Origin of the sequence: Burkholderia sp. RF2-non_BP3 (assembly GCF_001522185.1) — a bacterium.
In the GTDB taxonomy this organism is placed as follows: Bacteria; Pseudomonadota; Gammaproteobacteria; order Burkholderiales; family Burkholderiaceae; genus Burkholderia; species Burkholderia diffusa.
In genome coordinates, this window is record NZ_LOSU01000067.1 from 1 (window position 1) to 57,671 (window position 57,671).

At 61.1% G+C, this 57,671-nt stretch carries 42 protein-coding genes and 2 pseudogenes (1 of these 44 running past the window's edge); 21 read left to right on the top strand and 23 right to left on the bottom strand.

Features of this window, described 5'->3' with window-relative positions:
• Positions 1-348: 348 nt before the first annotated feature.
• A complete protein-coding gene (locus WS45_RS29765; protein WP_059703059.1) occupies positions 349-1,077 on the top strand; it encodes a DNA/RNA helicase domain-containing protein in 729 nt (242 codons plus the stop codon).
• A complete protein-coding gene (locus WS45_RS29770; RefSeq protein ID WP_059703061.1) occupies positions 1,074-1,460 on the top strand; it encodes a hypothetical protein in 387 nt (128 codons plus the stop codon). The genes WS45_RS29765 and WS45_RS29770 overlap by 4 nt, the downstream gene beginning before the upstream one ends.
• Here the strand turns inward: WS45_RS29770 and WS45_RS35510 are convergent.
• The 4 genes from WS45_RS35510 to WS45_RS34415 all read right to left on the bottom strand — a co-directional run bounded on the left by WS45_RS35510 (position 1,366) and on the right by WS45_RS34415 (position 4,727).
• Entirely contained in the window at positions 1,366-2,388 is a 1,023-nt protein-coding gene (locus WS45_RS35510; RefSeq protein WP_156437345.1) for a hypothetical protein, read from the bottom strand. The genes WS45_RS29770 and WS45_RS35510 overlap by 95 nt on opposite strands.
• Positions 2,336-2,857, bottom strand: a complete 522-nt coding sequence (locus WS45_RS35515; protein ID WP_179950414.1) for a TnsA endonuclease N-terminal domain-containing protein — start codon at positions 2,855-2,857, stop codon at positions 2,336-2,338. The genes WS45_RS35510 and WS45_RS35515 overlap by 53 nt, the downstream gene beginning before the upstream one ends.
• A 509-nt stretch (positions 2,858-3,366) precedes the next feature.
• Positions 3,367-3,795 (bottom strand): helix-turn-helix domain-containing protein, encoded by a 429-nt coding sequence (locus WS45_RS36640; protein WP_063896569.1) that lies wholly within the window; start codon positions 3,793-3,795, stop codon positions 3,367-3,369.
• 560 nt (positions 3,796-4,355) lie between these two features.
• Positions 4,356-4,727: an MbcA/ParS/Xre antitoxin family protein gene (locus WS45_RS34415; RefSeq protein ID WP_082716489.1), complete on the bottom strand. Its 372-nt coding sequence runs from the start codon at positions 4,725-4,727 to the stop codon at positions 4,356-4,358.
• A gap of 635 nt (positions 4,728-5,362) precedes the next feature.
• Between WS45_RS34415 and WS45_RS29785 the strand changes: the two genes are divergently transcribed.
• From WS45_RS29785 to WS45_RS29795, 3 genes are read left to right on the top strand one after another with little or no spacing between them, the layout of a single operon-like run.
• The gene (locus tag WS45_RS29785; protein WP_082722085.1) at positions 5,363-6,286 is read left to right on the top strand and encodes a DUF4007 family protein; all 924 of its coding nucleotides are present in this window, start codon (positions 5,363-5,365) and stop codon (positions 6,284-6,286) included.
• A complete protein-coding gene (locus WS45_RS29790; protein WP_059473539.1) occupies positions 6,279-9,614 on the top strand; it encodes a hypothetical protein in 3,336 nt (1,111 codons plus the stop codon). The genes WS45_RS29785 and WS45_RS29790 overlap by 8 nt, the downstream gene beginning before the upstream one ends.
• Positions 9,607-10,449, top strand: a complete 843-nt coding sequence (locus WS45_RS29795; RefSeq protein ID WP_059473540.1) for a phosphoadenosine phosphosulfate reductase family protein — start codon at positions 9,607-9,609, stop codon at positions 10,447-10,449. The genes WS45_RS29790 and WS45_RS29795 overlap by 8 nt, the downstream gene beginning before the upstream one ends.
• Before the next feature lie 14 nt (positions 10,450-10,463).
• On the opposite strand, the gene WS45_RS29800 is transcribed toward WS45_RS29795, so the two are convergent.
• From WS45_RS29800 to WS45_RS29825, 6 genes are all read right to left on the bottom strand, one after another.
• Entirely contained in the window at positions 10,464-12,371 is a 1,908-nt protein-coding gene (locus tag WS45_RS29800; RefSeq protein ID WP_059703064.1) for a hypothetical protein, read from the bottom strand.
• Positions 12,371-14,740, bottom strand: a complete 2,370-nt coding sequence (locus tag WS45_RS29805) for a sensor histidine kinase (protein WP_059473542.1) — start codon at positions 14,738-14,740, stop codon at positions 12,371-12,373. Before WS45_RS29805 ends, WS45_RS29800 begins: the two co-directional genes overlap by 1 nt.
• A 58-nt stretch (positions 14,741-14,798) precedes the next feature.
• On the bottom strand, positions 14,799-20,192 hold the full coding sequence (locus WS45_RS29810) for an FtsK/SpoIIIE domain-containing protein (protein ID WP_059703066.1): 5,394 nt from the start codon (positions 20,190-20,192) through the stop codon (positions 14,799-14,801).
• Entirely contained in the window at positions 20,186-21,739 is a 1,554-nt protein-coding gene (locus WS45_RS29815; RefSeq protein ID WP_059703068.1) for a hypothetical protein, read from the bottom strand. Before WS45_RS29815 ends, WS45_RS29810 begins: the two co-directional genes overlap by 7 nt.
• Positions 21,736-23,538, bottom strand: coding sequence for a hypothetical protein (locus tag WS45_RS29820; protein ID WP_059703070.1), 1,803 nt, complete (start codon positions 23,536-23,538; stop codon positions 21,736-21,738). Before WS45_RS29820 ends, WS45_RS29815 begins: the two co-directional genes overlap by 4 nt.
• A 652-nt stretch (positions 23,539-24,190) precedes the next feature.
• The gene (locus tag WS45_RS29825) at positions 24,191-26,794 is read right to left on the bottom strand and encodes a DNA phosphorothioation-associated putative methyltransferase (protein ID WP_059703072.1); all 2,604 of its coding nucleotides are present in this window, start codon (positions 26,792-26,794) and stop codon (positions 24,191-24,193) included.
• A gap of 353 nt (positions 26,795-27,147) precedes the next feature.
• On the opposite strand from WS45_RS29825, the pseudogene WS45_RS36685 reads away from it, so the two are divergent.
• Positions 27,148-27,300: pseudogene (locus WS45_RS36685) on the top strand (DUF932 domain-containing protein); the annotation flags it as partial.
• 314 nt (positions 27,301-27,614) lie between these two features.
• Here the strand turns inward: WS45_RS36685 and gyrB are convergent.
• From gyrB to dnaA, 3 genes are all read right to left on the bottom strand, one after another.
• Positions 27,615-30,089, bottom strand: coding sequence for a DNA topoisomerase (ATP-hydrolyzing) subunit B (gyrB, locus tag WS45_RS29830; protein WP_059703074.1), 2,475 nt, complete (start codon positions 30,087-30,089; stop codon positions 27,615-27,617).
• 193 nt (positions 30,090-30,282) lie between these two features.
• Positions 30,283-31,389: a DNA polymerase III subunit beta gene (dnaN, locus tag WS45_RS29835; RefSeq protein ID WP_006756934.1), complete on the bottom strand. Its 1,107-nt coding sequence runs from the start codon at positions 31,387-31,389 to the stop codon at positions 30,283-30,285.
• Positions 31,390-31,557: 168 nt separating this feature from the next.
• Positions 31,558-33,132, bottom strand: coding sequence for a chromosomal replication initiator protein DnaA (gene dnaA, locus WS45_RS29840; protein ID WP_059703076.1), 1,575 nt, complete (start codon positions 33,130-33,132; stop codon positions 31,558-31,560).
• A gap of 422 nt (positions 33,133-33,554) precedes the next feature.
• On the opposite strand from dnaA, the gene rpmH reads away from it, so the two are divergent.
• The 4 genes from rpmH (at position 33,555) to yidC (ending at position 36,172) form a co-directional block, all read left to right on the top strand.
• Complete coding sequence (gene rpmH / locus WS45_RS29845) at positions 33,555-33,689, top strand: 50S ribosomal protein L34 (RefSeq protein WP_004198824.1); 135 nt, start codon at positions 33,555-33,557, stop codon at positions 33,687-33,689.
• A gap of 15 nt (positions 33,690-33,704) precedes the next feature.
• Positions 33,705-34,166 carry a ribonuclease P protein component gene (gene rnpA / locus WS45_RS29850; RefSeq protein WP_031401531.1) on the top strand — a complete coding sequence of 154 codons (462 nt, stop codon included), beginning with the start codon at positions 33,705-33,707 and terminating at the stop codon, positions 34,164-34,166.
• Between the two features lie 75 nt (positions 34,167-34,241).
• A complete protein-coding gene (gene yidD, locus WS45_RS29855) occupies positions 34,242-34,508 on the top strand; it encodes a membrane protein insertion efficiency factor YidD (RefSeq protein WP_006750110.1) in 267 nt (88 codons plus the stop codon).
• A gap of 8 nt (positions 34,509-34,516) precedes the next feature.
• Positions 34,517-36,172 carry a membrane protein insertase YidC gene (gene yidC / locus WS45_RS29860; RefSeq protein ID WP_059703078.1) on the top strand — a complete coding sequence of 552 codons (1,656 nt, stop codon included), beginning with the start codon at positions 34,517-34,519 and terminating at the stop codon, positions 36,170-36,172.
• Positions 36,173-36,303: 131 nt separating this feature from the next.
• Here the strand turns inward: yidC and WS45_RS29865 are convergent, their stop codons facing one another.
• Complete coding sequence (locus tag WS45_RS29865; protein WP_059534856.1) at positions 36,304-36,741, bottom strand: helix-turn-helix domain-containing protein; 438 nt, start codon at positions 36,739-36,741, stop codon at positions 36,304-36,306.
• A 337-nt stretch (positions 36,742-37,078) separates the two neighbouring features.
• On the opposite strand from WS45_RS29865, the gene mnmE reads away from it, so the two are divergent.
• The gene (gene mnmE, locus WS45_RS29870) at positions 37,079-38,473 is read left to right on the top strand and encodes a tRNA uridine-5-carboxymethylaminomethyl(34) synthesis GTPase MnmE (RefSeq protein ID WP_059534858.1); all 1,395 of its coding nucleotides are present in this window, start codon (positions 37,079-37,081) and stop codon (positions 38,471-38,473) included.
• Positions 38,474-38,573: 100 nt separating this feature from the next.
• Here mnmE and WS45_RS36340 read toward each other — a convergent pair whose 3' ends face one another.
• The 4 genes from WS45_RS36340 to WS45_RS35840 all read right to left on the bottom strand — a co-directional run bounded on the left by WS45_RS36340 (position 38,574) and on the right by WS45_RS35840 (position 40,842).
• The gene (locus WS45_RS36340; RefSeq protein WP_256980637.1) at positions 38,574-38,699 is read right to left on the bottom strand and encodes a hypothetical protein; all 126 of its coding nucleotides are present in this window, start codon (positions 38,697-38,699) and stop codon (positions 38,574-38,576) included.
• A gap of 149 nt (positions 38,700-38,848) precedes the next feature.
• On the bottom strand, positions 38,849-40,207 hold the full coding sequence (locus WS45_RS29875) for a sensor domain-containing diguanylate cyclase (protein WP_059703214.1): 1,359 nt from the start codon (positions 40,205-40,207) through the stop codon (positions 38,849-38,851).
• Positions 40,208-40,317: 110 nt separating this feature from the next.
• A complete protein-coding gene (locus tag WS45_RS29880; protein ID WP_059703080.1) occupies positions 40,318-40,566 on the bottom strand; it encodes a DUF2795 domain-containing protein in 249 nt (82 codons plus the stop codon).
• Between the two features lie 105 nt (positions 40,567-40,671).
• Positions 40,672-40,842 carry a hypothetical protein gene (locus WS45_RS35840; RefSeq protein ID WP_006489933.1) on the bottom strand — a complete coding sequence of 57 codons (171 nt, stop codon included), beginning with the start codon at positions 40,840-40,842 and terminating at the stop codon, positions 40,672-40,674.
• Positions 40,843-40,992: 150 nt separating this feature from the next.
• On the opposite strand from WS45_RS35840, the gene speG reads away from it, so the two are divergent.
• The 3 genes from speG (at position 40,993) to WS45_RS29895 (ending at position 43,115) form a co-directional block, all read left to right on the top strand.
• On the top strand, positions 40,993-41,535 hold the full coding sequence (gene speG, locus WS45_RS29885) for a spermidine N1-acetyltransferase (protein WP_059534864.1): 543 nt from the start codon (positions 40,993-40,995) through the stop codon (positions 41,533-41,535).
• 501 nt (positions 41,536-42,036) lie between these two features.
• Positions 42,037-42,384 carry a surface attachment protein Sap1 gene (sap1, locus tag WS45_RS29890; RefSeq protein ID WP_044848669.1) on the top strand — a complete coding sequence of 116 codons (348 nt, stop codon included), beginning with the start codon at positions 42,037-42,039 and terminating at the stop codon, positions 42,382-42,384.
• Between the two features lie 176 nt (positions 42,385-42,560).
• Positions 42,561-43,115 carry a YaeQ family protein gene (locus WS45_RS29895; protein ID WP_006498691.1) on the top strand — a complete coding sequence of 185 codons (555 nt, stop codon included), beginning with the start codon at positions 42,561-42,563 and terminating at the stop codon, positions 43,113-43,115.
• Between the two features lie 10 nt (positions 43,116-43,125).
• On the opposite strand, the gene WS45_RS29900 is transcribed toward WS45_RS29895, so the two are convergent.
• Entirely contained in the window at positions 43,126-43,539 is a 414-nt protein-coding gene (locus WS45_RS29900; protein ID WP_059534865.1) for a VOC family protein, read from the bottom strand.
• Between the two features lie 440 nt (positions 43,540-43,979).
• Between WS45_RS29900 and ada the strand changes: the two genes are divergently transcribed.
• The 3 genes from ada to gshA all read left to right on the top strand — a co-directional run bounded on the left by ada (position 43,980) and on the right by gshA (position 48,143).
• Positions 43,980-45,071: a bifunctional DNA-binding transcriptional regulator/O6-methylguanine-DNA methyltransferase Ada gene (ada, locus tag WS45_RS29905; protein WP_059703082.1), complete on the top strand. Its 1,092-nt coding sequence runs from the start codon at positions 43,980-43,982 to the stop codon at positions 45,069-45,071.
• 17 nt (positions 45,072-45,088) lie between these two features.
• Positions 45,089-46,042: a DNA-3-methyladenine glycosylase family protein gene (locus WS45_RS29910; RefSeq protein ID WP_257140693.1), complete on the top strand. Its 954-nt coding sequence runs from the start codon at positions 45,089-45,091 to the stop codon at positions 46,040-46,042.
• 487 nt (positions 46,043-46,529) lie between these two features.
• Complete coding sequence (gene gshA / locus WS45_RS29915) at positions 46,530-48,143, top strand: glutamate--cysteine ligase (protein ID WP_059691904.1); 1,614 nt, start codon at positions 46,530-46,532, stop codon at positions 48,141-48,143.
• A 91-nt stretch (positions 48,144-48,234) separates the two neighbouring features.
• Here the strand turns inward: gshA and WS45_RS29920 are convergent, their stop codons facing one another.
• On the bottom strand, positions 48,235-48,549 hold the full coding sequence (locus tag WS45_RS29920; RefSeq protein ID WP_059703087.1) for a DUF4148 domain-containing protein: 315 nt from the start codon (positions 48,547-48,549) through the stop codon (positions 48,235-48,237).
• Positions 48,550-49,113: 564 nt separating this feature from the next.
• Between WS45_RS29920 and WS45_RS29925 the strand changes: the two genes are divergently transcribed.
• Positions 49,114-50,754, top strand: a complete 1,641-nt coding sequence (locus tag WS45_RS29925; protein ID WP_059703089.1) for an L-lactate permease — start codon at positions 49,114-49,116, stop codon at positions 50,752-50,754.
• 133 nt (positions 50,755-50,887) lie between these two features.
• Here WS45_RS29925 and WS45_RS29930 read toward each other — a convergent pair whose 3' ends face one another.
• Positions 50,888-51,796 carry a LysR family transcriptional regulator gene (locus WS45_RS29930; protein ID WP_059703091.1) on the bottom strand — a complete coding sequence of 303 codons (909 nt, stop codon included), beginning with the start codon at positions 51,794-51,796 and terminating at the stop codon, positions 50,888-50,890.
• A gap of 229 nt (positions 51,797-52,025) precedes the next feature.
• Here WS45_RS29930 and WS45_RS29935 point away from each other — a divergent pair, with 229 nt between their 5' ends.
• Together WS45_RS29935 and WS45_RS29940 are read left to right on the top strand one after the other, a co-directional pair.
• Positions 52,026-54,197, top strand: a complete 2,172-nt coding sequence (locus WS45_RS29935) for a phosphocholine-specific phospholipase C (RefSeq protein ID WP_059703093.1) — start codon at positions 52,026-52,028, stop codon at positions 54,195-54,197.
• Positions 54,198-54,381: 184 nt separating this feature from the next.
• Complete coding sequence (locus WS45_RS29940; RefSeq protein WP_059534880.1) at positions 54,382-55,110, top strand: phosphonate utilization associated transcriptional regulator; 729 nt, start codon at positions 54,382-54,384, stop codon at positions 55,108-55,110.
• Positions 55,111-55,203: 93 nt separating this feature from the next.
• On the opposite strand, the gene WS45_RS29945 is transcribed toward WS45_RS29940, so the two are convergent.
• Together WS45_RS29945 and WS45_RS29950 are read right to left on the bottom strand one after the other, a co-directional pair.
• A complete protein-coding gene (locus tag WS45_RS29945) occupies positions 55,204-56,592 on the bottom strand; it encodes an FAD-dependent oxidoreductase (RefSeq protein WP_059703095.1) in 1,389 nt (462 codons plus the stop codon).
• Between the two features lie 115 nt (positions 56,593-56,707).
• Positions 56,708-56,923 (bottom strand): annotated as a pseudogene (locus WS45_RS29950) (2-aminoethylphosphonate--pyruvate transaminase); the annotation flags it as partial.
• Positions 56,924-57,059: 136 nt separating this feature from the next.
• On the opposite strand from WS45_RS29950, the gene phnA reads away from it, so the two are divergent.
• Positions 57,060-57,671: the 5' end (the start) of a phosphonoacetate hydrolase gene (gene phnA / locus WS45_RS29955; protein ID WP_059703216.1), read on the top strand. It continues 627 nt past the right edge of the window; only the first 612 of its 1,239 coding nucleotides appear in the window; its start codon is at positions 57,060-57,062; its stop codon lies beyond the right edge, outside the window.

Sequence of the window (57,671 nt, forward strand, 5' to 3'; positions counted from 1 at the left end):
GACCGTGAAACGACTCTACGCCGATGATAGTGCGGATTCCCGTGTGAAAGTAGGTAATCGTCAGGCTCCCTAAGCCAAGAACCCCCGCCCGACCAGGCGGGGGTTTTTGCATTTGCGCGACGGAAATGTGCGGTCCGCCTGGCATGGGTGCAGTTCGTGCTGAAATGGTTTTTTAAGTTTGAGCCTTGGCGAATTTTCAGAAAATAGGGAATTGATCGTCCGGCTGCATGTGTCGACAGTAGGCCTTTTAAATCGGCGGCTTCATATGACCTTGCCGTTCGCCCTCATTGGCGAGTCGTCGCCTCTCCCGAAGTCGTCTCCGGGGGAGCCAGCGTATCCGGACACCGCTTGTTCGCCGATGGCGTTCCCCCTGGCATCGAGTTCCGGCCGGAGCCCTTGGCGCACCTGAGTGTTGGCGTGCGGAGCTTTCGGGCTCAACGGTTGGCGGAGTGGGTCGACGCGGTGCTCACCCTCGATATCGAACGTGCACGGTCGCTCGTGCCGGATCGACGGGAGTTCCCACTGCATTTCACTCGCGATCTCGAAGTCGCCAAGGCGTGGTTGCGTGCAAGAAGTGAGCCGGACGACGGCCAGCGCGCCGGCTTGATCGCCACGTCGGAGGATCAACGTCTGCGCGCCTATGGCCTGGAACGCTCCAGCGCCTTCCGACTGGATTACTCGTTCGAGAAATGGTTCTTGATGCCGCCCGCGGACGTCCGTTCGAGCCACGCCCTCGAGGTGGCGGCGTCGGAGTTCGAATGCCAAGGGCTCGAACTCGACTGGGTGGGCCTATGCTGGGGCAGCGATCTGACCCCATCCAACCCGGGTGGCTGGGAGTACCGTAAGTTTCGTGGCAGTGCTTGGCATCAGGTGCGCGGAGACGGCGAGCGCGCCTATGTACGAAATCGCTACCGCGTGTTGCTCACCCGAGCACGACTCGGCATGGTTATCTGGATTCCCCGGGGCAGAGCAGACGACACGACGCTCGACCCCGCCCGATTCGACCGCATCGAGCGACTGTTGCAGGCGGCCGGCGTGCCCGAGCTTCAACAAGAATTCGAAGGAGCTCACGCATGAGCCAATACGATCACCACCACGACTGGCTCTCTCTGATCGAGATATCCGGCCCCTTCCTCGCAGTTCCGGTTCTGAAAGAAGCGTTTCCGCAGGGCTTGGAAGAGCTCGATGGGATCAAACGCAAACACCTGCGTCAGGCCTACGAGGAATGGCGCGAGGCGCTGGAGACGGACGACCCACAGTTCACCGAGCTGCACGCCGCATGGATCGACGAGGTGCTGTCGCGCGGACTGGAGCTCGATGAGGATGGCAAAGGCGACGTCCTGAAGCGCGCCGACTGGTGTGCGTTCAATCTGAACGCCAGTCTGCCCGAGCATGGGGTGGCGTTGTCTGCTGGAGCGCACTGTCATAACCAATCGAGTATCCCAATGGCATTCGACTAAACTTGTCCAGCAGCATCGTGACGGTGGGCCGACCGCAGGGTAGTCCAGTCCTATCGTCGACAAGGAAGACATCGACCGGCGTGTGGTCGATCTCAACGCGCTCGAGAATGTGAGTAACGGGTATCCCAGTCTTCGTAATCTTGAAGCGCCTGTCGGCGCTTGCTTTCCCCTCCTTGAGAATGGCGACGTCGTATTCATCGACCCTGTCGAACAATCGATACAGCGTGGACTTGCTTGGGCACCGCAGATGGTCGCATAGAGGTCGGGAGAAGTTTTCGAGATCGAGTTTTTTTACTAACCGTGTCTCCACGTCACCGATCGACCACGCGGGTACCTTGTCGGCGGCTTCGACGAGGCTTTCCATGAACAGGTCGACGACACGTGCGTCGGTGCGCGGATGTTGCGGTCCACGTAAGTCTGTGCGTGGAACGAGCGACCTTGTATCTTTTGAGCGGCGGTAAGAACGGTACCAGCGATAAACAGACGATGGGCTTGGCGGTGCAGGATCACCGTCGCAGTTGGCGCTTTTGTATAACTTAGCGAACTCTTTTATCAACGGGGCAAGTGTCTTCGGAGTCAGAGCTGGCCGGCCATACTCCAGGAATTGATCAACATAGTGTTTCCGACGTAGTGCGTCTTCCTGCAACTTGGGGCTGAGCTGGGAAAAAGGCCGCCCGTATGAAAGGAGTGCGTCCTGCTCGCTGGTCGCAGCATGATCATTTTTGATTTCGTCTTCGACGACGATTCGATTTGCTACGTAAGCGTCGAGTAACTCTTGCTTTGATGTTTTGAGCAGCTCACCAGTGACCATCGCATCTAGGAAGACCTTGCCATCGTTGAGAATTCGAGCGATACAGACCGGGGCGCCATCAAGTTTAAAAGCGGCGTTCAGCTTCAATGAAAAACCACGCATCTTGATTCTCCACATGAGTGAAAATCTCGGTAGTACTATTGATTTCAGTATCAAGTGAACATGTTAGGTATCCAAGCATCAGAAGGCCGGATACAGCGCCGCGACCGATGACACTTACCGCATCGTCGAAAGATCGAACGTCGTTGACATGGATGAGACGGAGAGCGCGACGAATCTCGTCGTAGCTCATAGGAGTTAGCGGAGCGCTACGCCAGAGTCGACGAAGGTTGCCGAGACGAGGTTTTTGCCGGATTGACTTATCCGTAAGGATCACGAATGCCCGGCCGGTGCGATCGAGATGCGCTTCGATGAGATCAAATTTTCTACGTATTTGTGGCGCGTTCAGCCGGTTTGCCGGCTTGATCTCGACAAGGATGCGTTGGCCGGAAGTGGTTTCGATCTCATAGTCTGGCGTATATCTTCGGGTCAGTTCGCCGTCAGGGTAATAGACGTGTTCGGGCTGTTCCCTGTAAGACCTGATCAACGGAGACATCTCGAACAGTAAAACGGCATCGCCTTCAAGTGTCTCCTCGTGCGCAACCTGGCGGCCGTTCTTGAACGAGGGAAAAAGTCCTCGGACGAACGGGCCTGATCTTGTCGCTACGTCTCGAACCGGCCCAGCTGTGGGAGCAACCGGTTGCTTCGGTCTGACTGAGCGAAAGCGGTGTACCTCTCGAAGCTTGTTACGCGATATTTCAAGATGGAATAACTTGCCACGCCTCTTGCTGGCGTCTGGCCTTCGAGATGTCATTGTCTTTCTCATGGTTCAGGACAAAAGAAAGGCTGTCCGCTCGGACAGCGGATTCGAAGAGAGCACCAATTTGAGGGCGTAGCTACATCCTGCCGTGGGCGTTATCCGCAGCAAACTGGTGCGACGAACCGGAAGGACGGCTTGACGACGAGGGGAGAGGAGAAGACACTCACAAGCGTGACCACGGAGCAGCGTTCAGCTCTCCACCAAGCGGGGCAGACCTTCGGGTTTGTTCCGCTTTTTTACATTTCTGCGCCCTCCTTGTCCTTTCTGACGACGCGGCCCAGCACTGGCCGATCGCCGAGCTTGGCGGTGCCCCGGCGCCACGTATCAATCAACTCCCTCATGACACGGATCTGAGCATCGCTCAGTAGATCCAGTTCTCTCCAAAGCTCACCGCATAGCCGATACGCGTCCGACGAGGCGGTTTGGGGAATCGTGTAGTGACGTCGAGATGCCTCCAGCTCGCTCAATAGGCCAGCGAGCTCATCGGTGGAGAGCCGAAGGTATCTCGCGAGGCGGTCGACGAAGTCACGGGAAGGCGGCCCTTTTATCCCAAGTTCCAAGGCAGATACGTAGCTCTGCTCGAAGCCCATAGCTTCGGCTAGGTCCTTTTGGCGCACTCCGTAGCGGAGTCGAAGCGCACGAAGTCGTTCGGAAAAGGGACTCAATGCTTTCCTCGGGTGAGATCGTTGGAATCACCCAAGGATGATAGTGGAGTAGTAAAAAAAGTGAAGGGAGTGCAATTTTTGAGTGAAATTATCGTATATATGTGTCTATACGATAATTTTAGACGAAGTGGCGTCGCCTAAATCGCAGGCCGTGCTTGGGGAGCAGCTTCGTTTTAGAGGATGACCGGCGAGATTCGGTGGTGCATTGAGACAGGGTGATTTAGAGTGCGTATACTAAATTTTATGCTTGATGAGAGAGGGGCGATCCCTTGACCCAATACCCGCTGGAATGGGAAGTTTGAGATGCTCAGGAACTTCTTCGAAGCCTCCCGCATGTACTAGGAATTCAACGCCCGCGGCCAGTCGAAGTATGTCGCCCGTTCATCGCGGGATTCCAGCGTTGGCTGTGTCGGGCCGCCCCTTCACCATTCAACGCGAGTTGTCGGGGCTGCACGCCGCGAAGCACAATTGGGTATTCCGCTACCGCTTAGATCGGAGTCCCCCCAAGCAATCACCTCCAACGCGCCGTAGACGTCAGCGGGATCGTCGTGGTTTTGCAGCTAGGTAATGGGGCTTTTGCCGCCGAGGCGGACCGACGGCCGCTCAAGCCAGCGCTTCGCTTTAGCCGAGCCGCCGAACACTTCGCGAGCATATGCGCGCACCGCGCGCAGCGTATCACCCTCACGTCGAGCCTTGGCTGGTGTGGCACCAATTACCCGATGTTGGTGGGTGACCTCTCGTTGCACGGCGTTTGCGATCACCGATTTGACTTCGCTAGAATCCGCGAAGGCGATGGCAGATTTGGCGCCGGTAGCTACGTGCGCGGGCTTTGTGGTGACCTGTCCTGCCTCTTTGCCGCGCTTGCGCGCAGACGCAACAGGACGTTGCGAGGCTGTCGGGGGAAAGATGTTGGTTTCGTCGTCATCTTGCAACCTCGATCACACTCCACGTGATACGGAGGAGGCCCGTCCATGGCTACTGCAGGAATGATTGGTCGACCGGCACGATAGTCGCTCTAGAAAATGAATTTTCAAACTCGGGCCAGTCTCGTGCGCATCGATACGTTCGTATAGCAGGCCACGAATTCACCGACCTTGAGCAACATGAGTGATCGGCCCTGTGCGAGCGGAGGACGATAAAACCAAAGCCTGCAACCCATACGCATCAGTGCAATCTATCACCGAAAGGGGGAAGGTGCCCGCAAATGTGCCTCACCATTGACGCGCTGCTACGTCGGCTAAAAACGCCTTCGAAGCTCGCGACCATGATCATCCGCGACTCGCGAACTGTTGCGTAGAACACACGCTTGCTTCCGGTCGATGCAAAGCGCCAGCCGGCCAGCGCCATAGGTCGCAACGCTCAGTCAGGATCAACCGAAGATCACGGCGGTCACCTATAAAGCTCCAGCGGTATCGTCGTCTCCCCGCCGTGACGCGCTGCCGAGCGCCATAGGCACTATGCGAATCGCGCACACCAAGGCATACTGTAAATTTATACAGTATCGTTATCCTCCGTTGGACTGGTGGAATCCTCCAGTCCGAGACCCGTCGGATGCTAGAATCGTCGCATGAAAACCACGTCCAAAATCAGCAAGGGAACGCCCGCGCACTTTTCCGGGCATGAGACGTTTCCGCTTCGCCAAATGTGGCTTAAGAAGGCCTTCGATCAGACTACAGACGGCAGCATAATCCACAAATCCACCTTCGCCGACGGGACAGCAATCGCCGCTTTCGGAGTCGGCAAGAATATGGTTGCGTCCATCCGACATTGGGCCCTTGCTTGCGGCGTTATGTATGACGCCGGGGCTGATGAGTTCCGCGTGGGAGGCCTCGCGAGGGAGATACTACAGGATGGAGGTCTCGATCCCTACGCCGAAAGCCCTTCAACGGCGTGGCTAGCTCATTGGCAACTAGCGGGTAGATGCTTTCGCTCCACTACTTGGCATTGGCTGTTCAACCATGTAACTGCACCCACCTTCACACGCCAAGAACTTGAGGAGCCATTGACCCGCTATGCACGCGAACTCGACGCGAAGCACCGACTGTCTGCCTCGACAATCTCGCGCGACTTGGAAACCTGCTTGCGAAGCTACGCTCCCCGCGCGGCCGGCGGATCACCAGAAGACTTCGCCGAACCGCTTTTAGGGGAGTTGAGCCTTTTGCAAGAGGTGCACAAGGGGCAGTATGCGTTCCGACGCGGCCCCAAAGCATCTCTGCATGACGGGGTCTTCGCGTATGCATTGGTCGACTTTTGGGACCGTGCGGCTGATGGCCAGAGCTCTCTCGCCTTCGAGACGGTGGCATATGGTGAGGGGGCACCGGGTCGAGTCTTCAAGCTCGACGAGGAGTCGATCGCGCAACGGCTATTAGCGCTGTCCGACTTCACCGGCGGCAAGCTCGCTTGGACCGATTCGGCAGGCCTTCGCCAAGTCCACCGAAAGCCACTCTCAAAAGAAGACTACAGAAACCTGATCAGGCGCGCCTATGAATGAAAGATCGGAACAAACATTGTCGGACATCGTTCAGATATCGCGCCAATATCAACGCTCGATCCGAGTTGACGCAGATATTGGACGCGCCGATGCACTCTCCGGCTACATCTGCCATGCGACGGCCTCTTCGGTTGTCGAGGGCATGTGCAAGCAGCTGTCGAGCACCAATCAGCGCTGCTTTACGTGGACTGGGCCCTTTGGCGGAGGCAAATCTTCACTTGCCGTGGCATTGGCTAGCGCGCTTCATGCCGATAAGCGTCTGCGGAGCCATGCACGTCAAGCTCTCAAGGTCGAATCGAAGCCTTCGTTCGATAAAGCATTTCCCGTTCGCAAGGGCTGGCTGCTTGTGCCCGTTGTTGGTCGGCGCGGAAGTGTCATATCAGAACTCGGCAACTCCCTGAAAAAGGCCTTGGGCAAAAATGTGGATGGCCGCCATAAGCCGAGTGCGTCGACCATCATCGCAGATCTTCTACTGGCGGCCGCAAATCGACCACACGATGGGGTTCTCGTCCTCATCGATGAAATGGGTAAGTTCCTAGAGGCGTCGGCCCTAGGTTCTGGCGACGACGTGTACTTTTTTCAGGAGCTTGCTGAAGCCGCAGCTCGATCAGAAGGCCGACTGGTAGTCGTCGGTATTCTTCATCAATCGTTTGCACAGTACTCCGCTCGCCTTGGAATCGATACGCGAGACGACTGGATGAAGGTCCAAGGTCGTTATTTGGACATGCCTTTCGTGGCCGCAAGCGACGAAGTAGTCGAGCTCATCGGTCGTGCAATCGAAGTAAAACGCCGCCCGGAATGGATGCACCATGCCTCAAACGCTATAGCCGATGCAATTCGGTCGCGCCGCCCATCCGTGGGCAAGGGATTCGCCGACGCATTGGTCTCGTGCTGGCCTTTGCATCCAGCGATGGCTGCCTTGCTCGGCCCTATTTCGAAGCGACAATTCGGACAAAACGAGCGCAGCACGTTCGGTTTTCTCTCATCGGTCGAGCCCTACGGCTTTCGTTCGTATCTGAATTCGACGCCGTTGAGCGAGGCCACCTGGTATCGCCCGGGCGATTACTGGGACTACCTCCGGTCCAATTTAGAGCCGGCTATCTTGGCCTCTCCTGACGGACATAGGTGGTCGCAAGCGGTCGAAGCTGTTGAGCGCACCGAATCCAAGGTAGGTACGCCGCTTCACGTCGAGCTGATAAAGAACATCGCCGTTATCGATCTTTTCCGTAACGGGTCAGGACTCGCTGCGGATGCGACCGTCCTGGCCACCCTCTTCTATGCGACGCCGCGCGAAGAACTCGACGCTGCGCTTCAGCAGCTCACCTCACTGCGAGTAGCGCTGTTTAAGAGTTACATCGGAGCTTGGTCGGTCTTTGAAGGCAGCGACTTTGACATCGATGCCGCCATTGCCCAGGCTCTCGGCAGTTCGCCCGGCATCGACTATCGCCGGCTTTGTCAGTTGATGGGGGTGCATCCGGTGGTAGCCAAGCGCCACTACCACGAGACAGGATCTATGCGCTGGATGGAGCTTACGCTTTGCAGCGTCGAGCAGGCTGAAGCTACCGCTGCCAGCTATCATCCAAGCGAGGGTCAATTCGGAACATTCATCCTGGCCCTGCCGAATCGCGGGATGAGCCTACGCGAAGCTCGAAAACGCGCTCAAGCGTGCTCGAAACTGCGGCCATGGCCGGTGATGGTAGGGGTTCCAAATAACCATACCCGTATCGTTGAACTTTCCGGCGAGCTGATGGCGCTTGAGCAGGTCAAAGAACGACATGAGCTGTCGGGTGACGCTGTCGCGCGACGTGAAGTCTACGCTCGCTTGGCGTCCACACGTGCTGATTTGGAAGATCAACTTCAAGCCGCGGCGTCTCTGACTAGCTGGTACCACGGGACCGATCAGGCCATACAAGCTGGCTGCAAGTTGTCGCCTATAGCCTCCGAGCTCGCCGACGACCTATTCGGGTTTTCACCTCCGGTTTGGAGCGAGCTAGTCAATCGGGACAACCTGTCGAGCAACAGCGTGAAAGCGCGCAGGGACCTTCTTCACGCGATGGTGAATGCTGAGGCACAAGAGGCACTGGGTTTCGAAGGATTTCCGGCTGAGCGCGGGCTGTATGAGACGTTACTCAGGAGTACGGGATTGCATCGACAGGACAGGTCAGCCGTCTGGCGCTTTCTTGAGCCGACAGCACAGCAAGCCGAAGGGTTCGAACACCTCTGGAGGACGACGCGCGAACTCTTTTCAGATGTCAACTCGAAAGTGAGCGTTGCCGACGTCTATGCCCTTTGGGGAGCGCCGCCATTTGGCATGAAGCAAGGCATTCAGCCAGTCGTCTTGACTGCTTTCCTGCTCGCCCATAAGGCAAACATCGCTGTCTACAAGGATGCGATGTTCGTGCCGCATCTGACCGACGCCGATATAGACGAGTGCCTACAAGATCCAAAGCGCTTTTCACTACGATGGGTGGCGATCGACGAGGATAAAAACAGAATTCTCAATGGTATCGCCAAGCTTTTAGCAGAAATCGGAGAACGCACGGGAGCCGCCGACCCGTTGGAAGCAGCCCGGGGTTTGGTGGCTATGGTCTTCAATCTGCCGGAGTGGACCCGCCGTACACAGCGGCTTGGTCCTGACGCGAAAGCGGTACGAGACATGCTGCTCAAAGCGAGCGACCCGCACAAAGTGCTTTTCGTGGATCTTGCATCTCTACTGAATGCTGCCGATGGAAAGTCTTACGTCGACGCATTGCGTGCACCGTTGCAAGAGCTCGCTGGTGCGTACAGCAAAATGCTCTCTTCTGTCGAAGATAAAATGCTCGAGGCGCTCGACGCGAGCCGGGACGAACTGGTCCCTTTGCGCGAGCGCGCGATCTCTGTAGCGGGTGCGACGGGTGACCTACGTCTTGACGCGTTTGCCACGCGGGTGGCTAGCTTGGACGGAAGCAGAGAATCCGTGGAGGGCATTTTGAGCCTAGCGGCAGACAAGCCGCCTCGTGAGTGGATAGACCGACACATTGATTTAGCGATGCTCGAGTTGACCAAATTCGCCCGTCGCTTTCGCGAGGCAGAAGCCTTCGTAGCTGTCCAAGGTCGGAAGGCCCACAGCGAGGCAATCGCGGTGGTCATAGGGGCAGGCTCCGACACGAAAACAATCTCACGATCGTTCTCCGTCGCAGATCGCCATCGAGAAACCGTGGAAGCAAAAGCCGATGAGGTTGCCGCAATGCTCAAATCCCAAGGCTTGGGGACTGATGTCTTGCTAGCCATCCTGGCAAAGGCTGGATTGAAGCTGACATCTGCTAACAAGGAGGCTGTAAGTGACTGAGCGGCACGTTCTAGGACTTTCTGGCGGGAAAGACAGCGCCGCACTGGCGGTTTATATGCGCCAATCACACCCCGACCTGGACATCGATTACTTTTTCACCGATACAGGCGAAGAGCTACCTGAGGTCTATGAGTTCCTCGGTCGTCTTGAGGGTTATTTAGGCAAACCAATCGAGAGGTTGAACCCTCGGCGAGATTTCAGGTTCTGGCTGCGTGAGTACAACCACTTCTTGCCGAGCCCTCAGACACGCTGGTGTACTCGGAAGCTCAAACTCGCTCCCTTTGAGCAATGGGTTCGACCTTGGCTTGCTGCCGGCGATCGAGTGACTTCCTATGTTGCCATTCGAGCCGACGAAGATTACCGAGAGGGCTATACGGCCAAGGCCGACAACCTGTTTGTGAAGCTCCCGTTCCGTGAGGCGGGGATCGATAAAGCAGGTGTGGTAGACATTCTTGAGTCTTCTGGCGTCGGGTATCCGAAATATTACGAATGGCGGTCGCGCAGTGGCTGCACGTTCTGCTTCTTCCAACAGAAAATCGAATGGGTAAGGCTGAAAGAGCGTCACCCTGACGACTTTGAGGCTGCAAAGGGCTTGGAAAAAGATGCCCTAGAACATGGTTCCCCCTTCACGTGGTCGCAAGGCGAATCGTTGAGTGAGCTCGAGCAGCCAGATCGCATGGCGGAAATCAGAGCTGAGTATGAGATACGTCGCGCGCGGTTGCGCAAAAGCATCCCCATCAACCCCTTGCGGCCCGCGAGGACCTCTGTTGAAGACATCGATGACATATACGGAGAAGACGAAGGCAACGGCGCTTGCGCGATCTGCCACAAATGATCGCGCAAGGGTGCTTATCTTTCAAAGACAACGGTAAGCTGCACCTGGCCGTTTGCTACATCGTTGTTCTCTAGAGCTTTGTAGGCCTCGTCTAACCCGACCCACTCACGCACTTTCGCTAAAATGCCACCGGGAAGCTGCTTGTCCGATCTCCATCCCTTGCGCAGCGCAGTGCAAAGTGGGTCGGCCGCGACATTGATGTTCAGCTGTGACAACTCTCGCGCCAACCAGAGAGAGATTTCCACGCACGCATCATCTTGGAAGCTATAGAGGTCCCTCTCCTGCGTAAGCGAAAACACCCGTGCTTTCTTCGCCGTCTCTAGGAGTGGGGTTCGGCCATTTCTCAGACTGTTCGATTGAAGGAATACCTTTGAGCGGAGCAGCGCCGGTCGCAACATAAGTTGCGAAGCTGGCCGTGACATGTGGTTGGTAGTAGCGGCGACAATTTGGTGTGCTATGTCGCTGCGCAGCCGGCCAATGATACGTAGACGCTCGTGGCGTGCCTGTGCTATGACCGAGCGCAAGGGCATCGCGCGCAGCTCCCCCACCCGCACTCGAAGGTCGAATTCCCGTCGCATCCCGCCTTCATCGATCTGGAGGCTGCGTGCTACCAAATCTGTTGTCGAGGCGGTCGGGTTGTCTGACGGCTGGAGCTCACGCGCCTCTGCAACTGCAAAAATCAATGTTCCATTAGCATCTCTCGCCCGGGAAATTCCGTTGAGATCGCATTGTTGCGTAATGTGTACCCAGCATTGAGTGTCATGAGCGAGCGTCGGTCCGCAGAGCACGCTGCCAAATGGCAGCGATCGGCTGACCCTCTCCGCGCTCTCTTCATCGAAATAACACATGAAAGGCAGCGTAGGACGGACGCCCAACCACGTGAAATGCGACATTAACGAGCGCGAAGTGTCGACGTCGGTCATCGGAGCAATAAGACGGTTCGCGAGCTCCTTGCCATCCGCTGCGAAATGACTTCTGAACTGGGCGTCCAAATCCTTGATCTTGGCTCCGACATCAGAATCTGACTCGACACGAAATAAATACTCACGACTGAGCAGCTCGTTCAGGTGCTCATCGTAAGGGTCATCGTCCCTGATAGACGTCAGATGGATCTGCTGCATCGCAGACGCGTCTAGGTTCCAAAGTGTCTTCGATGTCTCTTCAGTAGCCCGCATTAACGCATTCATCCATGATTGAATAAAAGCGCGCATCGAATGCGCTACGGACGATTGACGGGAAAGCTGGTCAAAACTAAGTCGCAATCCGGCGGCCCTGAATTGCGGCTCAGCGATCTTCGCTTTGGGGAGCACCATCAGGCCAGCGGCACTGATCTGCGAGCCTGCGCTGAAATTCCGTTTATGCTCATTGAGCTCATTGTGAGTAGACATAAGCACAATAGGCGGCAACGTCAAATTTGAAGCATTGGCGGACAATTCCCGAAGGTATTTCTGGACGCCGTCAACCGGTGCATCGTCGCCGTCCTCCAAGAACAAATCTAAGAAGACAGTATCACACTCGGCAATTTGCGTAAGTATCGGCCGCGGAGCCCCTACGAACTTCACGATAAACTCAGACGCTGGAAATGCCGTTAGGAAATCGTTTTTAAGTTGTGACACGCGGCGAGAGCGAGCCAAAAATGGCTCCAACAGGTCTTTGAGTTCTTCACTGGCGATGTTGTCAAATTGCACGCTCAGCAGCACGTCGCGTACTGCGTCGTCGGTTTGGAAGTAAGCTCCGGCGCTGTCCTCGTCCCCCACAAACTGTTGTGCAGCCGCTACCGCCTTTGCCACCTCACATAAGCTTTCAAACTTCGGGTCGGTTGTGTCTGCGATTGTCTCGTAGAAGTCTGGCACCGTCCCTTCAACATGTACCTTGCGCAGTCCCGCGAGCTCATCATCAACGACCAGGATACACCGTTGCATTAGCGACCCTCCATAGGAAGCTCCAGCACGAACGTCCGAAGCCGCCCATCTCTCTCGCCGCTCGCATCTAGGTAGAGCTTCCCTCCGTGATACTCGACCAATTCGCGGGCAATATAGAGGCCCAACCCCTTGCCTCGTTTTCGGGTGGTGTAGTAAGGCTTGAAGACGGCTTCTGCGGAAGCAGGGTCGATACCTGGTCCGTTGTCCGTAACGGTAACGGAGTTGGCGCGCGTGTCGATTTCAATCACGATTCGTCTTTGGTCCTGATCGTCTTTGAGGCTCTGCTGAACCCAATAAACGGAGTTAGTGAGAAGATTTTCTAAGACTTGCGCGATAAGCCCTCGGACGAGGTAGACGAGCAAGCGCTGGTCACGGGCTTCGACACCGTCCACAAGGATCTCCCACGCAATTTTGTGTCGTTCAAATCTCGCCTCGAAGCCCGCGACAACTGTCTTTACCTGCGCGACGACATCATACTGTTCACGGCGATTGCGTCCCGAAGGACTCATTACATCGACTGTGCTAATGCGCTTGTTCGTCGCTTTAATTTGCGCTTGAAGATTATCTACCAGAATCACCAGCCGCGGGTCCGTACTATTCGATTTCTTTAAATCGATGAGAAGATCACCTGTCTTCTGTGTCAGACGCGTAAGCTCGTGTACAACGATTTCGACGACGAGCCCAATATTGGCTAGTTCGAGCAACTCAACGCGAGTCTCTCTTGAAAGTTTAAGCGCATTTCGAATCGTCTCAACATATTCGACTTGGCCTCGGAGAACCTGCCGAATCTCGTCGATCTTGGGGCGAACGCTGGAGGGCAGAGCACGTCCGATGTCTTCAACCGTTTTGAGCGTCTGGACCAATGAATCTTCCGATCTTCGGAGACTCTCTTCCGTGGACTCTTCTTCTATCGCGCGCTTGACTTCGACCTGCTTAATTGCGTCGATATGTGCACGAAGGTCGAGCACAAGAATCCCGCTGAAGATCGCCACAAGAAGGTTCTGCTCAGGACACGACACGAGCCGCTCTCTATTAGCGGCATCGACTAGCCGTGGATTAGCTTGCGACGAAATCGCAATGCTCCCCACTGTTTGGTAGCGATTGAGGGTGAATCCCTTAGTTCTCAGTGCTTTGCTATCCCACTCGAGCCAGTCATCGTCCATTCCGCCGGTCTGTCCCACCCGGAATCCGTCGCGATAGACCGCGAACCCGCCGCACCAAACGTTGAGCTCCTCCAATAGCTGCTTCTTCGTTTTATCCACGGTCCCGCTTAACAGGCCACGATTAAACCAAAGGCACGACGCGGTGAAAGGCCCTAAGCTCCTGCATGTTTCTACGGGCAGATCAACGATCCGCGCGAGCTCCTCCAGCGTCCACGTCCGGCTCTCCGCGGTATCGGTTCCTTTCCAAGTCAACTCTCGCCTCAGAGCAACGGCCCCAACGGGGCCGTCAGGGTTATATCGAATTTCGGCACGGAATTGAGAAGCGTCCGACAACCATCGCGGAAGCGGCACGATTGGTAATCGGTGACCGTTCAGTAAGACGTCGATAGGATACGTTTTGCGCGACTTGTCAAACGGATTTTGCAGGCGGCGAACATATTTGTTCAAGAAATCTCGGACCTTGGCCGTTGACCAGTGTGCCCCAAGCCTTCGAATCGTAATGACCGTGCCACGAACTTCTGGTTTATCCACATTGTCGGGCAAAACCTCAAATGTGATCTCACCAAGAAACGCTTCGGGGTCGTCGAATTTCGTCCAATCAAAGGTAACAGAGTTCCAGTTAGATTCGCCTTCCACCTTCGATCGAACCTCTGCAACAGCCCCCAACTTCATCATGGACAACCTGCCAATGCCCTTCTCTCCCAGAAGGGTGCGGCTACCCGTAGGGTGAGCACGCTTCTCGAGCATTTTGTACGGTGTTCCGACGACCATAAATCTCTCGCGCAACTCGTCCTCAGTCATGCCGATGCCCGTATCGCGAACCTCAATCCAAAAGTCGTTCTCAACAAAGGTTGCAAGGCGAGCGGCAAGGGACTTCGCACTCGACGACGCGTTTTCGAACTTCGCCAAGATGTCAGCACGCTGATCCAAAGTGAGCTCATTGGACAAAGCCTTCTCCAACCGCTCAAGTGCGACCTTCTTAGAGAGCCCATTCTGCTCGAGCTGCTCGCGGACGAGAGTTACGGCTCCCGAATCCGCCGGGGCAGAAATGGACACGGTCGCCCGTGCCGATCCCGCGTCGAACGAATTCTTGATTAGTTCGTAAAGAGCCATCTCGTCAGAAGTGATCAACTCAGCGCCGAGTTGGCGCATCGCCCGAGCGGCGATTCGAAACGGCTGTGCGCCCGCCTTATTGTTTTGGCTCATATGCTGAAATCCCTAGCAAAGCAGTGTGCTCCTCTCTGCCGTAGTCGGCACCAGTTGGTCATGCGCAGTCGTCCTTGATTGCCAAGACAACACTTTCGATGTCGTCGTCGCTTAGAAACGGAGCTTGAGCGAACACAAGCCCCTGCTCGCCATTCAGTTTGGCGGCGAGGTGACCACGTCCAAGCAACAGTTCTGCCCCAGGCCTATCCAGCGCAATTTTGGACGTCGCCTCGCTAGAGACCTTTAAAATCAGCCGATTGCCTAGATTCTCGCGTAATTGCATAGGCATCACGTCTTTATCCGGACGCTGAGCGGCAAAAATCAAATGAATACCTGCTGCCCGCGCCTTCACACCTAGCCGCTGCACGGCAGCTCCAACTGCCGATTTATATCCATCGTCTAGCATCCAATCCGCAAACTCGTCATGGACCAAAAAAACCATCGGCAAGCGGTCCTCCGGCGCAGCTTTCGCGTTGTATGTCGGAAGGTCCCGCACACGTGCCTTTGCAAACATACGATAGCGATTCTCCATCTCCTCGACGAGTGCTCCGAGGACGTCGCGAGCTCGTTCCTTATCGATGACGATCGCCTCGCGCATGTGTGGTAGATCGGCCAATGGGGCGTAATCGACGCCCATCTTGGGATCTATCAGTACGATCTGCGCGAGTTCCTTGGGATTGGTTGCAGCGATATCAAGCAGTAGCGCCTGAATCAAGACAGACTTACCGCTGCCAGTAGCGCCGGCCACCAGCGAATGCGGCTCGTGTGAAGACAGCCCGCCAAACTCCGCTCCGAGGTTTAGATACAGCAATGCTCCGTTGATTTCCTGAAGACCAAGCAGGAACGAGGTGTTAATGCCACCCACGTTTCGGTTCAGCTCGCGACGCGCCCACAGCTCCCACAATGAGACTGCCTGTCGCTTTTCACCGGCAATAGCCACCACGATTTCACCCGGCTTGGGCTGCACAGTAACAAGGTTGATTGCGTGCGTTGTAAGCAGCTGCACGCGCTTGTTTTCGACGTCCTCGACACGCAGGCGGTCGGAGCCCGCCAGCCGTACAAGACACCCATTCGGTGTGAGGCGCGTGCCTAAAACGGAGGCTTGCAGTCCGTAACTATTAAGCGCGCCTTTTAGCTTCCTCGTAACCTCGTTGGCCCACGCATCTCGCTCGGCATCAGCCACAGAAGCGGATGCGTGCTTGGACTCAACCAAAGCACGGAACGCGGCCCCACCGAACGTGGATGTGGTGGTCCGAACTGCGACGGCACCTACGTTGGAAATCGATGGTAAAGGTTCTACCGGGCTAGGTGTTACTGCAGGAGCGTCTTCATTCGAGGGGGCACCGGAATCGCCATCGGCGGCAGAGGCGATCTCCTCTTCCGGTGCGGCAGTGGCCACCAGTTGCCCCATTGTTGCCAGCCACGCAACCCTGGGGGCCGGCCTCTTGAAGGTATGTCCAGCCCAAGGCTGATACACCCCAATAGCTGCTCTTGCTTCGACCGTCTCCGCTCCTTTCGCATAAGCCTCTGCCAACTTTCGCAAGCCCTGGCGGTCGAAGACCTCTTGCCAAGCTTTTACACCGTCGGAGTCCTCTAATATTTCTTGGCTGGACTGCGAACTGGAGCCTGCATCGGATGTGTGAACGTAAACATGCGAGTAGCCTCGAAGCGAGATGTCAACATCGCCTTCGCGAAGCTTCGTCCTCGCACGTTCCATGAGCCCCGTCATGCCAGGGGGCACTTCTGCGTCAATGAGCATGTCGGCTAGCCTAGATAGCCAGACATCGCGATCGAGACGACCGGGATCACCAAAAAGCGCCTCACGGAACAACCCAAGCGTTGCCAGGAGCTGATCCCTGGAATCCCTTTGGGCCTTGGCAAGTGCGTCGGCCCCCACGTATTTTGACTCCACGATTGCTACGGTGACCCGAATGCCTTCGTCCCGTTCCTCGACGTTCAAGCCCAAAATGTCCGCAATGCGGCTTTCGGGTTGCGACAACCAGCTCGCATAGTCATCAAGCAAGAAATATGCGGTCAAAGTTTGGCCTGTGCCGGCGGTATGCCTAAACTCCTCCGCGAGCATGTAGCGACTAAGTACAAGGCCGATCATTTCACCGGCCGAGACTCCTCGTTTCGCGGCCCTAAGAACGATGTCGCCTGAGATCGACAATGCGTCTTTAGTTCCCTTGTCGGCCGCGGCTTGGAGCTCATCGGCGGTCACCTGCAAGTTCAGTTCGCTCAACCGTCTACGAACTAATACACCCAACAAGCGTAGCTCCGAAGTCGAACTGACGATCATATTGCGACCATTAGTGGAGCCGCGTCGATAGCGCACTACGGTGATATTGTTGTGTTGCAACTGCCGCTTGTCTAACAGCTCATCATAGGTCGCCACCCACTCCGCGAGATCATGAGCATCTTTGATCATCATGGCTAGTTTCGGGTCTTGCAAGGAAATGCGGCGCGCGGGAAGGAATCGCTCGTTAGCTAAAGCGTCGGTCTGTCGACATACTGCCGCGACGGCCGAGACATAGGCCCAGCCGGAAGCGGTCTGCCAAGGGCAGGTCAAGAACGTGGTGGACTTTAGCTCGTTTTCACCTGAGACGCTCCGATAGGACAATCTCGATGGTGCGTGTTCCAGGGAAGGCCGATCGTTTGTCCAGTCGACGAGCAACCATTCGGTTCGAGCTGCACGGGCAACAACGTCATGCAGCAGCGCTATATCGAAGGCCTTGAAGCCACGGGTGCTCTCAGCCGGCGTGGCTGAGATCGGTGTAACGGAGATCCGCAGTTTGGAAATAAAGTTATCGCTAGTTTCGCTGACCACAGGGAAGTCCGGATCATCTCCCGCTTTATTGACCAGCTCGCCATAGATACTTCGAAGTTTGACCTGATCGGAGTGTCGCACCGATACGCTACATTGGAGCCTGTCGCCGTCTTGAAGCGAGGAAAGTTCACGCACGGTCGCCAGCGGCAATTCCGCCGCATCGGCGTTGTACAGTACAACACTCAGGTTTGCAGCCTCGTGAGGCTGCAAACCGACGTAGCGCTCCAACAAGTCACGAGCTTGCCTCGCGGCCGCCGCGGGTTCCACGTCACTCATGGACTCGCGCGAATCGCGCGTGGGCGACTCCATCAGGCTATAGCCGTTCACGGTGTTCGTCTCTGAGACGAGCGTTGGTGCCCCAGCACGATTAAGTACAGCAATCTCCGGGTAAAAAGGATGTGCAATCTCGTCGGCGAGCTCACGCATGAAAATCTCGCGGTCCCCAAAAAGGATGCTCGAACTTGCAAGCAAGTGCGTCGCGAAAGCTGCGACCCTGCGCGACTTAACCGCCAAGGCCTTCATCCGTTCTGGGTGCCAAGGCGGGACAATCACCGCCGGGTTGTCGCCCGCTACCTTTACAGTCCCGATAGACAGGACTTCCGAAACAAGCCTGGAGCGGCACACATCGCCCCTAGCGTGCGTCATTAAAGTAGCGAGCAACGCAGCGAACGACTCCGCCTGTTGGATAACCGCTTCTCCGTGCAAGCCCGATCCAAGGAAGTCGGTCATTGCCTTGACGTAGTCCTCCTCAAACTTGTCCCAGGCAAAACGGATTTCATCTCGCTGCTGTTGCGTCAGACGACGGTCAGCTGCTAGATCGTCTATACGCTTTTTTATATCTGCGCGCTGACTGCGCAGCTTGTTAGGAGGGGGCACGAGCGAACCCGCATCTCGGGCGAACGTGGCTTCGAGCGTGCTCGTATCGAAAAGGGAGGCGCTTTGGACCCCCCCCTTCTTGCTGACGAATTTACGGGGAACTTCGGTACAGCCAACGGCCCCCTTCTCCAAGAGTCGACGCATGTCTGCAGCCATCGAAAGCCCGATGCAGGCTGGACGGTAACTCCATAGCAACTGGGTCTTAGCTAGCACTGATTCTCTGACTTCGTTTCGTTCGATCAGTGCTACGTCGAACTTGATTTGCAGCGCCGTCCTCGAGAGCGAGGTGTTCGGTTTGATCCTATCCTTTTTGTCACTGCGAAGCTCCCGCTCCTTGCCGAAAAACGCCTCGTAGTCGAACAACGGATCGGGCAAGTTTGCATTGCCCATTCGCTCAACCTTCCATTCGGCCTTGGAACCCATCAGTTCCTTCAGCCCGCGGTACATCGCAGAGAAGAAGCTGCCAGCGTCGTAATTGAAGCGCTCGCGCCATTCCTTGCGGCCCTTCGTCACTGTAAAACGAAGAACTCGCTCACATTGCCCTTCTCGGAGACCCGCATGTAGGCTGTGAACGACACGTGCAAATCCGTCGAAGAAGTCGTTGCACTCGATAGGCTTACCATAGAGCGCCTTTTCCCATCGCGCGCAAAGTCTGCTCTCTTGTTCCAGCAGCCGCCGATGCTTGACGAAGAACTCCTCGTCTTCGTCATTGAAGTCAGCGCGGCGCTCCCGAGTCTTCAAATCCTCAAGAAGTTTGCGACCATCCTCGCCCAAGGCATTTTCTGGCTCACAGTCGTGGTCGAAGAATCTGATGGTCGCATCCGCTAAACCGAGCAGTTTTTCTTTCGGCTTATCAAATACCAAGTAGACTCCGTCGGCTTCCCACTCATACTCAGATAGTTTGGTACCGGATTCCAAGTCGCCCGCGGGTGCTTCGATGAACGCATCCAACGCCTGTCGGGCGCCGTCGGTGATTTGTGAGGCATGCTCAAGAAGCCGCTCTCGTAGCTCATCGCCATCCAACGGTTGACCGTTTTGGCGGAGCTTTTTCAGGAGAGGCGCACGCTGGGCAAATAGTTTGGTGAATGCCTTTTGCCAAGGCTTACGCGACGTCGCGTAGGTCCTCGCGTTGTCGAAAAATGATCCGTCACGAGGCAAGCCAACTTTGGGTAAGGCGTAGCCGACCGCGTTTCGTATCGCGAGGCCGTGTGTCGAGATTGCGACTACAATCTCAGCGCAGAAATCCCCAAGCTGTACCAGTGAAAGGTCTGACGATGCAAGGAGGCCGCCAATCGCTGCCTGGAACAAAGTTCGATCATCGGCAACGGGCGATAACCCGCCCGCATGGAGGGCCGCGTCGACCCACGGCTCCGCGTCAGCACGCATTTCCTTCGCGCCGATGGCCATCACGTGACCCAAGGTGTCGGCTAAGTTATGTTCGTTACCGTTCGCCGTGAGAATTGCCGATTTTTCGGTCTCGGCATTGTTGCGAACGAAACCTGCATTGTGGGAGATCAGGGTCTCTGGTGGTAGCCCTTGGCCCTCTACCAACGCTTCCGGAATCCTTAGGTCGACACTGGCGGACATCTCCGAATTAGCAAGAATCGCGCGCGCAACCGCGGCGATTTGACTAGCGGAAAGCTTATCCAGTCGGAATAGAGCAGCGGTCTCCCCTGGCAGCCTAGAGTTGGAAATGCGTTTGCCAAGTATGTCCGCGCCGACGCGCCCGATGATGCGATCGGTCAGCATGACACGGCTCCTCGCAAGACAAATGGATTTTCAACAAACGAGCAGGAATCCGAGAGCCTGCTCACTAGGCCTAAGCTAACGAGTCGAGCCTCGAGATTGTTTCGATTCTCGCTAAGCTCTTCTTGATCGACAAACTTGCCTTCCACCAAATGCGCGCCCTCGATATCGCCGATGACTACGCCATATCGACGCTTAGCCTCGGCCAAGAATTCATCTAACTGCATGCGGTCTTGCGCAATTGTCAAGACCATCGATTTGATGAGCCGGTCGTTTGGCGCGTAGCGGGTGCGCCGAGAAAGCCGTCGGGAGCTGAGACCAATGGCCCGGGACCACGATGCGTGAATCTTTTCCGCATGCAGCCCGTGGCGTGCGATTGCGAGCTCGGACAGTTCAAATACGAGCTCGTCCGGACTTCTATCGGAAACGTCTGCATCCTCATTTCCATCAAAACGCGGCCATTGAAACCACTCACGCATTAGCTTTATACGCTCAGCGTCGGGGAATTCGGCAGCGTCAGCCCGACTCCACCGCTCGTCTTGTCGAATCGACTCAACGTGTGCTCGAACTGCTTTTGGCGACAACCCTTGGTTGAACTGGTAACTGTCGCCCGACAAAGCTCGTACTTTATTGCGCTCTTTAGCAACGATCTCACAGACGATCTCGACCGGTTCGTCGTCACCAACTTGCCTTTTCGCTCTTTCCAAAAAATAGAGGAGCATGTTCAGCCCGGTAATGACGATCAGATGTTCTAGAGCATCGTAGATCGGCATATCCATACTCAGGATCGACAACCAGTCCTCACACATCCGATCGAAGCGCGGATTCTCGAGTTCCGGCAAATAGCCCGCTAGACGCGGCTCATCAGCAAGTTGCGGTTCCCCTTGCAAGGTTCTAGCCAGCCGGTTCATCGGGGCATCGTGATCAAAAAGTCGGCTCGTGAGGATTTGACCGAGTTCAGAGCCTCGTTTCGAGCGGGTGAGCATTAGGTAAAGCAGCTCACCAGTGCGAGCGAAGAACCGTCGATCGTTGCTCATGTTCCCACGAGCGTCGATTTCCATGTCCTCATAGAGTGCGTCGGGGCCAAAGGGAAAGGCGAACTTGGAACTCCATCGCTTATTGCTCCGAGACTCGAACGACGACGAACGCAGCAGCTCGATGGCCTTGGCAAAGTCGTCAAAGCTAGAAAACGCCCGCCTAAGAAAAGACATATCGTCGTCGCCCTTGCCGGTTGCCCCCTCAGCGAACTTGGCAAACCACTGCTTCCACTTTTCCTCATCAGGAAGCGGGCTCTCTGAAATAGCTTCAATGTACGGATTGTTGAAGAGAAGGCCGCGCAAACGAATTTGCCGCTGCGGTCGAAAGCGAACGGTGCATCCCGGCTCATCTTGAGGAAGGAGAGGGCGATGCAAGTTCGAGCCCAATACGCCGAGGAACTCTAGTACCGTCAGATGAGGCAGCTGCTCGTCATAGAGACGATGGCCCCATATGTTCTCATCGACACAGAACGAGACCCTCTCGATCTCTGGCCTTTTAATGATCGAACTCATGCGGGCACCTTCACGGTCACAGGACGAGCGAATCCTCGACCTCCAGGCTCGATATCGATAAAGTTTAACGTCAATGCCGATGCCTCACCGGCGACGTCTTCGTCATCCATGGCCCCCGCCGATCTGCGGACCAACTCAGCTTTTCGCAGCAGCTTGGCCTTGAAAGCCATAAGGTCTTCCAGACATTCGTTCGAGAAGCTCGCCGGCAGCGCACCTTCGGCAACCCGGCACAGGAACTCGTAGCGAATCGGCGTCAGATCGAAAGCTACTGAATTGGCTGGAATAGGAACCAGAGATACGTCGAGCAGTGGCCGGCCAGTCTCCTCGTTGTACTTTATGGACAAACCAACACCGCCTTGCCTTCGAGACGGAGTCTCATAATCACAAAGCACGCTGACGCGCGACTGAGTGAAACCACCAGAGCTCGCAATGAAAATGCGATCGGTATTTTCTAGCAGCAAGCCCGTCATAACACGGTTTAATCCCTTGGCGAGATGCGCCCGAACGGTCTCACTCGCCGGCATCTTGTTTCGCAATGCATCAATAAGTTGCAAGTAGTCTCCGGCGAACCGGAATGCCGTCATCGACCAATGCGGATAACCCGGTTCGTCGTCAGGCAGTGCGAAAAACAGCCTACGACGTTGCGCGTCCAACATGTCTAGAAATTCCGCAGCTCCGCCTTCCAGTCTTGCACTTTCATGCCCCTCCAGATATGTGCCTTGTGCTGCTAAGAATGAGGCAGTCGCTCCATAGATCGGATCGGATGCCACCAAACGGTCAAAGTCATCTTTGAGGCGACCGTCGTCTTTCCCGTAAACTAAAAGTCCGTCGATGGCGTTTGTGGTCTCGTCGCCCACCCCGAAGCTGGCCATAGCTTTGAAGACTGGGCGGTCGGAAATCCTTCGTTTGGGCAAATTGGTTCCGAACGCGTTTGCATAGATGCTCGCCTTTCCGATACTGCCACTCTCCTGAATACGCCCGACGTCCGCGCAGGTCATCAGGTTTTCCTTCGCATCCTTGGCGTCGGAATAGCCGAGAATCATATTCGCGCACAAGGCAAGAAGGTCCCGCACCGGAAGATGCGATCCGTTCAGTCGAGCGACCTCGATCAAGTCACCGAGTCGACGGGCCAGCTTAGCGCCGTCGGATGTGCCCAGCAGCCGTTTGCGGTTTTCGTCGATAGGGCAGACCTTGCCATCCTTTACCAAAGAGCAGTGCCTACAGTTTTCCCATTCCGGATGTCCCGCAATGGCCCTAGCGACCTCGTCGAGCGTCTTACGACTAGTTGTTCGACTCAGGTCGAAGACTGCGAGCCTGTCAGGCGCAGGACCGGCTTGTAGAAATCGCTCTTGCAGAGGTTTTCGTAACGGATGAACTCGGCCTTGCCTTTTGCCTAATTGGCGCAGCCGGTCCAGTAGTTGGCCATGGTTGGCCGCAAGAATGACAATCTCCGAGTCATCCCCTCCGAGTACAGAGCGCTCTAACCGCTCCAAGGGGAGGTCGCTCTCCTCGCCATTGAACTCGGATAGGTCTTTAATGAAAACAGCCAATCGGCCGTCGGCGAGCGGAAGCTCCTTGCTGTTGCCTTTAGCTGACCAGGCCTTCGCATCTCCCCCCATCCTCATCCACAAGGCACGGCAGTGATAAGTCTTTCCGTCACCAGCAGTACCGGCGATCAGCATAGAGCCGGGTGCCTTGGATTCGATATGCCCTACCATTGACTCAAGCAGCGGCGTCGATAACCCAATAGGTTGAATTTTCGCCCTTGCCAGCGCCCCCGCTACGTATTCATCGAACATCGTTAGGTTGTTAGGGGTGGGGCCATAACTCCGGAGAAATCTAACCCAGGCTGCCGCCGGCAATGCGACGGAGGTTCCCTCCGGCTGTTGCGAAGAATCTGTCAAGTTGGTCCCCCTCGGTATCGGTCTCGATCGCATCTCCGTGCGATGCCAGTTCGATGTCCCTCTGCTACCGCAGAGCCACGAACGCAACGGAGTCTCTAGCTTCGCTAGTGGTGAATTATGACTGGTGTATGTGGTTTAGTAGCAGGAGCGAACTTGGACAAGCGGAAGCTCGCGCCGCGCGGGTACACGGCGCATGGAAATGTGAGGCGCGAATCCTCCGCATGCAGTTCGAATCAATCCGGCAGCTCGGCGAATTTTGTCGACGTCCAAGTAACACTTCTTTCATTAATCTTTCGTCGCCTAGCTAACCAAATTCGCCTACCGGCTCATCCCGTGACTGCTATATCACCCCGTTCGCAGCCGGTGTGCGCAATACCGCCGTGTCTCTGCCTGCCGTAGTGGTCGGGCCTCAGCCGCGGCACTCGAGCCCTCCATTGCGCTAACGATCACGCGGATGCAACGTCTTGCTAGCAGTCACCGCGAATCATCATACTTCATCACTTGCCAGCCTCCCAATAAGTTCGGCGGGGCTGTCTATTGTTATGGGTTAGTCAATGCGACGCCGCCTCGGCACGACGTTTCCTGCCGGAGTCTCTATCATGTCGATTACTTGCCGTGCAGGCGTCGAACTGTAGCTGATGTGAATCGGACGATGGCGACCGTAGAAATACAGGCGGTCAAACTCGACGTTATCAATGATCCATTCAACGACCATCGCCATATCCTCATCTTCCACGACGAAATCGCACGCTGCTCCGAGGCGTTCGCAAATGTATCCGCCCCGACGCGTTCTCTCGTGCGCAGCATGCTGGTCCAATTTTGGCGAGATGCGCCCTTTGATCTGAGCGGCCAGTGTTGGCGAGCAAAAGCCAAACGTCAGCTTGACCATGCCGAAATAGTCGATTACCGGATCGATGACATGATGAGCAAGATCAAAAAGCGCATTAAAGCTTTCCGGCTCAACTGGCATATTACCGATGTCATGTGCAGCTTGTGTTTCCCCACATTCAACCAGATCGCGATACGTAAAGTAGCGTCCGCACTTTTGATCTAGCGGCGGAATTGATTTTGATCGAATCAATTTGTACCCGTCCACAGCCAATCGCATTTCATCCAGCTTAGCATCGAAGGTCGCAACGTCAGGGCCGTAGCCGTTGAGATCAAAGACGCCAAGCTCTTCCAATGCTTCTTCAAACAGTACTTGTTCAGAGTAAGACGGTGACTCTTCATTGAGGAAGCGCGACTTCTTGTAGAGGTATGGTGGGGGATACGCCTCGCCATAGTCGAAAATCACCAGCCCTTGCTTACGCAAGTTTATTTTCACTCGTTGTGTCATGCGTGGCAAAGGCGATCCGGAAAAATCGTCAAATTTCATCATGGTCAACTTCCCGGACCGAACGTGGATTTTCAATAAATCTGCACTAGTGACATCACCGTAAAGTAGCGTGCCGCAACCAATATATGCGCGCAGAATCGGGGGAAGACGCTCCACGAGGTCTGTATGAACCTGCAGCGACTCTCCGTCCTCCAGCCATCCCATACCTTGCTCTGCCGACTGGCGGCATGCATCCGAAATTTGCTCTATGTCGGCCAAGCTGAACAGCAGTTCTCGGCCCGCAGACAGCGCCGCAGAGTACCCGCCGAAGAATACCTTCGCGTCAACCTGAAGCTGCGACTCGAGTCTGCTGTATGGAGGTCGCTTGTCGAATTGCAGTAACGCGAAATATACGCGGAGATCGTCCGCTCGCGAGGCCGCTGCACGCTCAAGCATACTCGCCGCATCATCTTTCCTTTCTTTCAGAAACCGTAGGGCGGCTGCGCTCGATCCAAACTCGCGAAGCTCTTGCTGTAGCGCCTGCATTTCCCGTCTAACGGGATCGCGACCAAGCGCCAAGCAAAGTTGCCAGAGTTCATCAAGGGCGCTCCGATGACGGTCGTACAGCAGCGCTGAGCGATCGGGGCGAGGCTTCGCGACAGTGGTACGGTCCGCATGTCCCTCAGCCACGAAGCGTGTCGGTCGGACGGGAGGCACAATCCGTCTGCTACTCTTGACTCGATTAAACCGGAAACGCTGCTCCTGATCTTTGTCCTTGAAGACAAAAAATACGCCGGGCCCTGCCGCGATTGCATCATTCTCGGTGACGCGATCAATGAATTCCTTCAGCTCCGATTGAGAGTAATATTTCTGGAACGTATTTCTCGAGGTTAGAAAACCATCCCCATACGGAATACCGTGAGCGGAATCCTGATTTGCGAGCATCGCAGAGACGACGAGGATATCTTTCGAAAGTGAATATGATGTCTTCAGGGCGTGCTCACGTTCATCTACGTTTTCTATCACGTTTATGACAAATCCGAGATTAACAATTGAGGCCCGAGCGAGCGGCTGATCATTCGCGTAGTGTGGGTCCCAACCCGCAGCCTCAATGCCTAGCCCCTTGAGTCCTCGTACATCATCTCCGCGCCCACACCCATAGTCAAACAGCGAACGAGTTCCATCGAGAAATCCAAAGCGAGAGAGCATTTGTATCGGTGCCGAAAAGCTGTAGCGAGACAATGCAGTGCGATGACGTTCTATAGTGCCAAGTCTGCTCTCGCCCTCCGATTCATCGGGCTCCTCGTTGGCTATGGGAACGAGCGTGTGATCGGCGAGACAATAGCCTCGTTGCTTTATGAGAGCTTCGAATGTTTTTCGGAAGCCGATGCGAGCCGGATCGTCAAATAGTCCGATCTGCTCGGCCGCCCGAGTCAGATGCTCAAAAACCAACCGCTGCGGATGATCGGCCGCAATGAGCAGCTCTTTTCGATGCAGTATCGGGGGGTTAATTGACGACTCGTAGCTCCGATATCGGTACGTCTTCTGATCGAGGTCAATAGACCAGCTGCGGTACAGTGCGGGAAACGCCTCGCCGAAGAAGCTTGGGTAGTCGAGGAGCGACATATCCGACATAGAACGACTTAGCCTGATAACGTTGAAGTCGCTCCCCGCCGTAAGCCTCGTCAGCGCGATACCTTCCTCGACGATGCGTCGCACAGTCTCTGGGATGCACTCCAGAAGTGACACATGAAAATATACGTCCCTTGCAACGACCTTTCCGATATCTGCATCGAGGTGCGGTGCTGGAATTTCCCTGGTCGTTGTCGAGCTCATGTCCTTAACTCTCAATATGGAGACCGTTGGCGAAGGGCCTGCCATCACCACGAGCGAATAGCACCGCCGATTTCCCTCTTGCAACAGGATAACTCGCATCGAGACAGCATAAGCCTCTAGCGAGCGGTACAGGAAGTGGACCGCGACCCATCACGCGTCTTCGAACCCACGGAGATACAGCCACCGCACATGGCTCGGATTCGAACGAATTTCAGACCTATATCACTGCCGTGAGCTGGCAATCGCTGCCGCTCCGTCAGCACTCTCGTGTGTCGACGCCATCCATCTTTGGAGTTCGGTGATGCGCCCATTTCTCTTCTCGAAATCCCGCTGCCTTCGCGCTCGCGTTCACAGTGCATCTCGTTCAGACAGTGGCATGCGTAGGAGAACAACCCTGGCACGGCCTCGGCAACTAGTTCGCCCCGACGCAGCCGCTCAAAGTTTGGGCCCGCACCGCCGGCGTGGACTGGTGCATCGAAGAGGCCGAAGTGCGCTTCGTCGTCGCCCCGAGATGTCAATGACAACATCAGCCGAACGTAGAAACAAAAAACCCCGCGAGCCTCACTGGCTGCGGGGTTTGCTGACTTGCTTATACAACCTTAGACATGTTCTCGGTGGAGCGGAGGAGGAGGATCGAACTGCCAACCTTCGCTCTGCCATTCTGATGTAATGGCTGTTGCTCACACCTCTAAATAGCTCGTGTCCAGAAAGAGGTGTGATGCGCCAAATAACCCCCGAGAATTTTCACTAAATGCGACTTCGGTTGTCACTATTTGTGGGACATTTTTCACTAATAGTGCCATTCGGCATATGCGGAAACTCAAACGTCAATATTCCCCGCTCGCAACGCATTCGACTCGATAAACGCCCGCCGCGGCTCGACATCATCCCCCATGAGGGTAGTAAAGATCCCGTCCGCCGCGATCGCATCCTCGATCTGCACGCGCAGCAACCGCCGCACTGCGGGGTCCATCGTCGTTTCCCACAGCTGCTCGGGGTTCATCTCGCCGAGCCCCTTATAGCGTTGTTTAGAGACGTTGCGTTCAGCATCCGCCAGTAGCCACTTCATAGCGCTCTTGAAGTCCGCCACGGCCATGCTGCGCTCACCGCGTTTGATCACCGCACCAGCCTGAATCAGGCCTTCAAACGTCTTCGCGGTAGTCACTAGCTGCTGATAATCCGCCGTGTGCTGGAATTCTTGGTCGATGACCGAAACCCGCACATTGCCGTGATGCGTGCGCTCGACATGCAGCGACCGCTGTTCGCGAACCGCGTCATACGAAGGCACCACACGCACTTCGTTCTTCAGCGCTTCATCATGCAAAGCGGCATGTAGAGCCTTAGCAGAAGCCTCTGTAGAAGCCTCGGTCGACAGATCGATCGCAACGCCATCCGTGATCGCCTCAAGCGCTGCCGGGTCATACAACCGGCTCAACCGCTCGATCACGCTCTGCGACAGCAGATACGACCGCGCCAGCTCCCCAAGCGCATCACCGGAAATCGCCGCCGCATTCTCCCCAGGCACCAGCTCCGACCCTTGCAGCGCCAACCGCAGCATATGCGCGTTCAACTCCACGTCATCCTTCAGATACCGCTCGTCCTTGCCCGCCTTGATCTTGTAAAGCGGCGGCTGCGCGATATACACATACCCGCGCTCGATCATGTCCGGCATCTGGCGATAGAGGAACGTGAGCAGCAGCGTCCGGATGTGCGCACCGTCGACGTCCGCGTCGGTCATGATGATGATGCGGTGATAGCGCAGCTTGTCGAGGTTGTAATCATCCTTGCCGATGCCGCACCCAAGCGCGGTCACGAGCGTGACGATCTGTTCCGACGACAGCAGCTTGTCGTAGCGTGCCTTCTCGACGTTCAGCACCTTACCGCGCAGCGGCAGGATCGCCTGGAACTTCCGGTCACGCCCTTGCTTGGCCGAGCCACCTGCCGAGTCACCCTCGACGATGTAGATTTCGCACTTGGCCGGGTCCTTCTCCTGGCAATCCGCGAGCTTGCCCGGCAGCCCAACGCCATCGAGCACGCCCTTGCGTCGCGTCATCTCACGCGCCTTCCGTGCAGCATCCCGCGCCCGAGCAGCCTCAACGATCTTCCCGCAGATGATCTTCGCGTCGATCGGCGTCTCCAGCAGAAACTCTTCCAGCGCCTTCGCCACAACCTCTTCAACCGGCGCACGAACCTCGGAAGAAACCAGCTTGTCCTTCGTCTGCGAGCTGAACTTCGGCTCCGGCACCTTCACGGACAGCACGCACGACAGCCCTTCGCGCATGTCGTCGCCGGTCGTCTCGACCTTCGCCTTCTTCGCGATTTCGTTGTCGGTGATGTACTTGTTGATGACGCGCGTCATCGCGGCCCGCAGGCCGGTCAGGTGCGTGCCGCCGTCGCGCTGCGGAATGTTGTTCGTGAAGCACAGCACGTTTTCGTTGTAGCTGTCGTTCCACTGCATCGCGACTTCGACGCCCACGCCGTCCTTCTCGCCGTTGGCAAAGAAAACCGTCGGGTGCAGGTTGGTCTTCGTCTTGTTGATGTACTCGACGAAGCCCTTCACCCCGCCGGCGAACGCGAAATCGTCTTCCTTACCCGAGCGCAGGTCCGTGAGACGAATCCGCACGCCGTTGTTCAGGAACGAAAGCTCGCGCATCCGCTTCGCGAGGATGTCGTAGTGATACTCGACCGTGCCGAAAATGGTCGGATCGGCCATGAAGTGCACTTCGGTGCCGCGGTTCTCGGTATCGCCAACCACATGCATCGGCGACACTTCCACGCCGTCCACGGTCTCGAGCACGCGATCCTGCGCGATGCCGCGATGGAACTCCATGAAACGCTTCTTGCCGTCGCGGCGCACGGTGAGGCGCAGCCAGCTCGACAGCGCGTTCACGCACGACACGCCCACGCCGTGCAGGCCGCCGGACACCTTGTAGCTGTTCTGGTCGAACTTCCCGCCGGCATGCAGCTCGGTCATCACGATTTCAGCCGCGCTACGCTTCGGCTCGTGCTTGTCGTTCATCTTCACGTCGGTCGGAATCCCGCGGCCGTTGTCGGTCACGGAAATCGAGTTGTCGGCGTGAATCGTCACGTGGATGTCGTTGCAGTACCCGGCCAACGCTTCGTCGATCGAGTTGTCGAGCACCTCGAATACGAGGTGGTGCAGACCGGTGCCGTCAGACGTGTCGCCGATGTACATCCCGGGGCGCTTGCGCACCGCTTCCAGACCCTCGAGGATCTGGATCGACGAGGCGCCGTAGCTGCTGTTATCGGGTTGCGAATTGTGCTGTTCACTCATGGATATCTTCCGGTTCTGCGAGGCCACTCTCGTGGCGGCGCGGTGCGTTTCAGCGAGAGAAATCGCCGGGCCGCTCCAGTTTCCTGGCCCGTCCGAAGCGCCGAAAAGGCGCCAAAGGGACGGGTTGTCGGTTCGCCATAAAAACGCCAAAGGGGCTTGCCGCCCCCTGGTGTGTATCGTGATGTCGAGCGCGTCAGATGCGCATCGGCATCACGACATACTTGAACTCATCGTTCTCGGGCACGGTAATCAGCGCGCTCGAGCTGGCGTCGCCGAGGCTCACCTGCACGGTGTCGACCTTCAGGTTCGCGAGCACGTCGAGCAGATACGTGACGTTGAAGCCGATGTCGACGGTATCGCCCTGGTAGGCGATTTCCAGTTCTTCCTGCGCCTCTTCCTGATCGGCGTTGGTCGACATGATCTTCAGCTGGCCCGGCGCGATGATGCAGCGCACGCCCTTGAACTTGTCCGAGGTCAGGATCGCCGCGCGCTGCAGCGAGCGCTGCAGTTCTTCGCGGCCGATCTCGAACGTGTTCTTGTGCGCCTTCGGGATCACGCGCTGGAAGTCGGGGAACTTGCCCTCGACGAGTTTCGACACGAGCTCGACTTGGCCGAACGTGAACTTGGCCTGGGTCTGCGCGATGTCGATGGTGACGGTGTCGTCGATGTCCTCGAGCAGGCGCTGCAGCTCGAGAATCGTCTTGCGCGGCACGATGACTTCCTGGCGGCCGAACGTGCCGCCCTCGAGCTTCATCGACGAGAACGCGAGGCGGTGGCCGTCGGTGGCCACGGCCATCAGCTGGTCGCCGTCGACGACGAGCAGCATGCCGTTCAGGTAGTAGCGGATGTCCTGCTGCGCCATCGCGAAGTGGACCATGCCGAGCAGCTGGCGGAACGACTTCTGCGGGACGGTGAGCGTGGCGCCGAAATCCTTCGCCTGCGCGACGGTCGGGAACTCGTCGGCCGCGAGCGTCTGCAGTGCGAAGCGGCTCTTGCCGGACTGAACGGTGAGGCGCTTGTCGGCGAGCGACAGCGTGACCTGGCCGTCAGGCATCGCGCGCAGGATGTCGAGCAGCTTGCGGGCCGCGACGGTGGTGGCCACCTGGTCGCCGCCGACGCCGAAATCGGCGCGCGTGGTGATCTGCAGCTCCAGGTCGGTCGACAGGAATGAAACGTCCGGGCCGTTCTTGGTGATCAGCAGGTTGGCGAGGATCGGCAACGTATGGCGGCGTTCGACGATGCCGCTGACCGTTTGCAGCGGCCTGAGGAGTGTGTCTCGTTCGGTCTTGACCAGTTGCATAGAGTTCCTTCGTTGAGTAACGGCCTGCAGCGCAGCAGCCTCGCAGCGCCCCGCCGGCCGGGCTCTTGGCCCGCCACCACCGGGGCGGTCAAACCAGTATTGTGCCTCAAAACCGAACCGCCCCCCTTAAATTGGGGCGGAGGCCGAATTATCAAGCGCGCCGCGCGCTCAGCCCTTCAGCGTCTGTTCCAGCACGTGCAGCTCGTGGTTGAGCTGCGCGTCCTTGCTGCGCTCGTCCGCGATCTTGCGCACCGCGTGCAGCACGGTGGTGTGATCGCGCCCGCCGAACAGCTCGCCGATTTCCGGCAGGCTCTTCTGCGTGAGCTCCTTCGCCAGGTACATCGCAATCTGCCGCGGCCGCGCGATGTTCGCCGGACGCTTCTTCGAATACATGTCGGCGACCTTGATGTTGTAGAAGTCGGCGACGGTCTTCTGGATGTTCTCGACCGAAATCTGCCGGTTCTGCACGGTCAGCAGGTCCTTCAGCGCTTCCTTGGTCAACTCGATCGAGATCTCGCGGCCGTGGAACTTCGAATACGCGAGGATCTTGCGCAGCGCGCCTTCGAGCTCGCGCACGTTCGAGCGCAGGTGCTTCGCGACGAAGAACGCGACGTCCTCCGACAGGTTCACGCCTTCCGACTGCGCCTTGCGCATCAGGATCGCGACGCGCATTTCCAGCTCGGGCGGCTCGATCGCGACGGTGAGGCCGGAGTCGAAGCGCGAGATCAGGCGATCGTCGATGCCCGAGATTTCCTTCGGATACGTGTCGCTGGTGATGATCACCTGCGCCTTGTTCGCGACGAGCGCCTCGAACGCGTAGAAGAATTCCTCTTGCGTGCGCGACTTGCCGGAGAAGAACTGGATATCGTCGATCAGCAGCAGGTCGAGCGAGTGGTAATAGCGCTTGAAGTCGTCGAACGCCTTGCGCTGATATGCCTTCACCACGTCGGACACGTATTGCTCGGCGTGGATGTAGCGGATCCGCGCGCCGGCCTTGTCGAGGAGCAGCTGGTTGCCGATCGCGTGGATCAGATGGGTCTTGCCGAGGCCGACGCCGCCGTACAGGAACAGCGGGTTGTACGAGATGCCGGGGTTGTCCGCGACCTGGATCGCGGCGGCGCGCGCGAGCTGGTTCGCCTTACCCGTCACGAAGTTGTCGAACGTGAGCACGGGGTTCAGCTTCGAACGTTCGTACATCGAATCGGCTTCGCCGCCGTTGGCGGGTGCGGCGCCGGGGCCCGGGCGCCACGTGCGGCGGCCGGCGGCCGCTTCATGCGCGGGCAGGCTCGGCAGGTCGATGTCGGCGTCGTCGGCGTTCAGGTGATGCGCGGCGGCCGCCGACGGCGTCATCGGCACGTCGGCCGGCGCGCTGGGCGCGGCGGCGGCATTCGCGGTCAGGTTGGCGGCGATCGCGGCGACCGTCGCCGCAGGCCCGCTCGGCGCCAGCGGCGCGCGCGGGGCGGCCGCGGCGCCTGCGGGGGCGCTGCGCATGCCGGCCTTCGGATCTAGGACGAACTGGATTTCGATCGGCGTGTTCCAGAATTCGCGGGCCAGATCAGAGATCCGACCCGAAAACTGGCTCTTGACCCAGTCCAGCTTGAAGCGGTTCGGCGCGGCGATGGACAGCGTGTTCGCCGACGCATCGAAGGCCACCGGGGCCAAGGGTTTGATCCACGTCACGTACTGCTGGGGCGTCAGCTCGCGCTCCAGCAGTGCGGAACAGTGTTGCCAGAAATCGTTCATCAAGTAACTGTCGTTTTTTGCATGCACAGCGCGGCTCGCCGGCGCCCTTGTCGCGGTTGCGCAACAAGGCCCGAAGCGGTCGTGCGAGCGTGCCTCGGACGCCTGCTCACACAGTGTTGGCGGGGCAGGCGCGGGCCGAAGCGGCGTGCGGGATTCTTGGAGATAAGGCGAGATTCTACCGCCAAACGCGGCCACAGCGCGAGTTATCCACAGGCCGGGGTTGTGGGTCGCGGGGCCGGATCGGCGTGGGCCGGCACAGGCGGACGACTCCTAAAGTATTGACCGTCAAGAGAAAAACGGTTTAAATAGCGGGTTCCGCGAAAACCAATCCTGTATTCCCGGCGATTGCGTTCGCCCGAATGCCTCCGGTTAAGGGCACGCGGTCCCCTGAATTTCGACATTCTCGAACAAGTGAGAACATCATGAAACGTACTTACCAACCGTCCGTGACGCGCCGCAAGCGCACCCATGGCTTCCGTGTCCGCATGAAGACGGCAGGTGGCCGCAAGGTCATCAACGCTCGCCGCGCGAAGGGCCGCAAGCGCCTCGCCATCTAAGGCAGGTTGCGCGCTGTGTCCGCCGTCCGCAGTCCTGCGGAAGGTGCCGTCGAGCCGGGTGCGAATCCGTCGCAGACGAAAGCCGCCTTCCCGAAAGCTGCGCGACTTCTGAAAACGGATGAATTTTCATCCGTTTTTCGTTTGCGCCCCTGGCGGCGTTCCGCGCACTTCGTGATCTACGGCAAGCCGACAGGCCAGCCCGCCCGTCTGGGGCTCGTCATCGGCAAGAAGTATGCGCCGCGTGCAGTCACGCGCAACCTCGTGAAGCGGCTGGCGCGCGACGCGTTTCGCCTGCGCCGGGCCGAATTCGCCGGTTACGACCTGCTGCTGCGGCAGCACACGCGCTTCGACAAGAAAGCGCTGCCGAGTGCGGCTTCCGCCCCGCTCGCGGCGATGTGCGCGGCCGAAATCCGCGAACTGCTCGACAGGGCAGTCCGGGAGATCGCGCGCCGGGCGTCGAAGCCCGCGTCCGAGTGACGCATCCGTCCGTGGTGCGGCGTTCGCGCCCGCCCGGCCGGTTTTGACGCGGCGTCGAACGGCGCCGCCCAAGGTATGGAAACGGTATTGATCGCCTTGCTGCGCTTCTACAAGGTTGCCGTGAGCCCGATGCTCGGCAACCGTTGCCGTTTTTATCCTTCCTGTTCGGATTACGCGCGCGAGGCAATCCAGTATCATGGCGCCGCGCGCGGCACGTATCTCGCCGTCAGGCGCGTGTGCCGATGCCATCCGTTTTCCGCGGGCGGCATCGACCTCGTCCCGCCGCCCAACTCCGACACTCGCGCTCGCGGCGAAGCCGACGCGCGGTCCCATCGACTCTGAGACAACGCATGGATATCAAACGCACCGTCCTATGGGTGATCTTCTTCATGTCAGCTGTCATGCTGTACGACAACTGGCAGCGCGACCATGGACGCCCGTCGATGTTCTTCCCGAGCGCCACGCAGACGGCCCCCGCGGCTGCCGGCGGTGCATCGGGCACGGGCGCGACGACGACCGCAGGTGAAGTGCCTGCCGCAGCCGCAGGCGCCGCACCGTCGACGACGGCACCGGCCGCGCAGGCGCAGCTCGTGAAGTTCTCGACCGACGTGTATGACGGCGAAATCGACACGCGCGGCGGCACGCTCGCGAAGCTGACGCTGAAGAAGCAGGGCGACGGCAAGCAGCCGGACCTGTACATCACGCTGTTCGACCACACGGCCGGCCACACGTATCTCGCGCGCTCGGGCCTGCTCGGCGGCGACTTCCCGAACCACAACGACGTCTACACGCAGCTGAACCCCGGCTCGACGTCGCTGACGGGCGACCAGAACACGCTGAAGCTGTCGTTCGAATCGCCGGTGAAGGGCGGCGTGAAGGTCGTGAAGACCTACACGTTCACGCGCGGCAGCTACGTGATCGGCGTCGACACCAAGATCGACAACGTCGGCACGGCACCGGTCACGCCGACGGTCTACATGGAACTGGTGCGCGACAACACGGCCGTCGAAACGCCGATGTTCTCGCATACGTTCCTCGGGCCGGCGGTCTACACGGACGCGAAGCACTTCCAGAAGATCAACTTCAGCGACCTCGACAAGAACAAGGCCGACTTCGTGAATTCCGCCGACAACGGCTGGGTCGCGATGGTGCAGCACTACTTCGCGTCGGCCTGGATTCCGCAGCAGGGCGTGAAGCGCGACATCTACGCTGAAAGGATCGACCCGACGTTGTACCGCGTCGGTGTGAAGCAGCCGGTCGCGGCGATCGCGCCGGGCCAGTCGGCCGACGTGCAGGCACGCCTGTTCGCCGGTCCGGAAGAAGAGCGCATGCTCGAAGGCATCGCGCCGGGCCTGGAGCTCGTGAAGGACTACGGCTGGGTGACGATCATCGCGAAGCCGCTGTTCTGGCTGCTCGAGAAGATCCACGGCTTCGTCGGCAACTGGGGCTGGGCGATCGTGCTGCTGACGGTCCTGATCAAGGCCGTGTTCTTCCCGCTGTCGGCCGCGAGCTACAAGTCGATGGCGCGCATGAAGGAAATCACGCCGCGCATGCAGGCGCTGCGCGAACGCTTCAAGAGCGATCCGCAGAAGATGAACGCCGCGCTGATGGAGCTGTACAAGACCGAGAAGGTCAATCCGTTCGGCGGCTGCCTGCCGGTCGTGATCCAGATTCCGGTGTTCATCTCGCTGTACTGGGTGCTGCTCGCCTCGGTCGAAATGCGCGGTGCGCCGTGGATTCTGTGGATTCACGACCTGTCGCAGCGCGATCCGTTCTTCATCCTGCCGGTGCTGATGGCCGTCTCGATGTTCGTGCAGACGAGCCTGAACCCGACGCCGCCGGACCCGGTCCAGGCGAAGATGATGAAGTTCATGCCGATCGCGTTCTCGGTGATGTTCTTCTTCTTCCCGGCCGGTCTGGTGCTGTACTACGTCGTGAACAACGTGCTGTCGATCGCGCAGCAATACTACATCACGCGCAAGCTCGGCGGCGGCAAGAAGGCCTGACGCCCGCCGCACACGCGGGCGGCCAGCCGCCCGCGATGCACGTAAAAAAGCCGCATGGTTTATTCCATGCGGCTTTTTCGTTTCCGGAGGATGGAGATGCGGTGGCGTGTGGGGAGGTCGACCGCCGCCGTTCAGGCCTTCTTCGCGTCGATTTTCGCGTCGCTGCCGTAGAACTGCTCGATCAGTTCCTGAACGAGGTAACGTTGATGCGGCGGCAGCGCCTCGATCTTCGACGCGAGTTCGATCGTCTCGGGCGTCGGCGGATAGCGCTCGTCGCGCGGCAGCGGTTGCGGCGTCGGATGTTCGGTCACGCTCGGCGACGGGCCGTAATGCAGCCAATGCAGTTCGACGCGCAACCAGTCGGCGAGCGTTTCGAGTTTGTCCGGCGTCGGAATCGTCCGGCCGGTCAGCCATTTGTGCGCGGTTTGCGGTGAAACCGGCTGCGCGCCATGGTGACGCAGATTGAACCGGTTCGCGAGTTCGGTCGCGCCGGTGATCTTCTCCGGGCTGCGCCTCAAGGCGAATTTCAGGCGTTCCGAAAACGCTGATTTTTCTTCGGGTGTCGGCATGGGGGTGATTGTGCAATTCCACCGACGCCTTTCAGACAACCATATAGGCTAAACATAGCTCGTTTGGATGAATCCCAACCTGCCGCGGGCCGTGTCGAGGAATTGGGGGCGCAGCGTTGGGCCAATCCGGCAGGCCTGTTCGTCCGAAATGGACAGTATGTGCGAGCGTGGAATTGAGACTCGCCTTAGCTCCGTCGGGATAAATTCGGGCGATTCCGAAACCGACGCGGCGTCCGGTGGCGCGCCGGCCGGCACGCTACAATGCCGGCGTCCCGATGCCCGCACCGTTGCGCGGGCGCATCATTGACCATCCGTTCACCCGATTCATCCGATTCCCATGCTTGCTACCGATTCCGATCCGATCGTCGCCATTGCCACCGCTGCCGGCCGGGGTGGCATCGGCGTCGTCCGCGTGTCGTTCGGGCGCGGCGGCGAGGCGGCCGCGTTGCCGCTGATCGACGCGTTGTGCGGGCAGCGGCTCGCGCCGCGCCATGCGAGCTACGTGCCGTTCCTCGACGAGCACGGCGCGCCGCTCGACCGCGGGATCGCGCTGTATTTCCCCGCGCCGCATTCGTACACCGGCGAGCACGTGCTGGAACTGCAGGGGCATGGCGGGCCGATCGTGATGCAGCTGCTGCTGCAGCGCTGCCTGGATGCGGGGCGCGGCTTCGGGCTGCGGCTCGCGGAACCGGGCGAGTTCACGCGGCGCGCGTTTCTGAACGACAAGCTGGACCTTGCGCAGGCCGAGGCCGTCGCCGACCTGATCGAGGCGAGCACCGAAGCGGCGGCGCGCTCGGCCGGGCGCTCGCTCGACGGCGCGTTCTCGCGACAGATCCACGCGCTCGTCGAGGATGTGATCACGCTGCGAATGCTGGTCGAGGCGACGCTCGATTTCCCGGAAGAGGAAATCGACTTCCTGGAGGCGGCCGACGCGCGCGGCAAGCTCGCGAAGATCCGCGAGCAACTGGCGCACGTGCTCGGCGACGCGCGGCAGGGCGCGCTGCTGCGCGAGGGGTTGTCGGTCGTGCTCGCGGGGCAGCCGAACGTCGGCAAGTCGTCGCTGCTGAACGCGCTGGCCGGCGCGGAGCTGGCGATCGTCACGCCGATCGCGGGCACGACGCGCGACAAGGTCGCGCAGACGATCCAGGTCGAAGGGATTCCGCTGCACATCATCGATACGGCCGGGTTGCGCGAGACGGAGGACGAAGTCGAGCGGATCGGGATCGCGCGGACATGGAGCGAGATCGAGCGCGCGGACGTCGTGCTGCACCTGCTCGATTCGCGCACGGGGATGACGGCGGACGACGAGTCGATCGCGGCGCGGTTCCCGGACGGCGTGCCGGTGGTGCGGGTGCTGAACAAGACGGATCTGACCGGCGTGCCGGCGTGCGTCGAGCATCCGGCGGCCGAAGGCGACCTGACCGAGGTGCACCTGTCGGCGAAGCGCGGCGACGGGATCGACATGCTGCGCGCGGAGTTGCTGCGAATCGCGGGGTGGCAGGCGGGGGCCGAAGGCGTTTATCTGGCGCGCGAACGGCATTTGATTGCGCTGCGGGCTGCGCAGGAGCATCTGGCGCAGGCCGCCGATCATGCGGAGCAGCGGGCGCAATCGCTCGATCTGTTTGCGGAGGAGCTGCGGTTGGCGCAGGAGCAGCTCAATGCGATTACCGGCGAGTTCACTTCGGATGATCTGCTGGGGGTGATTTTCAGCAGGTTCTGTATCGGGAAATAAACGGCCGCCCAAGGTTGTCCAGGGTCGTCCCCCGGCAGTCCGGATCAATCGGCTGATCCGATCCGGACGGCGTCATCGCGGCAGCCGAAGCGGAAATGCATCAATCCCAATGGCGATGATGATGGTAATACCCGCCATCACCGTAATACCCGCCACCATCAGGCACCACGATGCAGCCGCTCAACAACACGGCCACGCCGGCAATCAGCAAAAGGGTTTTCTTCATCGCGTTCACCTGCTCGGATTCGACATGAATCCAGCATAGCGAGCGCCGTCAACAGCGGCTGTAAGCGATCGTTTCCCGGTGCCGCAATCCGTAACGGCGGATTATTCCGGTCACAATGACCGTAACAAATCGCCAATCCGCAGACGTTTTCACGCCACGACGACGCAGTTTCGCCCCGCATCCTTCGCGTGGTACAGCGCGGCATCGGCAGCTTCGATCAATGCATCGGGCGTCGACAGATCCTCGGCCGACACCGTCGCGCAACCGACGCTGACGCTCACGCGCCCCGCCGGCGACGAAGGCATCGGGAGATCGAGCCGCAGCACCGCTTCGCGCGCTTCCTCGGCAACGACCCGCGCACCGCGCGCGCCGGTGTTCGGCAGCACGATCGCAAACTCCTCGCCGCCATAGCGCGCGACGATATCGGCGGGGCGCCGCACCGCACCGGCCAGCGCATTCGCGACGGCGATCAGGCATGCATCGCCCTTCACGTGACCGAACGCGTCGTTGTAGGCCTTGAAGTGATCGACGTCGACCATCAGCAGCGACAACGGCTCGCTTTGCCGCCGCGCCTGCAGGAACAGCGTATGGAAATGATCGTTGAAGTGGCTGCGGTTGAACGCGCCTGTCAGCCCGTCGCGCGCGGACGAACGAACCAGCGTCGCATGTGCTTCGAACAGCTGCTGATACAGCTTCGTCACTTCCCACGCGAGCACGCACACCAGCACGCCGGGCGTGAACATGCTGAACACGCGCGCGAGATACCAGCCGACGGTGAAGCGGTTCGTGGTCAGCAGGTTCAGCGTCGTGTCGGTGAGGCCGGCGAGCACCGCGATCGCGACCCACAGGTCGAGCGTCGTGCGCAGCCGGCCGGCGGCCAGTACGGCGACGAGCGCGAGCGCATTGAGGATCCACACGACCAGCGCGATCCCGTTGACGGGCAGCTCGGCCGCGTCGGCCGGCGGATGGAACGCGGGCGGCAGGGCCACGTTCAACGCGAGCATGCACAGCAGCGCGGCCGCGACGGCCGGGCCGCCAACCAGCGCGAACGTCCACAGGCGCGTCTGCGCGGCGCCGACCGGCGCACGCGTGAGTCGCTCGCGCGCGAGCAGCGCGGCCATCACGAAGCAGGGAAAGCCGGCATGCCAGAAGACCCACATCCACGCGGCACTTTGCGGACGCGCGCCGAGCAAGCCCTGCGGCGCGAACACGCCGGGAAAGGTGAGCAGCTGCAGCGCGACGGCGAGTGCGGTGAATGCATAGGCGCCGCCGAGCGCACCGAGCACGGGCTGGCGGGTGACGGTGAATTGCGCGCCGAGGAAGAAGGCGGCGATGCTCGCGGTGGTGAACACGGTCAGCGCGCACATCGGCATGAACGGCTCGACGACCGGCAGCGCGACGTTCGCGTGCGGCACGGCGATTCCGAGCGCGAGCACGATGACGAGCGCCGTCAGCGCGCCGAACCAGAGCTGACGACGCGACGTGTGCTGGATCAGAATGCCTTCCATGGATTCCCCCCGGGCGCTCGTGCGGTCATGCCCGGTCTTGGCGCCGGGCAGCATGCATCCGGCCGCGATGCGACCGGTGCGCCCGATCCTATCGCGTTATTCGCGCGCGCTCAAATCCCGAGGCCGGGGCCGAAGTTGCCGGCGACCCAGCGCGTGACGGCATCGACGTCCGCATAGTCCTGTTCGGGCAGGCCGTCGAGCATCGACAGCACTTCGTTGCTCGCGCCGGCGCAGCGCGCGGCGTCGACGATCGCATCCTTGTTCGCCGGGTAGCGGACGGCGGCCAGCACGTCGGCGATCTGCAGATCGATCGCTTCGCCGGGGATATCGTGCGGAGGGAGGGCGGATTTGTCGTTCACGTCGGCGTCTCGCTGGTTGAGCGGGAATCGGTTCTTCGCGGAAGGGGCCCCGTTCGGATCGGGGCGACCGGCCCGGACGGAGTGCCTGCGGAGATGGCGATCGACTCAGTGCCCGCGCCGCACGCGGCGCCACGGATGCTTCCAGTCGATATGCGGTGCGTTTTCGTCGCGCGGATGCTGGCGCCGATGTTCCTGCCACAGTTCGTCGGAGAACAGCGCAGCCACGATCACGAGTGGCAATACGAGAAAGATGCCGAGTATGACTTGCTCGATCACGATAGCCTCCTTGCGGTGGCAGGAACCCTTGCTCCCATTCTAGGCTCTGAACTTCGCCCGCGGACAACTTCTTGCAGCGCGGAACGCGCCTGTTCGCGATGCCGCGGCCGGACGCTTGACGTGCACGCGGGCATCAAAAAGGACATGAACATGCAACTCCAGAACGACAAGCACTCGCTTGCACTGCGGCCGCTGGAGCGCCAGGACCTGCGCTTCGTTCACGAGCTGAACAACGACGCGAAGATCATGCGCTACTGGTTCGAGGAGCCGTACGAAACCTTCTCTGAGCTGTCGCAACTGTATGACCGCCACGTGCACGACCAGCGCGAGCGCCGCTTCGTCGCGGTCGATCCGCAAGACGAACTGGTCGGCCTCGTCGAGCTGATCGAGCTCGACTACATCCATCGTCGCGGCGAGTTCCAGATCATCATCGCGCCCCAATGCCAGGGGCGCGGCTACGCGGGCCAGGCGACGCGCCTCGCGATCGAATATGCGTTCAAGGTGCTGAACATGCGCAAGCTGTACCTGATCGTCGATACGTCGAATGCGGCGGCAATCCACGTATACGAGAAATGCGGATTCCAGCACGAGGCGGAATTGAAGGAAGAATTTTTCGGAAATGGCGCGTATCACAACGCTTATCGCATGTGCATCTTCCAGCGCGATTATTTCGAGCGGCCGCAATCGGTCTGAATAAAGCCGGGTAAAAACAGTGGCCAAGACGCCCTGCGGCCACGCGCTGCGGGGCGCCCGGCCCATTCGGGAAAATACGGGTAAATACGAGTGCGCTTATACCTGGCATTTTTCTTGTATCAGGTAATTCCGGTACCGCACTGCGGTAAATTCATATCGTTTCGGATGACTTTATGTGCAATGCATCAAAACGATCCCGATATCGAAATGAATTATCCAAACCGTTCAATCGGCGTATTGCGATTTCGCTGACAGTCTTGCTGGACAGTACTTTGCGCCCGGCGGCGCGGGCAAATTCACCCGATGGCAGATAACGCCGCGTGCGTGCGGCAAGCAAAAAATCGGGTGCGCGCAGGGTGCGACAATTCGCCGCTATTGCGATCGCACAACAAATGTGCTTGATATCGCTTGCCGGTCTTCTAAAGTGAAAAACGCGGGTTCACGATCACCTTTAAACACATAGCTAACCGAGCCTGGTGCCCGCAAGCCTGGAGACAGAACATGATGAAACGTACCGGTGTCCTCTTTGCCCTTGTCGGCGCATTTTCCGTGGTGTCGATCGCCCAGGCGGGCGGCGATGCGGCTGTCCAGCCGAAGCAGGAAATCCAGCTGACGAAGAATGCGTGGGGCTGTCTGTCGAAAGACAATCTGGACTCCGTACTGAGTCACGAGCGTGACGGCAAGTCGCAGGCGAAGCAGCAGTATTTCGACGACTACCGTTGCCTGTCGGTGCCGGAAGGCCAGCGTTTCCGCGTGGTGTCGGTCGATCAGGGCGACGTCCAGTTCGTCAGCGCCGACAACAGCGACCAGCAAGGCCTCTGGACCGATTCGCGCTTCGTCAAGCAGTAACCGCACGCGCATCTCTCGCACGCGCACGCCGGCCGGAACCGCCGGCGGCGCGGCACGAACGCGGCCCGGCCGATGCCGGGCCGTCGTGCTGTGGAGCGCCCGTCACGCGCCGGGCGCCGCGCATTCGGTATCATCACGGCCCGACCGAACCGAATGCCCGCCCGGGCCGTATCCGCATGGCGCTGAAATCCACGATCTACAAAGCCGAGCTGCAAATCGCCGACATGGATCGGCACTACTACGCCGATCACGCGTTGACGGTCGCCCGTCACCCGTCGGAAACCGACGACCGGATGATGGTGCGCATCGTCGCGTTCGCGCTGTTCGCGCACGAGCGTCTCGAATTCTGCAAGGGGCTGTCGGACGTCGACGAACCCGATCTGTGGCAGAAGGACCTGACGGGCGCGATCGACGTGTGGATCGAGGCTGGCCAGCCCGACGAACGGCGCATCTCGAAGGCGGCCGGCCGCGCCGGCCAGGTCACGGTGATTGCGTACGGCGGCAAGACCTCGGACATCTGGTGGCAGGGCGTGCGCAGCAAGGTGGAGCGACTGCGCAACGTCCAGGTGCTGTCGCTGGCCGACGGTGTCGCGGCCGCGCTCGGGCGTCTCGCCGAGCGGACGATGCGTCTGCAGTGCACCGTCCAGGACGGCGCCGCCTGGATCTCGAGCGCCGATCACGATCCCGTCGCGGTCGAATGGACGGTCCTGAAGGCGCGCGCCGACGCGTGACGGCCGGCACTCAGCCGAGCGCGGCGGGCGGCCCCTTGAATTCCAGCATGTTTCCTTCGGGATCGAACAGATAGATAGACGGCCCGTAGCCGCCGGCGCCGTAACGTTCGGCGGGGGCGCCGGGGCGCGCGCCATGCGCGGCGAAATGCGCGATCAGTGCTTCGGGGTCGAATGGCTCGACGCGCAGGCAGAGATGGTCGAGATTGCGGCCGGTGCCGGGCGGGCCGCTGTCGGGGCGGTCGATCGGGCCGCCGACCGACAGCAGGTCGATCAGCGCGTCGCCGGCGCGCAACTGTACGAGGCCCAGGTCGGGTTGTTCCTTCTCCACGTGGCAGCCGACGGCATCGCAGTAAAAGTGCGTCATCGCAGCCATGTCGGTCACGCGTAGCACGACGTGATCGATCGCGCGGATGGTCGGTTTCATGAGCGGGCACTCCTTCGCGGATGGCGTGCACCGAGTGTAGACCGCGCCGACGACGTATGCCGGAACGCGGCGCGATCGACGGACGAAAAAAAGCCCGTTCACGCAGAGCGGAACGGGCTTAATCCATATCAGGAGGAGACATGGAGGAGACAGTTCCAACTATACACACGGCGATGGTGCGTTGCAATATTCCGAGTGTAAAAAATGGTCAGGACGGCGATTTGTCGCATCCGCACTGCAGCAAAATGGTGACGCGATGATGACGAAAGCGGCGTCCACGCAGCGCTTGCGCGGCTTTTCGTCCGATTGAACGGTTTCGACGCGCCTTCGATTGTGTCCCCGATTTCGTCGGCGCGAATCACAGAGCAAGATTCAGGGCGCGACGGCCCATGCCGATGTCTAGAGTAGGCACCATCTACACTGGAGAGTGCGAGGTTCAGATGAAAACCGCCTATTCGACTGACGATGCCCGCTGGGGCGCCGTGACCGCCCGCGATCCGCATGCGGACGGCGCGTTCTTCTATGCCGTGCGCACGACCGGCGTGTTCTGCCGCCCAAGCTGCGCGTCGCGGCTGCCGCGGCGCGAGCACGTGTCCTTCTTTGCCGATCCGGCCGCCGCCCGCGCGGCCGGCTTCCGCCCGTGCAAGCGCTGCCAGCCGGAAGGGCTGCCGCGCGAGCTCGAGATCGTCAACCGCGCGTGCGCCGTGCTCGACGCGCATCCGGAGCGGCTCACGCTGCAGCAGTTGAGCGACGCCGTGCACGTGAGCCCGTTCCACCTGCAGCGGTTGTTCAAGCGCGTGGTCGGCGTGTCGCCGCGGCAGTATCAGGCCGCGCAGCGCGGCGCCGCATTGCGCGAGGCGCTGCAAAGCGGGCAGCCGGTCACGCAGGCGGCCGTCGACGCGGGGTTCAATTCGCCGTCGCGGCTTTACGCATCGGTGCCGCGCGAGCTGGGGATGGCGCCGTCCGCGTTCCGTCGTCAGGGCGCCGGCCTGCGAATCGATTATGCGACCGCGTGGACGCCGCTCGGCACGGTGCTCGTTGCCGCGACCGAACAGGGCATCTGCCGGATCGCGTTCGGCGACGAACCGGCGTCGCTCGTCGGCGAACTGAAGGATGCGTTCGCGCGTGCCGAGCTGGTCGAATCGCCGTCGCGGCTCGCGCCGTTCGTCGCGCAGATCCGCGCGTATCTGGACGGCACGCGGCACGCGTTCGACCTGCCGCTCGACATCGCGCCGACCGCGTTCCAGCAGCGCGTGTGGGAAGCGCTGACGCATATCCCGTACGGCGAGACGCGCAGCTATTCGGAGATCGCCGAGGCGCTGGGCGCGCCGCGCGCGGTGCGGGCCGTCGCATCGGCCTGCGCGTCGAACCCGGTCGCGCTCGCGATCCCGTGCCACCGTGTCGTGCAGAAGGGCGGCGCGCTCGCAGGATATCGCTGGGGCGTGCGCCGCAAGGCGACGCTGCTCGCGTCCGAGGCGCGTCATGTGCGCGACGATGAAACCGAAGCCGTTGCGGAGGGCCACGCAGTTTGAGCATCGATAAAACCACGATGACGTCGATCGCGGACGGCGGCCACGTGCCGCCGTCCGCGCAGATGGCGTTGCGCTTCAAGGCGCCGTACGACTGGGCGCGCGTGCTGCGCTTCTTCAGCGGACGGGCGATTCCGGGTGTCGAACAGGTCGTCGACGGCATGTATCGCCGGATCGTCGATCTGAACGGCGACGCGGGCAGGCTCACCGTCACGAAGCATCCGCGCCGGCATTGCCTGATCGCGACGCTCGAGGGGGCGGCCGCGCGGCATGTCGACGATGCATTCGCGCACCGCGTCGCATCGATGTTCGACCTCGGCGCCGACCCGGCCGCGATCGGCGGCGGACTCGCGCGCGACCCGTGGTTCGCGCCGCTCGTCGAGGCCGCGCCGGGGCTGCGCGTGCCGGGCGCCTGGTCGGGGTTCGAGCTTGCGGTGCGCGCGATCGTCGGCCAGCAGGTGAGCGTGAAGGCGGCGACGACGATCGTCGGCCGGCTCGTCCAGCGGGCCGGCGAGCGCGTCGTGCACGACGACGGCATGGCGGCGCCGGACGGCGCCCCCGCGTGGCGTTTCCCGACGCCGGATGCGCTCGCCGCATGCGATCTGGAGAAGATCGGGATGCCCGGCAAGCGGGCCGCGGCGCTGACGGGCATGGCGCGCGCGGTGGCGGCCGGCCACGTGCCGCTTGATCCGGCGCAGGCCGATCTCGCGACGCTGCGCCGCGCGTGGCTCGACCTGCCCGGCATCGGCCCGTGGACCGTCGAATACATCGCGATGCGCGCGTGGCGCGACCCGGACGCGTGGCCGGCGTCCGATCTGGTGCTGATGCAGTCGATTGCCGCGCGCGATCCGTCGCTCGACCGGCTCGCGAGCCAGAAAAGCCGGACCGAAGGCTGGCGGCCGTGGCGCGCGTATGCGGCGCTTCATTTGTGGAACGACGTGGCGGACCGGGCCGGCGGCGCGCGCGGCGGATGACGGTCGCCGCCGCAGGCCGGCGGGTGCGACCGGGCAGGGCCGCGACGCAACCCGCAAGGGGCGTCACGCCGGCAGTGATCGGTCGGTGATCCTCACGGTTGCGACGTTTGGCGGCGATGGGCGATCAACCCGCTCCGGTGTCCGTTGCTCCGGCGCGTACGATCGACCCGGCCGCGACGACGATGCATCGCGGGTTCGGCAGAACGGGTTGCACCTGATGGCGCTGCCGTGCTCGTCGCTCACGTTCCTTCCGACGAATGTCGCGTGATCGCCGCGTCCGTCGGCGCCGACGACGGTCGGCTGTGCGCGCGGCGTTCGCGGCCATCGGCCCGCCAGACGGCCCGCAGCGGCCGGCGCGCACCGCCCGGCGCCACCTCAAGCGCGTGTGACGGCGAGATGTTAAAGTGCCCGCTACCAACGAAGCGACCAATAATCCAGCCGGCCGCGTGCGGCATTCCGCGCGCGGCCGTCACGCACTTGCGTCTCCATGTCGAACACCATGACTCACCGCCAGTCCGAACTGCTGCTGAATCGTCTCGAAGCGCTGAGCTCGGGCCCGACGCGGCAGCATCTGCCCGACGGCCTGCGCGGCATCGAAAAGGAAAGCCTGCGCGTGACGCGCGACGGGATGATCGCGTTCACGCCGCATCCGCGCGCGCTCGGTTCGGCGCTCACGCACCCGTCATTGACGACCGACTATTCCGAAGCGTTGATCGAACTGATCACGCCGGCGGAAGGCGACGCGTCGGTCACGCTCGAACGTCTCGACGATCTGCACCGCTACGTGTATGCGTCGCTCGGCGACGAGATGCTGTGGAACGACTCGATGCCGGGCCTGTTGCCGGCCGATGATGAAATTCCGATCGCCGACTACGGCACGTCGAACATCGGCCGCCTGAAGACGGTGTACCGACGCGGCCTCGCGTATCGCTACGGCCGCACGATGCAGTGCATCGCCGGCATCCACTACAACTATTCGCTGCACGAGGAAGTGTGGCGGCGCCTGCATGCGGAAGAGGGCTCGACGGCCACGCTCGTCGATTACCAGTCGGAGCGCTATCTCGCGCAGATCCGCAACTTCCGTCGCCGCAGCTGGCTCCTGATGTACCTGTTCGGCGCATCGCCGGCGCTCGACGCGAAATTCCTGCGCGGCAAACCGCACAAGCTCGACGCGTTCGATGCCGATACGCTGTACCGGCCGTACGCGACGAGCCTGCGGATGAGCGACCTCGGTTACTCGAACACGACCGCGCAGGCCGCGCTGCACGTCGACTACAACACGCTGCCCGGCTATCTCGATGCGCTGTCGAAGGCCGTGAGCGAGCCGTATCCGCCGTACGAGGCGATCGGCACGCATCGCGACGGCGAGTGGATCCAGATCAACACGAACGTGCTGCAGATCGAGAACGAGTTCTACTCGACGATTCGGCCGAAGCGCGTCACGTATTCGGGCGAGCGTCCGCTGCATGCGCTCGCGTCGCGCGGCGTGCAGTACATCGAAGTGCGCTGCCTCGACATCGATCCGTTCGAGCCGACCGGCATCGCGCTGGAGACTGCGCGCTTCATCGACGCGTTCCTGCTCGCCTGCGCGCTCGACGAAAGCCCCGCGCTCGACTGCGACGCGTACAAGGAAGCGAATGCGAACTTCGGCAGCGTGACGATGGAAGGGCGCAAGCCGGGGCTCACGCTGGTGCGCGACGGCCAGCCGGTCACGCTGCAGGCGTGGGCGGACGACTTGATGGCCGATATCGAGACCGTCGGGCGCCGTCTCGACGAGATCCGCGGCGGCGACGAGCATGCGCGCGCGATCGCCGCGCAGCGCGAGAAGCTCGCCGATCCGGAGCGCACGCCGTCGGCGCGCGTGCTGCGCACGATGCGCGAGAACGGGCAGTCGTTCCTCGCGTTCGCCATCGCACACAGCGAAGCGCATGCCGCGCATTTCCGCGCGAACCCGCCGTCGGCGGAGACGATGCGCGCCGAGCAGGCGCTCGCGGCGAAGTCGCTGGCCGAGCAGGCCGAGCTGGAAGCGAAGGAGGCCGGATCATTCGACGCATTCGTCGCGGCCTATCGCGCCTATACGCTGAACCGCTTCAGCGTGTGATGGCCGTCGCCCGCTGCGCGTCGCGCGGCGGGCAGGCCGGCTGCGGGCCGGATGGTCGCGCGGTCATGCGCCCGGCCCGGTTCCAGCCGCTTCAGTGATGCGCGTACGTGTCGCGATCGACCACGCGCGGCAGCGCCGGCTTTCCTGATTCCACATTCGCATGGCCGTCGCTGCCGCGGCCGGCCGCGTCGCGCGCTTGGGCGGCGCGCTGCATGATCGCCTGCATGTTTTGCGGAAAGTCGGGACCGCTGGCGAGACTCGGCCGATAGCCGGCGGCCTGCAGTTCCGCGAGTTCCTGGCGAACTTGCGCGCGCGTCAGCGTCGACGCAGCCTGCGCCTGGGCTTGGGCAGCGACGGCCGAGCCGATCAGCACCAACGCGTACGCCGCAAGTTTCATGGTCTTCATCGTGTTTGCTCCGTGTGGGTTCCGGAGCCGCGCCTTCGTCGGCACGGACGGAATCGATGCAGCGAGTCTAGGCTTCGGATGCCAAACGAAACACCCTGCGTCCCGTCAGTCACCTTTGCCGGTTGAGCAACATTGCGCCGGCGGCTTGCTGGCGCGCGCGTCAGCGGGGCGCCAGCGGTCGTTCAGCGTGCGGCTGACGCCGTGTATCGGCACCGCGCGCATCGGGGTTGCCCTCCTTGTAGAAGCGCGATGCGCCTCCTAACCTCTTTTAAGCGACTGATCGGTCGGCGTTGCGGCATGGTTGCATGCGCAAGCGTCGGATGATCGTTGCGGCCGTGGAACGGACGTTTGAACGGGATCGAGGTGTGTGCAGGCGTTGATGCGCGAGCCCCGGTCGACCGCGAAGCATGGGACCCGAGTAAGCGCTAAAGCGCCAACTCGGGTCGACCGCGAAGCATGGGACCCGAGTAAGCGCTAAAGCGCTAACTCGGGTCGACCGCGAAGCATGGGATCGGAGTAAGCGCTAAAGCGCTAACTCCGATCGACACGGAGACACGAGACACGATGAATCCCACCGCAGCCCCGCCGCCCGGCATCCTGTTCGCGCAGCCGTTGACGCCCGTCGCCAACTCGCTGTTCCTCTCGTTTCTCGTCGCCATGATCCCGATCGCGGTCGCGCTGATCGCGCTCGGCGTGCTGCGCCGGCCCGCATGGCAGGCGTCCCTCGCCGGCCTCGTCGCCGGCCTCGCGGTCGCGATCGGCGCGTGGGGCATGCCGGCCAGCCTCGCGTTCGACGCGGTCGGCGCCGGCATGGCGCTCGCGGTCGTGCCGGTGATGTGGATCGTCTTCAACGCGCTGCTGCTGTACAACATCGCGGTGAAGTCGGGCCGCTTCGACCAGTTCCGGCAGTGGATGCTCGACAACCTGCCCGACGACCGCCGCCTCGTGCTGCTCGTCGTCGCGTTCTCGTTCGGCTGTCTGCTCGAGGGGATCTCCGGGTTCGGCACGCCGGTCGCGATCACCAGCGCGCTCTTGATCGCGCTCGGCTTCCCCGCGCTCGAAGCGCTCACCTACACGCTGCTGTTCAACACGGCGCCGGTCGCGTTCGGCGCGCTCGGCGTGCCGATCACCGTGCTCGGCGCGGTCACGTCGCTGCCGCCCGCGACGCTCGGCGCGATGGTCGGCCGGCAACTGCCGTTCTTCGCGCTGCTGCTGCCGTTCTACGTGGTCGGCGCGTACGGCGGCCTGCGCTCGATCGCGAAGCTGTGGCCCGCGCTGCTCGTGTCCGGCGGCAGCTTCGCGATCGCGCAGTTCGTCACGTCGAACTTCCTCGGCTACCAGCTCACCGACGTGCTGTCGTCACTCACGTCGCTGATCGTCACGATCGGCTTCCTGCAGGTGTGGAAGCCGCAACCCGATCCGCAATACGCGCTCGCGCGCAGCGTGCCCGCCGCGGCCGGCGCCGCGCGCGCGGGCTTCGGCGGCTGGCTGCCGTGGATCGTCGTGTCGGTGGTCGTGATCGTCTGGGTGCACGCGAACGTCGCGGCGATCGGCGACGTGAAGATCAAGTGGCCGGGCCTGCACAATACGGTGTTCGTGTCGCTGTATCACAAGCCGTATGCGGCGATCTGGGACTTCCAGCCGCTCGGCACCGGCACCGCGATCCTCCTGTCGGCGATCATCACGGCCGTGCTGACACGCACCGGCGTCGGCGCGTTCTTCGAATGCGTGGTCAAGACGTGGCGGCAGACATGGATCGCGATCGTCACGGTGATGATGATCGTCGGGCTCGCGTATCTGCTGAACTATTCGGGCATCAGCTACACGCTCGGCACCGGCGTCGCGTCGACCGGCGCGCTGTTCCCGCTCGTGTCGGCGTCGCTCGGCTGGATCGCGGTGTTCCTGTCCGGCAGCGACACGTCCGGCAATGCGCTGTTCGGCAACCTGCAGGTGGTCGCCGCGAGACAGCTCGGCTTCGATCCGGTGCTGATGGCCGCGACCAACTCGTCGGGCGGCGTGATGGGCAAGATGATCTCGCCGCAGAACATCGCCACGGGCGTGTCGACGACCGACCTGAAGGGGCAGGAAGGCGTCGTGTTCGCGCGCACGTTCTGGCACAGCGTGATCCTCACGCTGCTGCTCGGCGTGCTCGTGTTCCTGCAGCAGCACGTGTTCACGTGGATGATTCCGGCGCTGCCGAAGTAGCGCACGGCGGGAAGCAAGAAGGCAGGCACGAGGAAAACAACGAGGGAAGGCGCGGAAAAAGCGCAGGAAAAGTACGGGGAATGTGCAGGGAAGTGCGACGGAAACTGCGCGAAACCGGTGAACGCGGGGCGGCTCAGCGCGCGTTCACCGGCCGTGTCGCGTGCATTGGCTCGTGCGTCGCGGCCTGCGCCGGCAGGATGCACGCGAGGAACGCATCGATCGCGGGGCTCTGGCGGCGCGCCTTCAGGTAGTACACGTATTCGTCGATCGTCGTGTCGACGCCGCGCAGCGCGACGACGCGCAAGTCCGGATGACGCTCGGCCTCGCCGCGCGGAAACAGGCTGCCGCCCACGCCATGCAGGATCGCCTCGCGGATCGCTTCGCGGCTGCCGATCTCGGCGACCGACGTGGCCGCAACGCCGGCCGCCGCGAGGATCGTCTCCGTGCAGCGGCGCGTGACCGATCCTTCCTCGCGCATCAGCAGCCGCACGTCGGCGAGCTGCGCGGCGTCGATCGCGTCGAAGCGCGCGAGCGGATGGTCGCGATGCACGACGAGCACGAGCGGATCGGTGGAGATCACCTTGCGTTCGAGGCCGTCCGCGTCATTGCGCTGCGACGACACCGCAAGGTCGATGCGGAATTCCTGCAGCGCCTGCAGGATCTCCTCGGAATTGCCGATCCGGCACGTGAGGGCGATCGACGGATGCGCATGCGAGAAGCGGCCGACCGCATCCATGATGTAGTACGGCCCGGTCGCGCCGATCCGCAGATGTCCTTCGAACAGGCCGCCGACGTTGCGCAGCATGATGTCGGCCTGCGCCTCGAGCGCGATCATCTTCTCGACGAGCGGCAGCAGCTCGATCCCGGTCTCGGTGACTTCGAGCTTGCGGCCGCTGCGATAGAACAGCTCGACGCCGTACAACTGCTCGACCTGCCGGATCTGCGCGGCGATCGTCGGCTGGCTGACGCCCAGGTGGCGCGCGGCGCGCGTGATGCTGCCCTGCCGGACGGTCGCGTGGAACGCCTTCAGCTGATCGAACACGACTCGGCTTCTCCCCCCTCTTCATCGCGCGTCAGCGTAGCGCAGGCATGTGTCGGCCGGATGAAAGGCGCGCCGGGCGCCGCTTCGAAAAAAAGCTGGGGGTGACCGCAAGAAACCTGCTGGAACCGGTCACGGCCGGGACACGCCGGTGCGGAGTAATAACGGCAACGCACCGACCGCCGGCCCCGCTCGACCGGCGCCACCCTTACCGACCCACAGGATCCTCTTCATGTCCGCCACCAATCGACGCGATTTCCTGCGCCTCGCCGCCCAGTCGGCCGGCGCGATGGCCGCCTACGCCGGCTTCCCGCCCGCGATCCGCAACGCACTGGCCATACCGGCCGCCTATCGCACCGGCACGATCCGCGACGTCGAACACGTCGTGATCTTCATGCAGGAAAACCGCTCGTTCGACCATTACTTCGGCGGGCTGCGCGGCGTGCGCGGCTTCAACGACCCGCGCCCGCACCTGCTGCCGAGCGGTGCGCCGGTGTGGCAGCAGCCGCCGGCGTCGGTGTTCACGAAGAACTACCATTCGCGCGGGCTCGACCCGTCCGCGCCGTATGTGCTGCCGTTCTACCTCGACCCGAAGCAGACGACCGAATTCCAGCCGGGCACCAACCACGGCTGGAGCAGCGGCCACCTGTCCTGGAACAACGGCCAGTGGGACCAGTGGGTGAACCAGAAGCAGGACGTGCTGACGATGGGCTACCTGAAGCGCCAGGATCTCACGTACCACTACGCACTGGCCGACGCGTTCACGATCTGCGATTCGTACTTCTGCTCCGCGCACGCCGACACGGCACCGAACCGCATCTATCTGTGGACCGGCACGATCGACTCGCGCAACGTGTACGGCGCGCAGCCGAACGGCCCCGGCATCGGCGAGCGCAACAACACGAACGGCTACACGTGGACGACCTACGCGGAACGTCTCGAGAACGCGAAGATCAGCTGGAAGGTGTACCAGGGCGGCACGGGCATTCCGGGCGACCCGACCGACAACTACACCGACAATTCGCTGATGTTCTTCAAGAAGTTCCAGGTGAAGGAAGGCGCGAGCGGCCCGCTGGTCGACAAGGGCGCGTCGGACCACACGCTCGCCGAGCTGAAGGCCGACGTGCAGGCGAACCGGCTGCCGCAGGTGTCGTGGATCGTCGCGCCGTACAAGTACAGCGAGCACCCGCAGGCGTCGCCGACCGACGGCGCGTTCTACATCAACATGGTGCTCGAGGCGCTGACGTCGAACCCCGAAGTGTGGGCGAAGACGGTGTTCATCCTCAACTACGACGAGAACGACGGGCTGTTCGACCACGTCGTGCCGCCGGTGCCGCCGGTCACGAGCGGCGTGGGCGGCCAGGGCATCGTATCGTCGAACCTGCTGTCGAATCTCGGCGACGAGCTGCTCGACCTGAACAAGTACCCGGGCGAGATGAGCCCGCTCGTGCCGGGCGCGGACCCGGGCGGCATCCAGCCGATCGGCCTCGGGCCGCGCGTGCCGCTGATCATCATCTCGCCGTGGACGAAGGGCGGCTGGGTCTGCTCGGAGACGTTCGACCACACGTCGGTGCTGCGTTTCCTCGAAGCGCGCTTCGGCGTGCAGGAGCCGAACATCAGCGCGTGGCGCCGGTCGGTCTGCGGCGACCTCACGTCGGCATTCGACTTCTCCGCGCGGCCCGATACGCGCACGGTGAGCTTCACGGTGCCGCAGCACATCGCCACCGCCGGCCAGGCGTACCAGGTGCCCGCGCAGCAGTCGATGCCGGCGCAGGAGCCCGGCACGCGTCCGGCGCGCGCGCTGCCGTACGAACTGTTCGTGCATGCCCGCGTGAACGGGCGCGACGACAGCGTGTCGCTCGATTTCGCGAACTCGGGTGACGCGGGCGCCGCGTTCTACGTGTACGACCGCCGCAATCCGGCGACGCCGCCGCGCCGCTACGCGGTGTCCTCGCACGACCGCTTCGCCGATACCTGGAGCACGTCGGCCGCGCGCGGCGACTACCATCTCGCGGCCTATGGCCCGAACGGCTATCTGTGCGAATTCCAGGGCAACACGCGGCTGGCCGCGGACGGCCGCCACGCGAATCCGGAAGCGAAGATCGGCTACGACGTGCGCAATCGCCACGTGTACCTGCAACTGCGCAACAGCGGTCGTGCGGCATGCCGCGTGGTCGTCGACAACGCGTACAGCCACGCGCATGCGCGCAGCTACATGCTGGAGCCGGGCGAGCGCGTCGAGGATCACTTCGAGTTGTCGTCGAGCCACGGTTGGTACGATCTGACGATCACCGCGACGACGCTGCGCGGCGGTGACGACAAGGTCGTGCGCCGCTTCGCGGGCCACGTCGAGACGGGCCGGCCGAGCCAGAGCGATCCGGGGCCGGTCAAGCAGACGGCCTGACGGCAGGCCTGCATCATGCGGTCCGGCGTGCGCGCGCCGGCCGCACGCTGACCGCATTCCGGCACGAGGAACTGGTTTTTGGAAACTGAAAACTGTTGACAATATATCGGGCCGAGGGTATACAACGATCATTCGCCGACATGGCGCCCTCGTTCTCATCCGCGGCTTCGCTGCCTGCCCAATCATGACTGCCCCGAACGCGCTCAACGCCATCGAACTCCTGCAAAGCCAGTCGCTCGCGATGATTGTCCAGGACATGCTCGAGCGCGCGATCGTGTCCGGCGAATATGCGCCGGGCGAGAAACTCAACGAAGTCGATATCGCGACCAAGCTGAACGTGTCGCGCGGGCCCGTGCGCGAGGCATTCCGTGCGCTCGAGCAGGCCGGGCTGCTGCGCAACGAGAAGAACCGCGGCGTGACGGTGCGCGTCGTGCCGCTGCGCGAGGCAGAGGAAATCTACGAAGTGCGCGCGATGCTCGACGAGTCGGTTGCGCGCGCGCTCGCGAAACGCATTTCGCCCGATACGCTGAAGGTGCTGAAGGGCATCATCCAGTCGATGAAGGATGCGGCGAAGGCGCACGACGTCACGCGCTATACCGAGCTGAACGTGCAGTTCCACGACGCGATGGTGGTCGGGGTCGGCAATACGCACCTCACCGACACCTATCGCCGTCTCGTGCGCCAGCTCGGGCTGCTGCGCCAGGCCGCGATCGAGGCCGAGGAGGACGCGATCGCGGTGTCGGCGGCCGAGCACGGCAAGATCGTGCAGGCGCTTGCGAGCGGCGACGAGGAGAAGGCCGTCGCGCTCGTGCGCGAGCACCTCGCGCACGGCCTCGCGCGGATGCGCCGCACGCACGAGCAGGGGCTGCCCGCGGCGGGCAAGGCGGCGCGCGAGAAAGCCGCGCGCGTGTGACGCGACCGCACGGGCGGTCGTACCAAAAGCAAAGGGACGCTTCGCAGCGTCCCTTTTTCATTGCGCTTCGTTGCGCGTCGCGTCATCGCATCGTCACGCCTTGTCGGCCTTGCCCGCCGCGCTCGCGAATTTCGCGAGCCACGTGTCGATCCTCGCCGGCCGTCGGCTCTCGTCTTCCGCGCGCTCCTTGCGGCGGATCGCATTGCGCACGACGTGCGCGCCGACATAGCGGATCGGCTCCGGCGGGAAATGGCCGAGCGGGCCGCGCACGATCGGACTGCGCGTCCATGCGTTGTCGAGGTCGAGCACCAGCGACGACAGGATCTGCCCGCCCATGTAGGTCGGCCCGACGCCGTTGCCCGAATAGCCGAAGCCGTAGAACACGTTCGGCGCGTCGTCGAGGCGGCCGAAGAACGGGAAGCCCGTCACCGAGCGGTCCGACGGGCCGTTCCAGCTTGCGGTGATCGGCACGTCGGTGAGCGACGGGAAGAATTCGCGCAGGCTCCGCGTGAGCTGCGCCTCGTACGGCGAGCGCCGGTCGAACACCGGCGCGATGCGGCTGCGCCACGAGAACGTGTTGCCGCCCTTGCCGAGCATCAGCCGGCCGTCGGCGGTCGTGCGGTAGTAATACACGAAGATCCGCGAATCGAGCACCGACACGCCGTCCACGAGCCCGGTCCGCTCGAGCAGTTCCGGGCATTTCTCGGTGATGACCATGTCGCTCGACACGACCGCGATCGTGCGTTCGAACTGCGGGAAGCGGCTCGCCATCCACGCGTTGATCGCGAACACCAGCTTGCTCGCGCGCACGCTGCCGGACGGCGTGCGCACGACGGCCGGCTGCCCCGGCGTGAAGTCGACGAGCGGCGTGCGTTCGTAGATCCGGATCCCTATGTCGAGCGCGACGCGGCGCAGCCCGCGCACGAGCTTGCCCGGATGCACGGTCGCGGCGATCGGCGAGTACACGCCGTCGAGATTGCGTGCGGAGCCCGAGCGGCGCGCGACCTCGGCGGCCGGCAGCGGCTCGTAGCTGTGGATGCCGCACGCGGCGAGCGCGTCGAGCACCGGCGCGAGCGTGCCGACCTGCGCGCGTGATGTCGCGGTGTACAGCGTGCCGTCGAGCCGCAGCTCGGCATCGACGCGATGCGCGCGGCAGAAGTCGGCGATGTGCTGGACGGCCGCCTCCGACGCCTTCACGAGCCGGATCGCCTCCGCTTCGCCGAACAGCCTCCGCAGCGTCAGGAATTTCGCGGACCATGTCAGCAGGCAGCCGCCGTTGCGCCCGCTCGCGCCGGCGCCGCACAGGTCGGCCTCGAGTATCGCGATGTCGAGCGCCGGGTTCTGCTGCTTCGCCTGGATCGCGGTCCAGAGCCCGGTGAAGCCGCCGCCGACGATACAGACGTCGGCCTGCGTCGCGCCCTGCAGCGCGGGGGCGAGATCGCCGTCGTTGAACAGTGCCTGTTCGATCCAGAAGGGTCGCATCGGATGTGGTGCCGGTAAGGGTCGAAGATTGCCGTGCCGCACACGGCGGGAAAACGAAAGCGAAAACGAAGCCGCCGCGCGGCGACGCGTGACGTCGTGCGGCGAGTGCATCGCGTCAGGTCGCCGCGTCGGCGGACACACGCCGCACGCCCATCGCCTTCAGCGTGTCGGCGATCGCGGCCACCGCGCCGCGCATGCCGGCTTCGCCGAAGTGGCCGATGCAGCCGACGCGGAACGTGTCGACTTCCGTCAACTTGCCCGGATACGGAATGTAGCCGCGCTTTTTGACCTCCTGATAAAGGCGCTTGAAATCGTAGTTCGGATCGTCCGGTCTTTTGCCTTCTGTTCTCTGCATGTTGTTGACAATCTACAAATCATCAATTTTAATGTCAAGCATGGAAAAGACCTCCTCGGCGCGGCGCGGGCGCCGACAGCTCGACCCCTTCGAACCGAAAGGACTGAACGTCATGACCGAAACGCCTGTATCCGTGGAAGTGAACGGCCGCCGTTACAACTGGATGAGCCGCCCCGTGGTGGTGGTCTGCGTCGACGGCTGCGCCTACGAATATCTCGAGATGGCCGCCGAGGCCGGCGTCGCGCCGTTCCTGCGCACGCTGCTGAAACCGGGCACGGCGCTCAAGGGCGAGTGCGTGGTGCCGAGTTTCACGAACCCGAACAACCTGTCGATCGTGACCGGCGTACCGCCGGCGATCCACGGGATAAGCGGCAACTACTTCTACGATCGCGACACCGGCGCCGAGGTGCTGATGAACGATCCGAAGTACCTCGTTGCGCCCACCGTGCTCGCAACCTTCGCCGAACAGGGCGCGCGCGTCGCAGTCGTCACCGCGAAGGACAAGCTGCGGCGCCTGCTCGGCAAGGGGCTCAAGGGCATCTGCTTCTCGTCGGAGAAGGCCGACGAGGCGAGCCTCGAGGAAAACGGCATCGACAACGTGCTCGAGCTGGTCGGCAAGCCGGTGCCGAGCGTGTACAGCGCGGACCTGTCCGAGTTCGTGTTCGCGGCCGGCGTGCGCCTGCTCGAGACGCGCCCGATCGACCTCATGTACCTGTCGACGACC

What these genes read in the sequence shown, in the direction of transcription:
- WS45_RS29770 (WP_059703061.1), top strand. Translation starts at nt 1,074, where the DNA reads ATGAGCCAATACGATCACCACCACGACTGGCTCTCTCTGATCGAGATA.
- WS45_RS35510 (WP_156437345.1), bottom strand. Translation starts at nt 2,388, where the DNA reads ATGTGGAGAATCAAGATGCGTGGTTTTTCATTGAAGCTGAACGCCGCT.
- WS45_RS29785 (WP_082722085.1), top strand. Translation starts at nt 5,363, where the DNA reads ATGAAAACCACGTCCAAAATCAGCAAGGGAACGCCCGCGCACTTTTCC.
- WS45_RS29790 (WP_059473539.1), top strand. Translation starts at nt 6,279, where the DNA reads ATGAATGAAAGATCGGAACAAACATTGTCGGACATCGTTCAGATATCG.
- WS45_RS29800 (WP_059703064.1), bottom strand. Translation starts at nt 12,371, where the DNA reads ATGCAACGGTGTATCCTGGTCGTTGATGATGAGCTCGCGGGACTGCGC.
- WS45_RS29805 (WP_059473542.1), bottom strand. Translation starts at nt 14,740, where the DNA reads ATGAGCCAAAACAATAAGGCGGGCGCACAGCCGTTTCGAATCGCCGCT.
- WS45_RS29810 (WP_059703066.1), bottom strand. Translation starts at nt 20,192, where the DNA reads ATGCTGACCGATCGCATCATCGGGCGCGTCGGCGCGGACATACTTGGC.
- WS45_RS29815 (WP_059703068.1), bottom strand. Translation starts at nt 21,739, where the DNA reads ATGAGTTCGATCATTAAAAGGCCAGAGATCGAGAGGGTCTCGTTCTGT.
- WS45_RS29820 (WP_059703070.1), bottom strand. Translation starts at nt 23,538, where the DNA reads ATGTTCGATGAATACGTAGCGGGGGCGCTGGCAAGGGCGAAAATTCAA.
- WS45_RS29825 (WP_059703072.1), bottom strand. Translation starts at nt 26,794, where the DNA reads ATGAGCTCGACAACGACCAGGGAAATTCCAGCACCGCACCTCGATGCA.
- gyrB (WP_059703074.1), bottom strand. Translation starts at nt 30,089, where the DNA reads ATGAGTGAACAGCACAATTCGCAACCCGATAACAGCAGCTACGGCGCC.
- dnaN (WP_006756934.1), bottom strand. Translation starts at nt 31,389, where the DNA reads ATGCAACTGGTCAAGACCGAACGAGACACACTCCTCAGGCCGCTGCAA.
- dnaA (WP_059703076.1), bottom strand. Translation starts at nt 33,132, where the DNA reads ATGAACGATTTCTGGCAACACTGTTCCGCACTGCTGGAGCGCGAGCTG.
- rpmH (WP_004198824.1), top strand. Translation starts at nt 33,555, where the DNA reads ATGAAACGTACTTACCAACCGTCCGTGACGCGCCGCAAGCGCACCCAT.
- yidD (WP_006750110.1), top strand. Translation starts at nt 34,242, where the DNA reads ATGGAAACGGTATTGATCGCCTTGCTGCGCTTCTACAAGGTTGCCGTG.
- yidC (WP_059703078.1), top strand. Translation starts at nt 34,517, where the DNA reads ATGGATATCAAACGCACCGTCCTATGGGTGATCTTCTTCATGTCAGCT.
- WS45_RS29865 (WP_059534856.1), bottom strand. Translation starts at nt 36,741, where the DNA reads ATGCCGACACCCGAAGAAAAATCAGCGTTTTCGGAACGCCTGAAATTC.
- mnmE (WP_059534858.1), top strand. Translation starts at nt 37,079, where the DNA reads ATGCTTGCTACCGATTCCGATCCGATCGTCGCCATTGCCACCGCTGCC.
- WS45_RS36340 (WP_256980637.1), bottom strand. Translation starts at nt 38,699, where the DNA reads ATGAAGAAAACCCTTTTGCTGATTGCCGGCGTGGCCGTGTTGTTGAGC.
- WS45_RS29875 (WP_059703214.1), bottom strand. Translation starts at nt 40,207, where the DNA reads ATGGAAGGCATTCTGATCCAGCACACGTCGCGTCGTCAGCTCTGGTTC.
- speG (WP_059534864.1), top strand. Translation starts at nt 40,993, where the DNA reads ATGCAACTCCAGAACGACAAGCACTCGCTTGCACTGCGGCCGCTGGAG.
- sap1 (WP_044848669.1), top strand. Translation starts at nt 42,037, where the DNA reads ATGATGAAACGTACCGGTGTCCTCTTTGCCCTTGTCGGCGCATTTTCC.
- WS45_RS29895 (WP_006498691.1), top strand. Translation starts at nt 42,561, where the DNA reads ATGGCGCTGAAATCCACGATCTACAAAGCCGAGCTGCAAATCGCCGAC.
- WS45_RS29900 (WP_059534865.1), bottom strand. Translation starts at nt 43,539, where the DNA reads ATGAAACCGACCATCCGCGCGATCGATCACGTCGTGCTACGCGTGACC.
- ada (WP_059703082.1), top strand. Translation starts at nt 43,980, where the DNA reads ATGAAAACCGCCTATTCGACTGACGATGCCCGCTGGGGCGCCGTGACC.
- WS45_RS29910 (WP_257140693.1), top strand. Translation starts at nt 45,089, where the DNA reads ATGACGTCGATCGCGGACGGCGGCCACGTGCCGCCGTCCGCGCAGATG.
- gshA (WP_059691904.1), top strand. Translation starts at nt 46,530, where the DNA reads ATGTCGAACACCATGACTCACCGCCAGTCCGAACTGCTGCTGAATCGT.
- WS45_RS29920 (WP_059703087.1), bottom strand. Translation starts at nt 48,549, where the DNA reads ATGAAGACCATGAAACTTGCGGCGTACGCGTTGGTGCTGATCGGCTCG.
- WS45_RS29925 (WP_059703089.1), top strand. Translation starts at nt 49,114, where the DNA reads ATGAATCCCACCGCAGCCCCGCCGCCCGGCATCCTGTTCGCGCAGCCG.
- WS45_RS29935 (WP_059703093.1), top strand. Translation starts at nt 52,026, where the DNA reads ATGTCCGCCACCAATCGACGCGATTTCCTGCGCCTCGCCGCCCAGTCG.
- WS45_RS29940 (WP_059534880.1), top strand. Translation starts at nt 54,382, where the DNA reads ATGACTGCCCCGAACGCGCTCAACGCCATCGAACTCCTGCAAAGCCAG.
- WS45_RS29945 (WP_059703095.1), bottom strand. Translation starts at nt 56,592, where the DNA reads ATGCGACCCTTCTGGATCGAACAGGCACTGTTCAACGACGGCGATCTC.